Raw genomic sequence first — 54,868 nt, 5'->3', positions numbered from 1 at the left:
CGGGGTCGCCGCCGAACGCCTCGATGTTGTCCCGCACCCACTCCAGCGCGGCCACCTGGTCGAGCAGTCCCCGGTTGGCGGGCGCCCCCTCGATGTGGGCGAAGCCCTCGATGCCGACGCGGTAGTTGAGGGTGACGACCACGAGGTCGCCGTCGGCGGCTATGCGCCGGGCGTCGTAGCCGGGGCTGCCGGAGTGGCCGAGCTTGTAGGCGCCGCCGTAGATCCACACCATCACGGGGCGGCGGGCGGCCGGGTCGGCGTCGGGGGTCCAGACGTTGACCGTGAGCCAGTCGTCGCCCTGGGGCACGTCGATCAGGCCCGGTCCGCCCATCAGGCCGAGGTCCTGCGGGGGCGGCGGGCCGAAGGCGTGCGCGTCCCGTATGCCGTCCCAGGCGGGGGCGGGGCGCGGGGCCGCGAAACGGGCCTCGCCCACCGGCGGTGCGGCGAACGGGATGCCACGGAAGACGGCGAGCCCCTCCTCGTTCCGGCCCCGGACCGCACCGGCGGTCGTTCGGACCACCGGTGCGGGTCCCTCGCAGGCCCCGCCCGTCGGCGGGCTGAACTCGGTCGTCGTCATCTGGAACTCCTCACGGGATGCCGGTGAACAGGCGTCCGGTCAGTGTCCTTGACCGATGCGAGCAGATCCAGAGTCACAGACCCGAGGTCAGCTGAGGGTCTTCAGCGCCGCCGGGTCGTACGGCGCCAGGTCCTCGAAGCGGCCGTCGAGCACCTTCTGCGCCCACAGCGGGTCCTGCAGCAGCGCCCGGCCGACGGCGACCATGTCGAACTCGTCCCGCTCGAAGCGGTCCAGGAGGTTGTCGAGGTCCCCGACCTCGGCGCCCTGGCCCTGGAAGGCCTTGATGAAGTCACCGTTCAGGCCGACCGAGCCGACGGTGATGGCGGGCTTGCCGGTGAGCTTCTTGGTCCAGCCGGCCAGGTTCAGGTCGGAGTCGTCGAACTCGGGGACCCAGTAGCGGCGGGTGGAGGCGTGGAAGGCGTCCACGCCGGCCGCCGCGAGCGGGGTCAGAATGGACTCCAGCTCCTCGGGCGTCTCGGCGAGGCGGGCATCGTAGGCCTCCTGCTTCCACTGGGAGTAGCGGAAGATGACGGGGAAGTCCGGGGAGACGGTCTCGCGGACGGCGGCGACGATCTCCGCCGAGAACTTGGCGCGGGCGACCCGGTCGCCGCCGTAGGCGTCGGTGCGGCGGTTGGTGCCCTCCCACAGGAACTGGTCGAGCAGGTAGCCGTGGGCGCCGTGGAGTTCGACGCCGTCGAAGCCGATGCGCTCGGCGGCGGCAGCGGCCTCGGCGAAGGCGCCGATCACGGCGTCGATGTCGGCCTGGGTCATGGCCTTGCCGGTGGGCTCGTCGGCGCCGATGCGCAGCCCGGAGGGGCCGACGGCCGGGGCGTCGGCGACGGGCGGCTCGCCCTGCTTGCGGACCATGCCGATGTGCCACAGCTGCGGCACGATCGTGCCGCCCGCGGCGTGCACCGCCTCGGCGACCTTCGCCCAGCCCGCGAGCTGCTCCTCGCCGTGGAAGCGGGGGACGCGGTCGCTCTGCCCGGCCGAGTCGTGGCCGACGTAGGTGCCCTCGGTGACGATCAGACCGACTCCGGCGGCGGCGCGGCGCGCGTAGTACGACAGCACGTCCTCGCCGGGGACGCCGCCCGGGGAGAACATGCGGGTCATCGGAGCCATCACGATCCGGTTCGGGACGGTCAGACCGCCCAGCGATACGGGCCGGGACAGGATTTCGGCGGCGCGGGAGGCGGCGGAGGCGGCGACAGTCACGTGAAGGACTCCTCAGGAGGTACCGGTCAGTATGTGCATACGCATAGGACGCACATTCCAACAGCCCGTTCCTCCCAGGGCATCCCGCCCTCGCTGTGATCCCGCACACGCCGGAGGGCGGCACCCCCTGTCGGAACAGGAAGTGCCGCCCTCGGCAAGGACGTTGATCGACCGGGTCGATCAGAAGTCCATGTCACCGCCCGGCATGCCGCCGCCGGCCGGGGCAGCGGCCTTCTCCGGCTTGTCGGCGATGACGGCCTCGGTGGTGAGGAACAGCGCGGCGATGGAGGCGGCGTTCTGCAGCGCGGAACGGGTCACCTTCGCCGGGTCGATGATGCCCTCGGCGATCATGTCGACGTACTCACCGGTCGCGGCGTTCAGGCCGTGGCCGACCTGGAGGTTGCGGACCTTCTCCACGACGACGCCGCCCTCGAGACCACCGTTGACGGCGATCTGCTTCAGCGGGGCCTCCAGCGCGAGCTTCACGGCGTTGGCGCCGGTCGCCTCGTCACCCTCGAGCTCCAGCTTCTCGAAGACCTGGGAGGCCTGCAGCAGGGCCACGCCACCACCGGCGACGATGCCCTCCTCGACGGCCGCCTTGGCGTTGCGCACGGCGTCCTCGATGCGGTGCTTGCGCTCCTTGAGCTCCACCTCGGTGGCGGCACCGGCCTTGATGACCGCGACACCGCCGGCGAGCTTCGCCAGGCGCTCCTGCAGCTTCTCGCGGTCGTAGTCCGAGTCGCTGTTCTCGATCTCGGCGCGGATCTGGTTGACGCGGCCCTGGACCTGGTCGGCGGAGCCGGCACCGTCGACGATGGTGGTCTCGTCCTTGGTGATGACGACCTTGCGGGCCTTGCCCAGCAGGTCGAGGGTGGCGTTCTCCAGCTTGAGGCCGACCTCCTCGGAGATCACCTCGCCGCCGGTGAGGATGCCGATGTCCTGCAGCATCGCCTTGCGGCGGTCGCCGAAGCCCGGGGCCTTGACGGCGACGGACTTGAAGGTGCCGCGGATCTTGTTGACGACCAGGGTCGACAGGGCCTCGCCCTCGACGTCCTCGGCGATGATCAGCAGCGGCTTGCCCGACTGCATGACCTTCTCCAGGAGCGGGAGCAGGTCCTTGACGTTCGAGATCTTGGAGTTCGCGATCAGGATGTACGGGTCGTCGAGGACGGCCTCCATACGCTCCATGTCGGTGGCGAAGTACGCCGAGATGTAGCCCTTGTCGAAGCGCATACCCTCGGTGAGCTCCAGCTCCAGACCGAAGGTCTGGGACTCCTCGACGGTGATGACGCCTTCCTTGCCGACCTTGTCCATGGCCTCGGCGATGAGCTCGCCGATCTGGGTGTCGGCGGCGGAGATGGAGGCCGTGGAGGCGATCTGCTCCTTGGTCTCGACGTCCTTCGCCTGCTCCAGCAGGGCGGCGGAGACGGCCTCGACGGCGCGCTCGATACCGCGCTTCAGGGCCATCGGGTTGGCGCCGGCGGCGACGTTGCGCAGGCCTTCCTTGACCAGGGCCTGGGCGAGAACGGTCGCGGTGGTCGTACCGTCACCGGCGACGTCGTCCGTCTTCTTGGCGACTTCCTTGACCAGCTCGGCGCCGATCTTCTCGTACGGGTCCTCGAGCTCGATCTCCTTGGCGATGGAGACACCATCGTTGGTGATCGTGGGGGCGCCCCACTTCTTCTCGAGGACGACGTTGCGGCCCTTGGGGCCGAGCGTCACCTTGACGGCGTCCGCGAGCTGGTTCATGCCGCGCTCGAGGCCGCGCCGCGCCTCCTCGTCGAACGCGATGATCTTGGCCATGTGAAGTGGTCCCTCCAGGACTGGGGGTGATTACTTCGGACCGCGCCCGCGCCCGCGACGGACGGCTCGCTTGCCTCGTGGTTCCTTCCCACCCGGCCTGCGGGCCTCACCGACCCGGTCCTTACGTTGTCACTCTCACCTTCAGAGTGCTAACGCAATGATTAGCACTCGGGCATGGCGAGTGCAAGCGCCTCCCGGGTATGGGCGGGAGCGTCAGCCACCCGCGAACACCACCCCGGGCCCCCTGCGAACAGGCCGAAGGGCCCGCACCCCGGGGGGTGCGAGCCCTTCTGAGAAGACCGGTCGCCTGAGCGTTGGTCGTGGTGCGCGTTCAGGCAGAGACGCGAACCATGTCGGCCTGCGGCCCCTTCTGGCCCTGCGAGATCTCGAACTCGACCCGCTGGCCCTCCTCCAGGGTGCGGTAGCCGTCCATCTGGATCGCGCTGTAGTGGACGAAAACATCCGCACCACCGTCGACCGCGATGAAGCCGTACCCCTTCTCCGCGTTGAACCACTTGACGGTGCCCTGAGCCATGCCTAACTCCCCTATTACTGGCCCTTGCACAGATCCACACTTCGCGGACCCGGGTCAGACCTCACCCCCCACGGTTGGGGGCGTGCGCCGGAACGCGTCGACCGCGGCTGAATGTATCTGTCCAACTGCCGTCTGCAACAGGTCAATCGGACGAGAATTCCGGACGTGCGACGTCCGGAAAAAGGGGAGGATTCGCCTGACTTCGGGTCAAGTCGGGCCACACAAAGGAAACAAAAGCCGCAAAAGACCCGCACACTTTGGCTACATCTTGTCGGGCGCGCGGCAGGAATCAAGGGCTCTCGGTCGGTGGACCGGGAGCGCGTTCCCCAACTGTACCGCGCTCAATCACACAGAATTGCCCCCTCCGCTTCTCTCACGGAGGGGGCAATTCGATGAACGCTCTGTTACCGTCGTTACCAACGGTAACAACCGGGTCGGCCGACCGGTTCAGCCACCGGCGACGGCCGGGATGATCGACACGCCGGCACCGTCCGGCGTCGCCGTCTCCAGCCCCTGCTCGAACCGCACGTCGTCGTCGTTCACGTACACGTTGACGAACCGGCGCAGCTTGCCCTGGTCGTCCAGCACCCGGGCGGCGATCCCGGTGTGGTTCTTCTCCAGGTCGGCGATGACCTCCCCGAGAGTCGCGCCGTCGGCGGACACCTCGGCCTGACCGCCGGTGTAGGTACGCAGGATGGTGGGGATGCGAACGGTGACGCTCATCGGAACATGACCTCCGGTTTTGTTGAAGCTACGGCTGGGGCGCACCCTCAGGGGCGCGGGGAACTGCGCGACCAGCCCCCACCGGCCCGCAGCCAAAGACGATCAGACGAGCCCAGCCTCACGGAACGAGTCGAGGTTGGGACGAATGGTCGCAGTCAGACCAGTGCCCGCCACCGCGTCCAGCGTCTTCAGACCATCCCCCGTGTTGAGCACGACCGTGCTCTTCGTCGGGTCCAGCACCCCGTTCTCGATCAACTTCCGCGTCACACCCACGGTCACCCCACCGGCGGTCTCCGCGAAGATCCCCTCGGTCCTGGCGAGGACCTTGATCGCGTCAACGACCTGCTCGTCGTTCACGTCCTCCACGAAACCACCCGTACGCCGCGCGATGTCCAGCACGTACGGCCCGTCCGCCGGGTTGCCGATCGCCAGCGACTTGGCGATGGTGTCCGGCTTCTGCGGACGGACGACGTCGTGCCCGGCCTTGAACGCCGTCGACACCGGCGAGCAGCCCTCGGCCTGCGCGCCGAAGATCTTGTACGGCTTGTCCTCGACCAGGCCGAGCTTGATCAGCTCCTGCAGACCCTTGTCGATCTTCGTGAGCTGCGAGCCGGAGGCGATCGGCACGACCAGCTGGTCCGGCAGCTGCCAGCCCAGCTGCTCGCAGATCTCGTACGCGAGGGTCTTGGAACCCTCGGCGTAGTAGGGCCGCAGGTTGACGTTGACGAAGCCCCAGCCCTCGCCCGCCGGGTCGCCGATCAGCTCGGAGCAGAAGCGGTTCACGTCGTCGTAGTTGCCCTCGATGCCGACGAGCTCGCCGCCGTAGACCGCGGCCATGACGACCTTGCCCTGCTCCAGGTCGTGCGGGATGAACACGCAGGAGCGGAAGCCGGCGCGGGCCGCCGCGGCACCCACCGCGCCGGCGAGGTTGCCGGTGGAGGAGCAGGAGAGGGTGGTGAAGCCGAAGGCGCGCGCCGCCTCCAGTGCCTGGGCGACGACCCGGTCCTTGAAGGAGTGCGTCGGGTTGCCGGAGTCGTCCTTGACGAAGAGCTTGCCCGGGTCGACCCCGAGCTCACGGGCGAGGTTGTCGGCCTTGACGAGCTGGGTCCAGCCGGGGTTGATGTTCGGCTTGGTCGCCACGTCCGCCGGGACGGGCAGCAGCGGCGCGTAGCGCCAGATGCTGGCGGGTCCCGCCTCGATGCGCTTGCGGAGTTCGTCGGTGTCGTAGGCCGAGAAGTCGTAGGCGATCTCCAGCGGGCCGAAACACTCCTCGCACGCGAAGACCGGGCCGAGGGGTACGCGGTGACCGCACTCGCGGCAGCTCAGGGCAGCGGCGGGGCCGAGGTCTACGGTGGTGTCGGTGGTGCTTGCAGCAGTCTGCACAGCCATGTGAGGCGAGGCCCTTTCTCCTCATCTTCCTCACGACGCATCTCGCCGTGAGACGGATTTGGCACCTTCCCGAGCCGGGAGCCTCGCGCATGTGGTCGACAGTGACCTACGAGTACCGACTGGAGGGTTGCCGGGGCTTCATCGGGCCGTTTCCCTCTGCCCCTCTGGATGAGCTGTATGCGGTTGTGAACGGCGGCTGACCCCGGACATGCGATGGTCATCCGCGTTGTTCAAGACTGTAACCGACGACCAGGACAGTTGAGATAGTCGTCCGAACCGCGAGATGGCTCACAGTCCGTCCCGCCGAGAGAACGCTAAGGAGCCGCCACGGTGCTGGAAGAAGTCGAGCGCTGGCTGAGCACCCGTTCCTGGTCCGCCGCCGATCGCCCGCTCCACCGGATGCTGGCCGCCAAGCAGCGCACGGGCCAGACGGTGAGCGTGGTGCTGCCCGCCCTCAACGAGGAGGAGACGGTCGGCGACATCGTCGCCGTCATCCGTCACGACCTGATGCGGCAGGTCCCGCTCGTCGACGAGCTGGTCGTCGTCGACTCGGGGTCGACCGACCGCACGTCGGAGGTGGCCGCCGCCGCGGGCGCGACGGTGGTGCACCGGGACGCGATACTCCCGCGCCTGCCCGCCGTGCCCGGCAAGGGCGAGGTGCTGTGGCGTTCGCTGCTCGTCACCCGCGGGGACATCGTCTGCTTCGTCGACGCCGACCTGAAGGACTTCTCGTCCGAGTTCGTCTCCGGGATCGTCGGCCCGCTGCTCACCGACCCGGACGTCGACCTGGTGAAGGGCATGTACGACCGCCCCCTGGGCGCCGCCGCCGGGCAGGGCGGCCGGGTCACGGAGCTGATGGCGCGCCCGCTGCTCAACATGCACTGGCCGCGGCTGGCCGGGTTCGTGCAGCCGCTCGGCGGCGAGTACGCGGCCCGCCGCTCGCTGCTGGAGCAGCTGCCGTTCCCCGTCGGGTACGGCGTCGAGCTGGGCATGCTGGTCGACGCCCTGCACCTGGTGGGGCTCGACGCCCTCGCCCAGGTGGACGTCGGGGTGCGCAGGCACCGGCACCAGGACGGGCAGGCGCTGGGCCGGATGGCCGCCGCGATCTACCGCACGGCTCAGCTGCGGCTGGCCCGCGGGCATCTCGTCCGGCCGTCGCTGACGCAGTTCGAGCGGGGCGTGGACGGCTTCGAGCCGCGCACGTACTCCGTGGACACCGAGGAGCGCCCGCCGATGGCGGAGATCGCCGAGTACCAGGCGCGGAAAGCGGCCTGACCGGTGCCGTTTTCGGCCGTGTGGGTCAGGTACGTACGTTTGAGCGTTTACACGCCGGGCTAGGTTGAGGCGTATGGCTTCGACGTACGGTGCTGCACAGGTGCTGGTTGCCTCCAACCGCGGTCCGGTCTCCTACGCGGTCGGCGAGGACGGTTCGCTCAACGCCAAGCGCGGCGGCGGAGGGCTGGTCTCGGGACTGTCCGCGATCGGCTCGGACGCGGACGCGCTGTGGGTCTGCTCGGCGCTGTCCGACGGCGACCGGGAGGCGGTGCGGCGGGGCGTCGGCGAGGACGGCGTACGGATGCTGGACATCCCGGCCGACGTGCACGCCGAGGCGTACAACGGCATCGCGAACTCGGTGCTGTGGTTCGTGCACCACATGCTGTACCAGACGCCGCTGGAGCCGGTCTTCGACGCGGAGTTCCGGCGGCAGTGGGCGTCGTACGAGACGTACAACCGGGCGTTCGCCGAGGCGCTGGCGGAGGAGGCGGCGCGGGGCGCGGCGGTCGTGGTCCAGGACTACCACCTGACGCTGGTCCCGGGCATGCTCCGCGAGCTGCGGCCGGACCTGCGCATCGGCCACTTCACGCACACGCCGTGGGCGCCGCCCGAGTACTTCCGGATGCTGCCGGACGACGTGGCCGGGCAGGTGCTGCGCGGCATGCTGGGCGCGGACCGCCTGGGCTTCCTCACGCAGCGCTGGGCGGACGCGTTCGTGACGTGCGCCGAGGGCTTCGCGGGCGGGCTCGGGGGCACGCGGATCGGCGTACACGGACTGGGGGCCGACGCGGACTTCCTGCGCGAGCGGTCGCACGAGCGGGACGTCGCCGAGCGGATGGCGGCGCTGCGGGAGGAGATCGGCCAGGCTCCGGACGGCGGCGCCCGCCGCACCGTCGTCCGGGTCGACCGCACCGAGCTGTCGAAGAACATCGTGCGCGGCCTGCTGGCGTACCGGCAGCTGCTCGACGACCACCCCGAGTGGCGCGAGCGCGTGGTGCACGTCGCCTTCGCGTATCCCTCGCGGCAGGACCTGGCGGTGTACCGGGACTACATGGCCGAGGTGGGGCGGCTGGCGGACGAGATCAACGCCGAGTACGGGACGCCGGGCTGGACCCCGGTCATCCTGCACCTAGAGGACGACTTCGCCCGCTCGCTGGCCGCGTACCGGCTGGCCGACGTGGCCCTCGTCAACCCCATCCGCGACGGCATGAACCTCGTCGCCAAGGAGGTCCCGGTCGTCTCCGACGCGGGCTGCGCGCTGGTGCTGTCGCGGGAGGCCGGGGCGTACGAGGAGCTCGGCGAGGACGCGATCACGGTGAACCCGTACGACATCACCGGCACGGCGGCGGCCCTGCACGAAGCGCTTTCGATGCGCCCTGAGGAACGGGCCGAGCGCGGCAAGCGGCTGGCGGCGGCGGCGACGGCACTGCCACCGGCGCAGTGGTTCCTGGACCAGCTCGAGGCGCTGAGGGCTGATCGGTGATGACCGGCTCCAACGGCTCCACCGGCTCCGCGCTGCCGACGCCCGCCACGGAACCCGGCCAGGAGGGTCTCGACGCCCTCCTCGCCCAGCCCGGCAAGGCCCTGATCGGGCTGGACTTCGACGGGACCCTCGCGCCGATCGTGGCCGACCCCGAGCAGGCCCGGGCCCACCCCGAGGCGCTGAGCGCACTGTCCGCGCTCGCGCCGAAGGTGGCCGCCGTGGCGGTGATCACCGGGCGGCCGGCCGAGGTCGCCGTGCGCAACGGCGGGTTCGCGGACGCCCCGGGTCTTGAGCACCTCGTCGTCCTCGGTCACTACGGTGCCGAGCGGTGGGAGGCCCGCAGCGGCGAGGTCAGCGCCCCCGACCCGCACCCGGGCGTCGCCGCGGTCCGTACCGAGCTGCCCGAGCTCCTCGAACGATTCGGCGCCTCGCAGGGGGCCTGGATCGAGGAGAAGGGCCGGGCGGTGGCCGTGCACACCCGCCGGGCCGTCGACCCGCAGGCCGCCCTGGACTCCCTGCGCGAACCGCTCGCCGGACTGGCACAACGGCACGGCCTGATCGTCGAACCGGGCCGCATGGTCCTCGAACTGCGCCCGCCCGGCATGGACAAGGGCGTCGCGCTCACCGGGTTCGCCCGGGAGATCGGCGCCGGGTCCGTCCTCTTCGCCGGCGACGACCTGGGCGACCTGCCCGCCTACTCCGCCGTGGACGAACTCCGCTCGGACGGCACCCCGGGCCTGCTGGTGTGCAGCGGCAGCGACGAGGTGACCGAGCTGAGGGAACGGGCGGATCTGGTGGTGGACGGCCCTGAGGGGGTCGTACGCCTGCTCCGGGCCCTGGCGGACCGGCTGGGCTGATGGCGTCCCTGACGGTCGTCAGGGACGGTGACCGTACGTCCCCACCGTCCTCAGCGTTCCGCCCGCCGCTTCTCCCGTATCCGCCGCAGCCGGTTCACCGTCACCGGGTCGTGGGCCAGGGCCCGCGGGTCGTCCAGCAGGGCGTTCAGGAGCTGGTAGTAGCGCACGGGGGCGAGCCCCAGCTCCTCCCTTATGGCCCGTTCCTTCGCTCCGGGTCCGGGGAAACCGCGGCGTTCGAGCGCGAGGATGTCCCGCTCCCCGGGTCCGAGCCGCGTCGCGTCGTGCTCCTCTTCCATGCCCGGCACCGTAACGCCCGCCACCGTCAGCGGGACTACTCCGCGCTCTCCGCCCGGCTCGCCGCCGCCTGCAGCCGGCCCAGGACGGCCGAGGGGCTGACGCCGGGGGCGACCGCCTTGCCGATCTGCTGCTTCACCTCGGCGCTGACGCCGGCCCAGGAGGTCTTGCCGACCGGATAGAGCTCGGAGACCGGCAGCTCCTCCAGGAACGTCTTGAGGTGCCGGTCCCGCCCGGAGGCGGCCATGGTCCGGGACGCGGAGCTGGTGACCGGCAGCAGGTCGTACTCGCGGGAGAAGGCCAGCACGTTCTTCTCGCTGTAGACGAAGTCGAGGAAGTCACCGACCTGGTCGCGGTGGCCGTTCTTGCTGAAGGCCGTCATCCAGTCGGCGACGCCCAGCGTGGACCTGGTCGCCCCCTCCTTGCCCGGCGTCGGCACCATGCCGTACTTGACGCCCTTCCTGGCGGCGATCTTCGCCAGGGACGGGTGCCCGTTGAGCATGCCGACCTCGCCCTTCGCGAAGGCGGCGAACGCCTCGGCCCGGTTGAGCTCGCCGGGCGCGACCGGCCCGGTCAGGTCCTTGCCGACCAGTTCGTCCTTCAGCCAGGAGAAGGTGTCGGTGTTCGCCGGGGAGTCGATGCCGTAGTTGCCGACGGTGTCCGTGTAACCGCCCCCTCCGCTGAGCATCCACTGCAGGGTCTCGGCCTGCGCCTCCTCCGGGCCGAGGGGCAGCGCGTAGGGGTACTTCACCCCCTCGGCCTTGAGCGCCTCGGCACCGTCGGCCAGGTCCTCCCAGGTCTCGGGCGGGGTGATGCCGGCCTTGGCGAAGAGGGACTTGTTGTAGAAGAGCACGCGCGTGGAGGAGGCGAACGGCATGCCGTACTGCACGCCCTTGACCTGCCCGGCGGTGGCCAGCTGCCCGACGAAGTCGGCCTGCGTGGGTATGGAGAGCAGGTCGTCGGCCTTGTAGAGCTGGTTCTGGGCCGCGTAGTCGGCGTACGCGCCGATCTGCGCCATGTCCGGCGGGTCACCGGCGGCGACCATCTCCCTGACCTTGCGGTCGACGTCGTTCCAGGAGTAGACGCTGACGTCGATCTTCACGTCCGGGTGCTCGGCCTCGTACTCCCGCACGAGCTTGCCCCAGTACTTCCGGGAGCTGTTGGCGGCACTGTCGCCGTAGTCGGCGGCGACCAGCTTCAGGGTCACGTCGGCGGATCCGCCCGTCATACCGCAGCCGCCGAGGACCGCCGTCATGCCCAGCGCGGACACCACCGCGATCGTTCCTGCCATCCGTCGCCGCTGCACCGCTGCTCTTCCCCAACCCTGGCGTCGCCGCCCACACCGGTGACGTCGCCGCCACCGAAACTTTTCGATATTCGGAATAAGGTCTACACCACGTGAGTGGACTAGACCTCTCGCGGGTCTCCGGGTCACACTGTTCTCCGTGAGACATGTCATCGCCCTCGACGTGGGCGGCACCGGGATGAAGGCCGCGCTGGCCGGGCCGGAAGGCGCCGTGCTGCACCGGGCCCGCCGGGCCACCGGACGCGAGCAGGGCCCGGAGGCCGTCGTCGCGGGCATCCTCGACTTCGCCGCCGAGCTGCGCGCGTACGGCGCCGAGCACTTCGGCACGCCCGCCGAGGCGGCCGGGGTGGCCGTGCCCGGCATCGTCGACGAGGCGCGCGGCATCGCCGTCTACGCGGCGAACCTCGGCTGGCGCGACGTCCCCCTGCGGGAACTCCTGGCGGAGCGGCTGGGCGTCCCGGTCACCCTGGGCCACGACGTACGCACCGGCGGCCTCGCCGAGGGCCGGGTCGGCGCGGGCCGGGGCGCCGACCGGTTCCTGTTCGTGGCGCTGGGCACCGGCATCGCGGGCGCCATCGGCGTCGACGGCCGGGTGGAGGCGGGCGCGCACGGCTTCGCGGGCGAGATCGGGCACATCGTCGTACGCCCCGGCGGCGCCGCCTGCCCGTGCGGCCAGCGCGGCTGCCTGGAACGCTTCGCGTCGGCGGCGGCCGTGAGCGAGGCCTGGGCGACGGCCACCGGCGTCCCGGACACCGACGCGGCGGACTGCGCGAAAGCCGTCGACTCCGGCGACCCGAAGGCCCGGGCGGTCTGGCAGGAGGCGGTGGACGCCCTGGCCGACGGCCTGGTCACCGCCCTGACCCTGCTGGACCCGCGCACCCTGATCATCGGCGGCGGGCTGGCGGAGGCGGGCGAAACCCTCTTCACACCCCTGCGGGAAGCGATCCGCAGCCGCGTCACCTTCCAGAAACAGCCGCCGATCGTCCCCGCGGCGCTGGGGGACGCGGCCGGATGTCTGGGCGCCGGGCTCCTGGCCTGGGATCTCCTCGACCGAACCGACCGCATGGAGGTAACTCCCTGATGACCGATACCCCAGGGGCGCGGGACAGCGTCGATATGCGGCTCCGCCGCGGAGCGCGATCAGCCCCCACGCACCCCGCGACGGCCGGACAGCCCACGGTGCTGACCGGTGCGACAGTGGTCCTCCCCGCAGAAACGGTCCACAACGGGCAGTTGGTCATCGACGGCACCCGCATCGGCCACACGGCCCCGCAGAACGCCCAGGCCATCGACGTCACCGGCCACTACGTCGTCCCCGGCTTCGTCGACCTCCACAACCACGGCGGAGGCGGAGCCTCCTTCACCTCCGGGTCGGTCGACGACATCCTCAAGGGCATCCACACGCACCGCGAGCACGGCACGACCACCCTGCTCACCTCCACCGTCACCGGTGACATGGACTTCCTCACCCGGCGCGCGGGCCTGCTGAGCGAACTCGCCGAGCAGGGCGAGATCGCCGGCATCCACTTCGAGGGCCCGTTCATCTCCCCCTGCCGCAAGGGCGCCCACGCCGAGGACCTCCTGCGCGACCCGCACCCCGCGGAGGTCCGCACACTGCTCGACGCGGCCCGGGGCCAGGCGAAGATGCTCACGCTGGCCACGGAGCTGCCCGGCGGCCTGGACTCGGTACGCCTTCTGGCCGAGCACGGCGTGATCGCGGCGATCGGCCACACCGACGCCACGTACGAGCAGACCGTCTCGGCCATCGACGCGGGCGCCACGGTCGCCACCCACCTCTTCAACGCGATGCCACCGCTCGGCCACCGCTCCCCCGGCCCCATCGCCGCTCTCCTGGAGGACGACCGGATCACGGTCGAGCTGGTCAACGACGGCACCCACCTCCACCCCGCCGCCCTCCAGCTGGCCTTCCACCGCGCGGGCGCCGACCGGGTCGCGTTCATCACCGACGCCATGGACGCGGCCGGTTTCGGCGACGGCCGCTACTGGCTCGGCCCGCTGGAGGTGGAGGTCGCCGACGGCGTGGCCCGGCTGGCGTCGGACGGCACCATCGCCGGTTCCACCCTCACCCTGGACCGCGCGTTCAAGCGAGCGGTCACGGTCGACGGCCTGTCCGTCGAGGACGCGGTGCGGGCACTCTCGGCGACCCCCGCCCGCCTGCTCGGCATGTCCGACCGGATCGGCTCCCTGGAACCCGGCAAGGACGCGGACCTGGTCCTGCTGGACGCCGCGTACGACCTGAAGGGCGTCATGCGCCGCGGCGAATGGGTGGTCGCTCCCCAACTGGGCTGATCCGTCCCGCAGTCGAGTGACGGCGGCCGACTCCAGGACTGGGCCGACCGCCGTCTCTTTGGCATGATCAGGGAACGTTCACGGCAACAAGCACGTCCGGGGGGAGGTCGGCCCAGGTGATCCTCACGGTCACGCTGAACACCGCTCTCGACATCACCTACCGCATTCGGTCCCTCAGGCCGCACACCTCCCACCGCGTCTCCGAGGTGACCGAACGCCCCGGCGGCAAGGGCGTCAACGTGGCCCGGGTCCTGGCGGCCCTCGGCCACGAGGTGACGGTGACCGGGTTCACGGGCGGGGCGACGGGCCAGGTCGTACAGGAGCGGCTCGCCGGCGTGCCCGGCGTGGTGGACGCGCTGGTGCCCGTCACGGGCCCGACCCGCCGCACGATAGCCGTGGTCGACGACCGGACCGGCGACACCACCCAGCTCAACGAGCCCGGCCCGACGATCACGCCCGCCGAATGGTCGGCCTTCGTGGAGGTCTACGAGGACCTGATCCCCGCCGCCTCAGCGGTTGCCCTGTGCGGCAGCCTTCCCCCGGGCGTCCCGGTCGGCGCGTACGCGGGCCTGGTCCGGACAGCCCGGTCGGCCGGCGTCCCGGTCCTCCTCGACACCAGCGGCGAACCCCTGCGGCGGGGCGTCGCGGCCCGCCCCGACATCATCAAGCCCAACGCCGACGAACTGGCGGAACTGACCGGCTCCCACGACCCCCTGCGCGCGACCCAGGACGCCCGCCGCCGGGGCGCGGGCGCGGTGGTCGCGTCCCTCGGCCCCGATGGCCTCCTGGCCCTGACCCGAGAAGGCCGCTGGCACGCCACCCCGCCGAGCCCCGTACGGGGCAACCCGACAGGCGCCGGCGACTCGGCGGTCGCGGGCCTCCTTTCGGGCCTGATCGAACGCCTCCCCTGGCCGGACCGCCTGACCCGGGCGACCGCCCTGTCCGCGGCGACGGTCCCGGCACCCGCAGCGGGAGAGTTCGACCGGGCGACGTACGAAAAGCTGCTGGGACGCGTGACGGTGACCGGCGAGGCGTCGGCGGCTTGAAGTCGGTCGCCTGATCTAATGATCATTTGTTCGGTGCATGACCAGCACCGCAAAATGCAAGGGGAGCTCATATGAGCATGCTCAAGAAAAGCCTGACGACGGGGGCTGTGGTCGGCGCGTTGCTGACCGGCGTTTTCACCACACCGGCTGCGGCGGCCGACCCCAAGACCTGCCCGCAAGGGAAGGTCTGCGGATGGTCGGGGAAGAACAGGACCGGGACCAGGACCGTCCTCTCCGTAACACCCGGCTGCGAGACCTTCACCACTGCCCGGTCCGTCTCGAACCAGACGTCCTACCGCATCGAGTTCTGGCACATCACGCCTGGCACTGGCTGCGGAGTCGGCACCAAGCTGGTCACTCTGAAGCCGCACACCTACTCGGACGACACCCGTGGCACCGTTACCGGCATTGGGGTCTACGGAGGTTAGTGCCGCGTAGTTTCACGAGGACGGTCCGCCGGATGTGCCGGCGGACCGTTCCGCTGTCCGAGCCCTACTGCACCCAGAGTTGGTCGAGGATCGCGTCACACTGATTGCCGTCGTTGCAGGCAAGCTCGATCGTGTTGGTGCCCTTGGTCAGGGCGACCGGAGCCCAGGACGTCTGCCAGCCCTTTTCCCAGTCGCCCTTCGGTGAGTTGATGAAGTTCTTCAGACCCATGGGCTGGGTGTTCGCCTTGCCGTTCACCAGCAGCGTCGCATTGGCGTCGACACCGGGAATGCTGTAGCGGGCGTACAGCCGGTAGTCGCCTGCCTTCTCGATGCCGTTGACCGTCCAGGTCACCTTGGCGCCGACATGGTTGAAGCCCGTCACATAGACGCCGCCCTCGGCCTTCGAGCCCTTGATGTCCGACGCCGTCGAAACGCCGGGCCCGAGCCGCAGCGTCTTGGCGTCGGCCTTCGGAAGCTCGACCTCGCTTTCGCCGCCCTTGGTGCTCGACGGGCTCGGCTTCGACGCCTGGGACTGGGTCGGCCCCGGCTTGGCCTGGTTGTCGGGCTCGTCCTTGTCCTTGTCGCCGCCGACCATGGCCACGCCGATGCCGATCACGACCGCGGCGACGACCGCGATCGCGCCGATCAGCAGGCCCTTGGTGTTGGGGCCGCGGCCGCCCCGGCCGCCGCCACCGCCGCCCGCCGGCATCTGCTGCTGGGCGGCGGGAGCACCGCCGGGGAGCGTCTCCGGCGCCGCGTAGTGCGCGTTCGGCTGGCCGTAGGCGCTCTGCTGCCGCGGGGCCTGCGCGTAGGCCGCCGTCTGTCCGCCCTGCGCCTGCTGGCCGTACTGGCGTGTGCCGACCGCACGCACCCGGTTGACCGAGTTCGGGTAGCCGTAGCCCCCGGACGGCGGCTGGGCCCCGTTGGCCTGACCGTCGGCGTAGAGGTAGCCGAACGGGTCGTCGTCCTCGGGCGTGCTCGCGCCGTTGTTGCCGGGCGTCATCCCTAGGTCTCCTCAGTCATGCGGTGCAGAAGATGTACGAGTCGAGAACGCGAGCCTACCCGCTCCGAGTGACCCAAACGGGTGACTCAGACCGCACGTGCTCGCTGACCAGGGGTTCACCCAGCTCGTCTGTGTTGTTTGGGACGAGATCGTTTCTCGACGTACATCCGCTCGTCAGCGGATTTCAACACTTCGTCCGCCGTCATTCCACAGTGTGCCCATCCGATGCCGAAGCTGGCGCCCACCCGGACGGCCCGGCCCTCGGCGCGGATCGGCTGGATGATCTCGTTGCGGAGGCGGACCGCGAGGTCCTGCGCGTCGGCGCGACCGAGCCCGTCGGCGAGGATGACGAATTCGTCACCCCCGAGCCGGGCGACGGTGTCGCCGTCCCGGACGCCGTTGCTCAGCCGCCGGGCGACCTCGATGAGGACCGCGTCACCCGCGTTGTGCCCGAACCGGTCGTTGATCGACTTGAAGCCGTCGAGGTCGCAGAAGAGCACGGCGAGGCCCTTGGTGCCGTCGTCGTGGTCGCCGTCCGGGGCGACGGTGTGCACATGGTGGTCGTAGGCGTCGTACGGCTCGGCGCCCGGCCCGAAGTCGAAGCCCTGGCCGACCGCGTCGAAGGCGGGGTGGCCGTACGCCGCGTCGTGGGACTCGGCGACGGCGGGGTGCAGGGGCGCGGCGCGCCGGCACAGCCGGGCGGACAGGCGGGAGCGCAGCTCGGCGGAGTTCGGCAGGCCGGTGAGCGAGTCGTGCGAGGCGCGGTGGGCGAGCTGGAGCTCGCGGCGTTTGCGCTCCTCGATGTCCTCGACGTGGGTGAGGAGGAAGCGGGGCCCGTCGGCGGCGTCCGCGACGACGCTGTTGCGCAGGCTGACCCAGACGTACGTGCCGTCGCGACGGCCGAGGCGGAGCTCGGCCCGGCCGCCCTCCGCCGAGGTCCGCAGGAGCGTGCCTATGTCCTCGGGGTGGACCAGGTCGGAGAACGAGTAGCGGCGCATCGCGGAGGCGGGCCGGCCCAGCAGCCGGCACAGGGCGTCGTTGGTGCGCAGGATCCGGCCGTGCTGGTCGCCGCCCATCTCGGCGATGGCCATGCCGGAGGGGGCGTACTCGAAGGCCTGCCGGAAGCTCTCCTCGCTGGCCCGCAGCGCCTGCTGCTCGCGCTCCAGCCGGACCAGGGCGCGCTGCATGTTGGCGCGCAGCCGGGCGTTGCTGATCGCGATGGCGGCCTGGAAGGCGTACATCTGGAGCGCCTCGCGGCCCCACGCGCCGGGGCGGCGACCGTTGCGCGGCCGGTCCACGGACAGCACGCCGATCAGCTCGCCGCACGTCCCGCTGCCCTTCGGAGCGGGCGCGTACATGGGCGCGAAGAGCCGGTCGGCCGGGTGCCACTCGTCCTCGAAGCGGGGGGCCGGGCCGTCGGTGTACCACTGCGGGACGTCGTCGTCGTCGAGGACCCAGCCCTCGGTGTGCGGTATGAACACCAGGTCGCCCCAGTGCTCGCCCATGTTCAGGCGGCGGTCCCAGGACTCGCGCGAACCGACGCGGCCGGTGATGAGGGCCTCGGCGGCGGGGTTCCCGGCGAAGGCGGCGACGACGAGATCGCCGTCCGGCCGGACGAGGTTCACGCACGCCAGCTCGTACCCGAGGGCGGCGACGACGCCCTCCGCGACGGTCTGCAGTGTGTCCGCCAGGCTGCGGGCCGTGTTCATGTCGGCCATGACCTGGTGCAGTTGCCGCAGGGACGCAAGACGGACGTACGGCTCCGACTCGGTCTCCATGCTCGCCCTCCCCCCGAGTACCTCGCAGCGAATCAAGAATCAAGGGTTCTCATCGGCGTATCGTCCTGGCAGCTTCCCCGCCACTGAATCACAGCGCGCTGCCCACTCGGTACACAGGGTCAACAATTCATGCCCCTTGTGACTCAAGTCACAGGCAAAGCTGAACAACTGAGTGGAGTTTCTGCGTTTTCCCGGTGCGTGCAGTGAGCGCTTTTTGTGGCGTTCCGCACACCTTCGCGAGCGGGTCGGTCGAGGGTCCTAGGACCGTGATCCGCCCGTATCGGCCGGGAGCCCGATGCGGCGCGGGCGGGACGGAGATTAGCGTTGCCGGTGTGCCGAACACTCCCGCCGCCACGTCCCCGATCATTCCGTCGCCCGCCTCCGGGCATGCTGAGGGGGTGAGCAACGACGAGTTCCGCGCCGCCATGTCCCGGCTGGCCTCGGGCGTGGTCCTGGTGACCGCGCGGGAGGCGCCGCTCGACCCGGACGACCCCGGCGCGCCGAGCGGCGAGGACGTGGGCATGACGGCCACGGCCTTCATGTCGGTGTCCCTGGACCCGCCTCTGGTGCTGGTGAGCCTGCGCGAGGGCTCCCGCATGGACGAGCTGCTCGACGAGCAGGACCTGTGGGCGGTCTCGGTGCTGTCGGAGAGCCAGCGGCACATAGCGGGCCGCTTCGCCATGAAGGGCCGGGTCAGCGACCGTCTGCTCTTCGCCGACATCCCGTACACCCGGGGCGAGTACACCGACGCCCCTCTCGTGGGCGGCGCCCTGGCCGTCCTGGAGTGCCGCACCGAGCAGCGGGTGCCGGCCGGCGACCACACGCTGGTGATCGGCCGCGTCCTGACGGCCCGGGTGCCGAGCGCGGACGGCGGTCCGCTGACGTACTTCCGGGGCCGATACCGCCACTTGGCCTGAAGAAACCGTTCGCCGGGGGGCGGACCGCCTGCCTAGGGTGCGCGCATGACGACGACCGGCCCGCGCCTCGAAGAGATCACTCCCGCGAACCTCGACGCCGCCCTCGGCATCCGCGTCCGCCCCGACCAGGAGCATGCGGTCGCCCCGGTCGTGAAGTCACTCGCCGAGGCCTACGTCCATCCCGGCGTCGCCTGGCCCCGCCTGATCGTCGACGGCGACCGCCCGGTCGGCTTCCTCATGGCCTGCCTCGACATCGACTGGTACGAGGACGGCAGCGTGCTCCGCTCGGGCCTGTGGCGGCTGAACATCGCGGCCGGGGAGCAGGGCAAGGGGTACGGCCGGTTCGCCGTCGAGTCGGTCGCCGAGGAGCTGCGCCGGCGCGGGGCCAAGGAGTTCTACGTCTGCTGGGAACCCGGCCCCGACGGCCCCGAGCGCTTCTACCTGGGACTCGGCTTCCGCCCGAACGGGGAGACGAGCGGCGGCGAGACGGTGGGCGTACTGGCGCTGGCCTGAGTCGCCTGCCGGGGCGTCAGCCCCAGTCCCGCGCGGAACGCCCCCGCTTGGTCTCCGAGCGCTGTTTCTTCTCCCGCAGGCGGCGTTCGTTGATGCCGCGCGGGATGCGGGTCGGCTTGCGGGGCTTGGGCGGGGGCGCGGTGGCCTCGGCCAGGAGCGCGGCGAGCCGTACGGCGGCGGCCTCGCGGTTGCGCCACTGGGAGCGGTGCTCCGAGGACCGTACGGTGACGACCCCGTCGACCAGGCGCCCGGCCAGCCGCTCCAGTGCCCGCCGCTTCCACACTTCGGGCAGGGCTTCCGTCCTCGCCAGGTCGAAGCTCAGCTCGACCTTCGAGTCACTGGTGTTGACGTGCTGCCCGCCCGGCCCCGACGACCGCGAGAAACGCCACATGAGCTCGGCCTCGGGCAGGGAGACGGAGCCGCGGATGACGTGGGGACCAGACATGCCGTACATGTTCCCGCCCCTGTCCGGTCCACGTCACCCGAATATCGGAGGTGAAGAAAGCAAAGGGAGCAGGAACCTCTCGCACGTCTCCCGACGTTCAGAGGGTTAGCTGTAGCTTCTTGCCGTACGTATTCGAGGGAAGGGACTCCCAACAATGGCTGTAAGCCTGTCCAAGGGTGGCAACGTCTCGCTCACCAAGGAGGCACCGGGCCTGACCGCCGTCACCGTGGGCCTCGGCTGGGACGTCCGCACCACCACCGGCACGGACTTCGACCTCGACGCGTCCGCCATCGCGGTCAACAACCAGGGCAAGGTCTACTCCGACGCCCACTTCGTCTTCTTCAACAACAAGCAGACCCCGGACAACTCGATCGTCCACACCGGCGACAACCGCACGGGCGAGGGCGCCGGCGACGACGAGGCGATCAACGTCAACCTGGCGGCGCTCCCGGCCGACATCGACAAGATCGTCTTCCCGGTCTCGATCTACGACGCGGAGACCCGCTCGCAGAACTTCGGCCAGGTCCGCAACGCCTACATCCGCATCATCAACCAGGCCGGCGGCGCGGAGATCGCCCGCTACGACCTGTCGGAGGACGCGGCGACGGAGACGGCCATGGTCTTCGGCGAGCTCTACCGCAACGGCGCCGAGTGGAAGTTCCGCGCGGTCGGCCAGGGGTACGCCTCGGGCCTGGTCGGCATCGCCCAGGACTTCGGCGTGAACGTCTGACGGACACCCTCCGTCCACGTGGAAGCCCCCGGCCGCAGGAGCGGGCGGGGGCTTCGACGCCTCTTGGGCAGCGTGCCCGAGGGGCGCGGGACCGAATCGATCCGCGGCTCCGCCGCGTGGGCGCGACAAGCCACGAACGGCCCGCAGCCGCACACGTGGGCCAAGCCCCCACGGCCCCGATCAGGGCCGCTCCGGCTTCCCCTCCCCGTACAGCCAGTCCTCCCAGACCTGCTCGAAGTCCTCCCCCGGCGCCTGCTCCTCGACGTACGCAGTGAAGTCGGCCGTGTCCGCGTTCCCATGCCGGTACTCGTCCGCCCACCCCCGAAGAATCCTCCAGAACCTCTCGTCCCCGGCGACCTGCCGCACCTTCTGCAGCACCATCGCCCCCCGCCAGTACACCGGCGGTTCGGAAATCCGCGCGGCGTCCGGCGGTTCCGCGGGCGGGAACTCCCAGATCGCCTCGCCGGCCTCCTCGGTGTCGAAGGAGTCCCCGGAGTAGGCCGCGTCGAAGGTCTCCTGCGCGCTCGGGCCGCCGTGGTCCTCCTGCCACAGCCATTCCGCGTACGTCGCGAAACCCTCGTTGAGCCACATGTCCCGCCAGCTCTCGGGCGTGACGGAGTCGCCGTACCACTGGTGGGCGAGTTCGTGGACGAGGAGCGTGAGGCCGGGGGCGCCGGGGAAGACGGGGCGGGTCTGGGTCTCCAGTGCGTAGCCGACATCGGCGGCACGGTCCACGATCGCGCCGGTGGAGGAGAACGGGTACGGCCCGAACCTCCGCTCCGCCCAGCCCAGGACCTCGGGGATCCGCCCGAGCACCGGCCGGCTCGCCTCCGTCTCGGCCGGGTCGACGGCCGTGTACACGGGCAGGCCGTCCCCCGTCCTGGAGCGGCTGACGTCGAACCTGCCGATCGCGAGCGTGGCGAGGTAGCTCGCCATCGGCTCGGAGGTGCGCCAGCGGGAGGTCGTCCGGTCTCCGGCGGTCGTCTCGCTTCTCAACTCCCCGTTGGACACGGCCCGCAGCCCTCGCGGCACGGTCACCGTCAGGTCGTACGCCGCCTTGTCGGACGGGTGGTGGTTGCCGGGGAACCAGGTCATCGAACCGGTCGGCTCGCCGAGCGCGAGCACCCCGTCGGTGGTGCGCAGCCAGCCCTCCTCGGAGCCGTCGGGGTCGGTGACGGTCTCCGGGGTGCCGGAGTAGCGGACCGTCACGCGGAACGTCTCGTCCCGTCCGATGTCGTCACGCGGCCGGACGGTGAGTTCCTGCCCGGCCCGGTTCCAGCGGGCCGCCACGCCGCCGACGGTGACCGCCTCGACCTCCAGGCCGCGCAGGTCGAGGTTGAAGGCGGACAGGCTTTTCGTCGCCCGCACGGTGAGGGTGGCCGTGCCGGTGAGGTGCCGGGCGTCCGGGTCGTAGGCGAGGCGCAGTCCGTAGTGGCTGACGTCGTAGCCGCCGTTGCCGGCCTTCGGGAAGTACGGGTCCCGTACGCCGGAGCCGCCCGGGGTGCCGTGGACCCCGGCGCCGCACGCGGTGAGGGCGAGGGCGAGCGGGACGGCGGTCAGCGCCGGGGCAAGGCGTACAGATCGGGCCACGCTCGCGATCCTACGGTCGCATGACACCATCACCTCCGTGCTCGACATCGGCTACGCCCTCTCCAACCGCTTCCCCGACCCGCCCCAGACCGACTACCGCCGTGCGGACGTCCACGCCCTGCGGCACGACCTGTTCTGCGGTGACGTCTACCTGGCGGACACCGAGACGGACCGGGAGGTGTCCACAGCCTGGGGATGGGTGCCGGTGCTCGACTTCGCATGGGCGCTGTGCGACATCGTGGAGCGGATCGACCGGGACCCGGCGGGCTCCCGGGCGTCCCGGCCGCAGCGGGCGGAGCTGGACTTCACGGAGTCGACGGACCGGATGCTCTTCGAGCGCCGCTTCGGGTGGGTGGACATCGAGGCCGACTGGATGCCGGCCGAGGAGGCTCCCCTGACCTTCTCCCACACCGACCTGCGCCGCGAGGCCCGGGACTTCCTGCACGACCTGATCGCCGACCTCACCGACCTGCACGACGATCTGGCGGAGAACCCGGCGATCTGGACCCTCCAGGCGCGCTTTCCCAGGGTCCCCTGACGTCCTGGGGCGCCGCCCCGCTCTCAGTCCTGCACCCTGATCCCCCACTCCACCGCCAGCACCGGCGCCAGATCCAGCAGTTGCGCCGTACTGATCACCGCCCCCGAGAGCCGGTCAAGCCCTCTGCTGATCTCCAGTGACGCGGCCCCGCGCAGGTCGACGTCGGTGAGGGTCGCCGCGTGCAGGTCGGCGCCCTTCAGCGCGCAGTCCACGAACTCCACCCGCTCCAGCCGGGCTCCCCCGAAGTCCGGCTCGACCAGCACACAGCCCTCGAAGACGACGTCCCTGAGCCGGGCCGTGCGCAGGTTCAGATAATCGATCTTGCCGCCGCGGATCAGCACCCGCTCCAGCACCGCCCCGTGCAACTGCGGCCCACCGAGGCGGGCGTCGGTCAGCTCCACGTCCCGCAGGGTCGCCTCGGCGAGGTCGGTGCCGACGCCCCGGACACCCGTCAGCGCCGAGTCCAGGACCCGGGCATGCCGCAGCCGCGTCTCGTCCAGCGCGCAGCCCGTCAACGCGCAGTCCATGAAACGGGCGCCCGAGCCGTCCTGCCCCCCGAGGTCCACGTCCCGGAAGTCCTGCCCGTCGTAGTCCCCGTCCGGCTCCAGCCCGCCGCCCCCGTACGGCTCCAGCACGGGCAGCCGCACCTCCGGTCGCCGCGCGCCCTTCACACCCGTACCGCCCGCCGCTCTCCTCGCCATGCCGCCCATGCTGCACCCCACCCCTGACAACCCGGCCTGACCTGCACATATCCAGGCCGTGTCACATCTCGGACCGCTGAGGAGTCATATACACAGAAGGCGATCCCGACCCGAGGGAGATCCACGACCATGCACCGCATCACCGTCATCGGCGGCGGCTTCGCCGGACTGACCGCCGCCATCACGGCCGCCGAGGCAGGCGCCGAGGTCACCGTCCACGAAGCCCACCACACCCTCGGCGGCCGGGCCCGCACCACCGAGGGCCGGTACCGCACGAACGAGGGCCCGCACGCCCTCTACAACGGCGGCCCGCACTGGACCTGGCTCAAGCAGCGCGACCTCATCGGCCCGCTCGCCCCGATCCCACCCCTGGAGGCCGCCCGGCTCCGGCTGCGGCACCACGGCGTGCTGCGCCGCACCCCGCCCTTCCCGATGCTGAAGCTCCTGCGCCGGACCCACAGGCAGGCCCCCGTGGACGTCGACTTCCTGACCTGGGCGACCGGCATCGCGGGCGAGGAGGGCGCCCGGGCCGCCGCCCACTATGCCGCCGTCGCCCTCTTCCACCACGACCCCGGCTCCCTGTCGGCCGCGTTCGTGCAGGAGCGCCTGCGCCGCGCCACCAAGCTGCCGCCCGAGGCGCACTACCCGCGCGGCGGCTGGTCCGGCCTCATCGACCGGATGGCCGCCCACGCCCGGAACCTGGGCGTCCGGATCGAGACCCTGTCCCGTGTCGACACGCTCCCCACCGGCACGCAGGTCGTCGTCGCCACCTCCCTGGACGCCGCCCGGCGCCTGCTCCAGGACCCCTCGCTGAGCTGGCCGAGCGGCCGCACCGTCCTCGTCGACCTCGCCGTACGCACCCGGCGCGGGGACGCGTTCGTGGTCTCCGACCTCGACGCACCCGGCTGGCTCGAACGGTTCACCGCCCAGGACCGCAGCCTCGCCCCGGCCGGCGAGCAGCTCATCCAGGGGCAGATCCCCATCGCCCCCCGGGAGTCGAAGGCCGACGGCACCGCCCGAGCCGAGCAACTGCTCGACCTGGGGTTCCCGGGCTGGCGTGAGCGCGTGACCTGGCGGCGCGAGGCCGTCGCGAACGGCCGTACCGGCGCGGTCGACCCGCCCGGCACCAGCTGGCGCGACCGGCCCGCCGTGGACCGGGGCGACGGTGTCTACCTCGCCGGCGACCAGGTCGCGGCCCCCGGTGTGCTGTCGGAGGTCTCCTTCAACAGCGCCCTGACGGCGGTGTCCCTGGCCCTCGGCCGACCGCAGCTTGACCTCAAGCATGCTTGAGGTCGGAGGCTTGGCGCATCAGCCGAACCGGCTGCCGAACCGACTGGGGCACACCAGTCGAACCCGTGAGGAGTTCCCATGCGCGCCATCCGCCTGCACGCCTTCGGCCCGGCCGAGAACCTCACCTACGAGCAGGTCGAGGACCCCCGGCCCGGCCCCGGCCAGGTCCGGATCACCGTACGGGCCGCGGGCGTCCACCTCCTGGACACCGCCCTGCGCGAGGGCGTACAGGGACCGGCGCCCGAGCCGACGCCGCTGCCCACGATCCCCGGCCGCGAGGTCGCCGGAGTCGTCGAGGCCGCGGGCGACGGCGTCGCGGACCGGTGGCTCGGCAAGCGGGTCGTCGCCCACCTCGGCTTCGTCCCCGGCGGCTACGCCGAACTGGCCGTCACCGACGCGGAGCGGCTGCACGAGATCCCGGAGAACCTGGACTTCGCCGAGGCCGTCGCCATGATCGGCACCGGCCGAACCACGATGGGGATCCTCCAGTTCACCGACCTCGGCCCCGACTCCGTGGTCGTCGTCCCGGCCGCCGCCGGAGGCATCGGCACCCTGCTCGTGCAGTACGCCAAGAATGCCGGCGCGACCGTGGTCGGCCTCGCGGGAGGGCCGGAGAAGGTCGCCCGCGTACAGGCGAACGGCGCCGATCTCGCCGTCGACTACAAGGACCCGGCCTGGCCCGCGAAGGTCAGCGCCCACCTCGGCGGCCGGAGGGCGACGGTGGTCTTCGACGGCGTCGGCGGCGACGTGGCCCGCGAAGCCGTCGCCCTCCTCGCACCCGGCGGCAAGCACATCGTCTTCGGCTGGTCCGCCGAGGGCATCCACGCCGGCGAGCCCTACCTCGTCGAAGGCCTCTCCGAGCAGGTCCTCGGCCCGCTCATGCTCCAGAAGGCAGGAGGCCCCAACCCCGTACGCACCCTGGAACTGCGCGCCCTGACCGAGGCCGCCGCCGGCCGCCTCACCCCGGCCGTACAGCGCTTCCCGCTCCGCGAGGCCGCGGCGGCGCACCGGGCGCTGGAGACCCGGGGGACGACGGGGAAGGTCGTCCTGGAGCCCTGAAAACCCCGTGCCCCGCCCGGCACACCCCGGCTACCGTGCCGAGAGTGATCGACATCCCGCGGGAACTGGCTGCATCACAGGAGAAGTACAACGGCGAGGCGGGCCGGGCCTTCATCGCCGGCCTGCCCGACCTGACGGCCGGCTTCCTCGACCGCTGGGAGTTGAGGCCCGACGGCCCGCCCATGCACGGCGTCTCCGCCCTGGTCCTCCCGGTGCTCCGCGCCGACCGCACCCCCGCGGTCCTCAAACTCCAGATCCTCGACGAGGAGAGCGAAGGCGAACCCGTCGCCCTGCGGGCCTGGGGCGGCGACGGAGCCGTCCGTCTCCTCGACCACGACGAGCCCACCGGCACCATGCTGCTGGAACGCCTCGACGAGACCCGCATGCTGTCCCGGGAACCGGACCCCCACCGGGCCGTCGTCACCATCGCGGAACTCCTCGCCCACCTCACCTCCTTCTCCGCCCCGCCCGGCCTGCGCCAGCTCGGCGACATCGCCCGGGAGATGCTCGGCAAGACCTCGTGGGCACTCGACCGGATCCCCGACCCCGAGGCCCGCCGCCTCGTCGCCGACTGCGCCGCCGCCGTCCGCGAAGTCGCCGACGAGCCCGGCGACCGCCTCCTCCACTGGGACCTCCACGACGAGAACGTCCTGGCCTCCGACCGCGCCCCCTGGCTCGCGATCGACCCCAAGCCCCTCGCCGGCGACCCCGGCTTCGAACTGTGGCCGGCCATCGACAACCGCTACGACCCCGACGACATCCTCTGGCGCTTCGACGCCATGACCGACGTCCTCGCCCTGGACCGCCCCCGCGCCCGGGCCTGGACCCTCGGCCGCCTCCTCCAGAACGCCCTGTGGGACATCGAGGACGGCCGCCCCCTGGACGACGACCAACTCGAGATCGCCCGCCGCCTGCGCGGCCACGGCGGCTGAACTGACCACCCCCTCCTCGCCAGGCGCTATGGGGCCGTGCGGGGTGACGATGGAAGGGAACCGATTCTGGCTCCTCCCGGAAGGGTGAGGCGGTATGACGTCCTCCTCCGATTTCCCATCGAGCACCGGCACCGGGCCCAGGTACGGCGCTGAGCCGCGAGACACCTCCCTCGGCGGAGGCCTGGCGCCGCTGGCGAACATGAGCTGGCAGATCCTTCTCACCACGGGCCTGGCTTCCATCGCCCTCGGCGTCGTGGTCCTCGCCTGGCCCGAGGAGACGCTCCGGGTCGTCGGCATACTCTTCGGCGTCTACCTGCTGGTCATCGGTGTCTTCCAACTGGCCGCCGCCTTCGGCACGCACGTCCCCGGGCACCTTCGGGCGCTGCACTTCCTCGCGGGTGCGCTCTCCGTCCTGCTCGGTCTCATCTGCTTCCGCGGCACGCTGCAGTCGATCCTGCTGCTCGCCCTGTGGATCGGCTTCAGCTGGCTGCTGCGCGGCACCGCGGTGACGGCCACGGCGGCATCCACCCCGGACACGCCGGCCCGAGGCTGGATGCTGTTCACCGGCATCATCGGCATGCTCGCGGGCATCGTGCTGATCGTCGCGCCGTTCGCCTCGATCGGCGCGCTCACCCTGACAGCGGGGATCATGGCCATCGTCCTCGGCGTGATCGAGGTGTTCCACGCCATCAGGATGCGCGTCGACGTCGGCCGTCTCTCGCCGGGTACCTCAGCCCACCGGCGGCGGCCCCTGTTCCGCTCCCAGCCGCATCCCCAGCACTGACCACGGTGATGGCCGGCGCTCGGACGCGTGCCCGGGTGGTGATCGTGACGAATCCGCACTCGGGCGGCGGCAAGACAGCTCGCTACGGCCTGGTGCAGCGGGCCGAGGAGATGGGAGCGCAGGTCTGGACGACCAGTGCGGAGGGGGACGCGGCGTCCCTGGCGAAGAACGCCGTTGAGCAGGGAGCGCAGGTGCTGGGGGTCGTCGGCGGCGACGGCACCGTGTCGGCGGTCGCCGCGGAGGCCGCCGACACGGGCCGGTCACTGGTCGTCGTCCCGGCGGGCACACGCAACCACTTCGCCCGGGACCTGGGCCTCGACCTGAGCGATCCGGGGCGGGCGCTGAACGCCCTGGTCGACGGTGAGCCCGCACGGGTGGACCTGGGGGTGGTCGGCCCGCACGTCTTCGTCAACAACGTCTCTTTCGGCATCTACGCCGACGCCCTGCTGGAGCCCGGCTACCGGCAGGACAAGCCGCGCGCCTTCGCCGCGGTGGCGCCCGGCTACGTCAAGGGCGAGCAGTGGGTCCGGGCCCGTGTGGACACCCCTTGGGGGACCGTCGAGTTCCCGCAAGTGGTGCTGATCTCCAACAACCCGTACCACCTGACCACACCACGCTGGCTGGGGCGTCGTTTCTCCCTCACCACCGGACAGCTCGGCGCCATCGTCCTCAAGCGCCCGGCGCACGCGCCTCCGGACCTCCTGAGGCACCTGAGGGGCGAACTGCGACAGCACGAGCACGGTCCCGGCGCGGCGGGTGAAGGGCCCCTCATCTGGTCGGCTCCCGGCATCACACTCAGCGGCGACGCGCACCATCTGGACGCGGGCATCGACGGCGAAGCGGTGCGGCTTCCTCTCCCGGTACGGTGCGGAATCCTGCCGGGCGCCCTGCGTGTGCTGCTGCCGAAGGACCGGCCAGGCATCCCGCCCGTGCCCGCCGTGCGCCCCGGGGCGCGAAGGCCCGGACCCAAGGCTCGTCGAACGAAAAACCCCAGTTCAGAGCGCATCTGACCTGGGGTTCCGGCAGAGCCCCCTGTCGGATTCGAACCGACGACCTACGCATTACAAGTGCGTTGCTCTGGCCAGCTGAGCTAAGGAGGCACCGCGCACTACGAAGCCGTACGCGAAGGCTGCACCACTGTACACAGAGCCCGTTACCGGGAGCCACGAAGTTCCGCTCGGCCCGGCCTCACTCCACCTCGTACTCGAAGCGGTAGGCCACCGCCGCCTCCCCGTGACGGGCGGTGAACCCGCCCTTGCCCCGCAGTCCCGTCAGGTCCCCGCTCCCGGAACCCTCCACGACCACGAACGTGCAGTGCACCGTTCCGTCCTCCTCGAACCAGCCCCGCTCCTCGACGGCGAAGCTGCCCTCCCGCCCGTCCAGTCGGCCGGTGATCAGCTCCATGCCGGTGAAAGAGCCGGTCTTCGCGGTGACGTAGACGATGGAGTACTCGCAGATCGTCCCGGCCGCCTCGATGCCGCCGCTGAAGGTGTTGCGGACGGAGGCGTGAGCGAGGCGGGGGTTCGCGTCCTCGCCGGGTCCGATCACCTTTTCCTGCCAGTCGGCGAAGGTGAAGTGACCGGTCGTCGTGGTCGTCGTGGTCGTCGTGGTGGTGGTCTGGGGTACGGGCATGGCTGGGTCCTCCCGGTTCAGGGGGCGCGGTACGGGCCCCTCGGCCTGGTGAGATCACCTTCGCCGCCGTACCTGACATCCCCTGTCAGGTACGGCGGCGAGAGCCCGACAATGGCCCCCATGCGCGCCGACCGGCTCCTCTCCCTGATCCTGCTGCTGCAGAACCGCGGGCGTATGACCGCGTCCGAGCTGGCCACGGAGCTGGAGGTGTCGGTGCGGACGGTCTACCGGGACGTCGAGGCACTCGGCGCGGCCGGCGTGCCGGTGTGTGCCGACCGTGGTCCGGAGGGCGGCTACCGGCTGATGGACGGGTACCGGACGCGGCTGACCGGGCTGACCGACACCGAGGCCGGTTCGCTGTTCCTCGCCGGGATGCCCGGCCCGGCGCGGGACCTCGGGCTGGGGGCGGCGCTGGCGAGCGCCCAGCTGAAAGTGCAGGCGGCCCTGCCCGCGGAGCTCGCCGGGCAGGCGCGGCGAGTTCAGGAGCGGTTCCACCTGGACGCGCCGGCCTGGTTCCGTGAGGCCGATCCGGTGCCCTGCCTGGAGGCGGTCGCGGCGGCCGTGTGGGAACAGCGGGTGCTGCGGGTGCACTACCGGCGGTGGCGGGGCGAGGTGCGCCGGGAGGTGCGGCCGCTGGGGCTCGTCCTGAAGGGCGGCATCTGGTACCTCGTGGGCCTGGCCGACGAGACCGTTCGCACGTACCGGGTGTCGCGCCTGCTGGCTGTGGAGGGAACGGGGGAGGTCTTCGACCGCCCGGCCGGGTTCGATCTGGCCGCCCACTGGGAGGAGTCCTCCCGGCGTCTGGAAGTCGCCCTGCGGCAGGGCGTCGCGCGGTTGCGGATCTCCCCGCGGGCGCAGCGGCTGCTGCCGATGCACTTCGGGGCGGCGGGCGCACAGGCCCTGCGCGAGGCGGGCGCGCCGGACGAGGACGGCTGGGTGGAGGTGGAGCTGACCGTGGAGGGGGAGGCCGTGGCGGTCGGTGACCTGCTCCGGCTGGGGGCGGAGGCGGAGGTGCTCGGGCCTCCTGACCTGCGGCGGGCCGTCGTGGCGGCGGTGGCGGCGCTGGCGGGCCGCTACCAGGGACTCGAAAATTTCCGCGAAGTTCACAGTGCCGGAGGTACTGACAGACCAGGTGAACGCCAGGTACCGTCCTGAGCCAGTTCACACGTGTGGACTACACCACAACGGAAAACCGTCGTGGCACCGCCTTCCTACTCGGATCGTCCGGCACGTTCCTGCCGGTAGAAGGGGTTCACTCATCATGGCCACTGTCTCGTTCGACAAGGCGACCCGGGTCTACCCGGGCTCCGAGAAGCCCGCTGTTGACGCGCTCGACATCGACATCGAGGACGGCGAGTTCCTCGTTCTCGTCGGCCCGTCCGGCTGCGGCAAGTCCACCTCGCTCCGCATGCTCGCGGGGCTCGAGGACGTCAACGCCGGCGCCATCCGCATCGGCGACCGCGACGTCACCCACCTGCCGCCGAAGGACCGGGACATCGCCATGGTGTTCCAGAACTACGCGCTCTACCCGCACATGACCGTCGCCGACAACATGGGCTTCGCGCTCAAGATCGCCGGCGTCAACAAGGCGGAGATCCGGCAGAAGGTCGAGGAGGCCGCGAAGATCCTCGACCTCACCGAGTACCTGGACCGCAAGCCGAAGGCGCTCTCCGGCGGTCAGCGCCAGCGCGTCGCCATGGGCCGCGCCATCGTGCGTGAGCCGCAGGTGTTCCTCATGGACGAGCCGCTGTCCAACCTGGACGCCAAGCTCCGTGTGTCCACCCGTACGCAGATCGCCTCGCTGCAGCGCCGCCTGGGCATCACCACCGTCTACGTCACCCACGACCAGGTCGAGGCCATGACGATGGGCGACCGCGTGGCGGTTCTCAAGGACGGTCTGCTCCAGCAGATCGACACCCCGCGCAACATGTACGACAAGCCCGCCAACCTCTTCGTGGCCGGCTTCATCGGCTCCCCGGCGATGAACCTCGTCGATGTGCCGGTGACCGACGGCGGTGTGAAGTTCGGCAAGTCGGTCGTGCCGGTGCAGCGTGACGCCATCGCCGCCACCACCGACAAGACGGTCACCGTCGGTGTCCGCCCCGAGCACTTCGACGTGGCCGGTCCCGACGCCGAGCTGGGCCTGGCGGTCACCGTGAACGTGGTCGAGGAGCTGGGCGCCGACGCCTACGTCTACGGCACGGCGAAGGTCGGCGACGAGTCCAAGGACCTCGTGGTGCGCGTCAGCGGCCGTGACGTCCCGGAGAAGGGCAGCCAGCTGCACATCGTGCCCCGCTCCGGCGAGACCCACGTGTTCTCGACGTCGACCGGCGAGCGCCTGTCCGACTGAGCACGGTTCACCCAAGCTGACGAAGAGGGCCCCGCGGAGCGCTGCGGGGCCCTTCTCGTTGTCGCCGAATACCCCGGCAGACCAGACATTTCGAGCACTGTGCGTCAACGCCTTACCCAAAAAGAGGTGCTTTCTCATCCCCCGAACCGGTGACTAAATGTCTACAAACCATCACTGGGCGCTACCCTCACACGCGTGAAGCACTCCAACACCCAACAGACGCGACGCGGCCGGGGCCCCGCCCGCCGGATCGGCCGCACCCTCGCTTTCGTCCTGCCCGTCGTCCTGGTGCTCTCCGGGACCCTCGCGGTCACCCGAGTCAACTGGTCGGGCAGCCCCTCCGACCCGGTGCTGACCGCCGCGGACACCACCGCGTCCACCGGCACCCCGCGAGCCGTCAAGCGCGCCCCGCAGGACGTCCTGCGGGACAAGCTGCTGACCGAGCTCCAGGAGGAGAACCCGGGCGTCGCCCTCACGCACCTCCAGGAGGCCGTCAACGGCCGCCCGTCCCTCGCGAAGCACTGCACCTCCATCGCCCGCGCCCTCGGCCAGGCCGCCGTCCGGGTCTACGGTCCGACGCGCGCCCAGTCCTACGCCCGCCCGGTGTGCGACACCGCCTTCGCCAAGGGCGTCGCGGCGGCGCACAACTGAGCGCCCGCGCGCGACTGAGCGCCCGCGCAGAGCTGAGCGCACGCCCGACGCTGAACGCCCGGGCGGGACGCCCCATACAGTTCGGTCTCATGAGCGATCCGAGCGCCGCGTCCCGCCCTGTGCAAGCCGTGGTACTGGCCGGTGGCCAGGGCTCCCGGCTGCGTCCGTACACCGACGACCGGCCCAAGCCGATGGTCGAGATCCCCGGGACGGGGACTCCGATCATCGGCCATCAGTTGTCCTGGCTCGCCGAGGAAGGCGTGACGGACGTGGTGGTCTCCTGCGGCCATCTCGCCGAGGTGCTCCAGAAGTGGCTGGAGACGGCCGATCTGCCCGTCTCCGTCACCACCGTCGTGGAGTCCGAGCCCCTCGGCCGCGGCGGCGGCCTGAAGTACGCCGCCACCCATCTGCCCCACCCGGACCAGCCCTGGTACGCGACGAACGGTGACATCTGGACCCGGTTCTCGCTGCGCGACATGGCGGACTTCCACACCGAGCGGGACGCGATCGCGACGGTGGCGCTGGCGCGGCCGCGGCTGCCGTGGGGGGCGGTGAAGACCGACGGGTTCGGTCACATCACCGACTTCATCGAGGCACCGCCGTCGACGTTCGAGATCAACGCGGGTGTCTATGTGTTCTCCCCCGAGTTCACGGGGTTGCTGCCGGACCGGGGGGACCACGAGCGCACGACGTTTCCCCGGCTGGCCCGGGAACAGCGGCTGGCGGGGTTCACCATTCCGCAGGGGTCGTACTGGCGGGCCATCGACACGGCGAAGGATCTGACGGAGGCCGCCAAGGAACTGGCGGCGTCAGGGCGCTGAGAGCCCGGGGGCTTTTGGCCTTCGTGCGGGCGGGTGATGTGTGGTTTGTCGCGCCCGCGCGGCGGGGCCGCATAGCGAAACAGCCCCGCGCCCCTGAGAAGGCGCTTCCGGGACCTCTGGCAGAGGGGCCCCGCACCTCGAAGGTGCGGGGCCCTTTGGCGCTCGGGTCGCTCGGGTCGGTCGGCTAGCCCAGGAGGCCGCCCACCAGGCCCGGGCGTCCGGAGTCGGAGGAGTCGTCGCCCGTGCCGCCGGTCGAGCCCGTGCCGCCCGTCGCCGGGCCGCCGGAGGTGGGGCCGGACGTGGTGCTCGGGGCCTGGCGGGCCGGGGAGGACCGCCGGGGCGGGGTCTGGCCCGTGCTGCCCTGGGTCTGGCTGGGGCCGCCGCCGGTGACGGTGCCGGCGTCCTGGGTGGCGCCCGGCTGGGACGTGGTGCCCGCGCTGGGGCCGGCCGAGCCGGCCGTGGCGCCCTGGGTGGGCGAGGAGGAGACCGACGGGGTGCGCTTGTCCTTGCGCCTGTCGGGCTTCTCCGGGAGCGGCGAGCCGGGCAGTTCGTTGCGCGGGGCCTCGCCGGGTCCGGGGACGACGACCCGGTCGGCATCGCGGACGGCGCCGCCGAGGAGCGAGCCGACGAGCAGTGTGAGGCCGGTGGCGACGGCGGTGACGAGGGCGCCCCGGCGCAGTACGTAGCGGCGCAGGTCCCGGATGTGGGCACGGGGTCCGAGGCGGCGCCAGGCCCGGCCGGCCAGACGGCCGTCGACGGAGTAGACGGGGGCGCCGGCGATGATCAGCGGGGACCAGGCGGCGAGGTAGATGATGTCGGGGGTCTCGTAGGCGGGGACGCTCTTCCAGCTGACGGTGACCAGCAGTGCGGCGGAGAGCAGGGCACCGAAGGCGGCGGCGACGCGCTGCCAGCAGCCGAGGACCGTCAGGACACCGACGATGACCTGCGCGAAGGCGATCACGAGACCGGAGCCGATCGGGTGCTCGAGCGCGAACTGCCGCAGGGGCTCGGCGACTTCCCAGGGGTGCAGGGTGTTGAGCCACTTGACCATGGAGCCGCGCTCGCCGCCGTCGAAGTAGACGGGGTCGCACAGCTTGCCCATGCCGGCGTAGACGGAGATGCAGCCGAGGAAGACCCGCAGCGGGAGCAGGACGACGCCGAGGTTCATCCGGCGGCCCGGGTAGTAGGCGTGCCGGGCCGGGTCGTCGCCGTGGCGCCTGGCGAGTCGGCCCATCTCGCCCGCCGCGTCGGCGAGTTCGTCGAACTCCTCCTCCGCGTAGGCGGGTTCGTCGTAGGCGCTGTCGACGGTGCGCATGGGGGGCAGCAACCGGGTGTCGGCGGCGGCCTGTTCGTGGGTGCGCTGGCGGCCGACGACGGGGGTCTCGACGGTCTGGGCCAGGTCGTCCTCGTAGCCGCCGCTCTGGTATCCCGGGCCGCCGTACCCGTCTTGGTCGTACCCGGTGCCGTAGCCGGCGTCCTGCGGCGCGGTGCCCACGCGGGAGATGACCTGGGTGGCTCCCGCGTCGGGGGTGGCCTCGTCGGGGTGGCGGACGCTCTCGTGCCGCACGGCTTGGAGAAGCCGGTGGGCGCCGGTGTCGTCGGGCGCGGATCTGCCGCTCCAGATGACGGGACGGCGGCGTGCGGCGGCTCCGTCCGCCACACCCCCGGCGGTGGCGGCGGGGATGCGGGCGGTGGCCTCGGTGGCGGTCAGGTGCCGTGCGACCCGTGGGGACTGGACGCGACGCGTCGAGCCGCCCAACTGCACGCGGAAACTCGCGTGGTTGACGATGACCTGCGCCGGGTCGCTCGGCACCTTCACCATGCTCAGCGCGGGAGCGTCGTCGAGTCCCGACGAGCGGTCCCCCGTGGGTGTGCGGGGTGTTCTGGTGTCCACACTCATCTAACCGAGTGACGTCGGGATAGGACACTGCTTTGACCCGCCGGAAGTGTCCGGACCCCGTCAAGCTTGCCCTTGTCGCCCCGACGTCCCCGGAATTAGCCCGTAAGGGTGAGGTCGCGGACGCCTGTTCAGCCGCGCCGGCGGGCCGCCTCGTACAGCACGATGCCCGCCGCCACACCGGCGTTGAGCGACTCGGCGCCGCCCGGCATCGGGATCCGCACCCGGAAGTCGCAGGTCTCCCCGACCAGCCGGGACAGCCCCTTGCCCTCGCTGCCGACGACGATGACGACCGGCCCGTCCAGGGCCTCCAGCTCACCGAGCTCGTGCTCGCCGTCCGCGGCCAGGCCGACGACCACGATGCCGGCCTTCTTGTAGGCCTCCAGGGCGCGGGTGAGGTTGGTGGCACGGGCGACCGGGGTGCGGGCCGCCGTACCGGCGGACGTCTTCCAGGCACCGGCCGTCATGCCCGCCGCACGGCGCTCGGGGACGACCACGCCGTGGCCGCCGAACGCGGAGACGGAGCGGACGACCGCGCCGAGGTTGCGCGGGTCGGTGACACCGTCGAGGGCGACGATCAGCGGGTCCTCACCGTCGTCGTAGGCGGCGGACGCCAGGTCCTCGGGGTGCGCGTACTCGTACGGCGGGACCTGGAGGACCAGGCCCTGGTGGTTGAGGCCGTTGGTCATGCGGTCCAGCTCGGGACGCGGCGCCTCCATGAGGTTGATGCCGCCGCGCTCGGCGGCGACCTGGAGGGCCTCGCGCACCCGCTCGTCGTTGTCGATGAACTGCTGGACGTAGAGGGTGGAGGCCGGGACGCCCTCGCGCAGCGCCTCGAGGACCGGGTTGCGTCCGACGACCAGTTCGGACGTGCCCCTGCCGCCGCGCCCGCGCGCCACGGGACGGCGCACGGCCTGCTTGGCCTTGGCGTTGGCGACGCGGTTCTTCTTGTGCCCCTTGCGCATCTCGGCGGGCGGGGTCGGACCCTTGCCTTCGAGTCCGCGGCGCCGCTTGCCGCCACTGCCGACCTGCGCGCCCTTCTTGCCGGACATGCGGCGGTTGTTTGCGGCCATGACCTACCTGTCTGTGTGAGCGTCGTACGTACGTCTATGCAGTGTGCCGCCCGGAGGCCCGGGCGGCACAATCGATCAGCTGTGGTCTTCGTCCCGGCGCCGGTCTCAGCGCGGGCCGAGGCTCCAGCGCGGGCCCTGCGGACTGTCCTCGATGACCAGACCGGACTGGCTCAGCTGGTCGCGGATGGCGTCCGCGGTGGTCCAGTCCTTGCGGGCCCGGGCGGCCTCGCGCTGGTCCAGGACCATGCGCACGAGCGTGTCGACCACGCCGTGCAGGTCGTCGCCGCGCTCGCTCTCCCCGGCCCAGTGCTCGTCGAGCGGGTCGAGCCCGAGAACCCCGAGCATGGCACGGACCTCGGCGAGCCGGGCCACCGCGGCTTCCTTGTCGTCGGCGGCCAGCGCGCTGTTGCCCTGCCGGACGGTGGTGTGCACCACGGCCAGCGCCTGCGGCACGCCCAGGTCGTCGTCCATGGCCTCGGCGAAGGCGAGCGGCACCTCGGGGGCGGGCTCGACGACGCCGGCCTTCTCGACCACGCGCTGCACGAAGCCCTCGATCCGCGCGAACGCCGACTCGGCCTCGCGCAGGGCCTCCTCGCTGTACTCGATCATCGAGCGGTAGTGCGGGGTGCCGAGGTAGTAGCGCAGCACGATGGGCCGCCAGCGCTTGACCATCTCACTGACCAGGACCGAGTTGCCGAGCGACTTCGACATCTTCTCGCCGCTCATGGTGACCCAGGCGTTGTGCACCCAGTACCGGGCGAAGTCGTCGCCGTAGGCCTTGGCCTGGGCGATCTCGTTCTCGTGGTGCGGGAAGACCAGATCCAGGCCGCCGCCGTGGATGTCGAAGGCGGTGCCCAGGTACTTGTGCGCCATCGCCGAGCACTCCAGGTGCCAGCCCGGGCGGCCGCGGCCCCACGGGGTCTCCCAGCTGGGCTCCCCCGGCTTGGCCGCCTTCCACATGGCGAAGTCGCGGGGGTCGCGCTTGCCGGTCTCGCCGGTGCCGGAGGGCTGCTGGAGGTTGTCCAGCTCCTGGTTGGACAGCTGGAGGTACTCCGGGAAGGAGCGCACGTCGAAGTAGACGTTGCCGTCGGCCTCGTAGGCGTGTCCGCGCTCGATGAGGCCGCGCATCATCTCGACCATCTCGGTCACGTGCCCGGTGGCACGCGGCTCGTAGGTGGGCGGCAGGCAACCGAGGGCGTGGTAGCCGTCGTTGAACGCGCGCTCGTTCTCGTAGCCGATGGCCCACCAGGGGCGGTCCTGGTCGGCCGACTTGGCGATGATCTTGTCGTCGATGTCCGTGACGTTCCGCACGAACGTGACGTCGTAGCCGCGGTACACGAACCAGCGGCGCAGGATGTCGAAGTTCAGGCCGGAGCGGATGTGCCCGATGTGCGGGGCCGCCTGCACGGTGGCGCCGCACAGGTAGATCGAGACACAGCCCGGGATGAGCGGGGTGAAGTCACGGATCTGCCGGGCGCTGGTGTCGTACAGGCGAATAGTCACGGGACCAGGGTAGTAGGCCGTGGGGGGTGTACGGGAACGTATCGGGTGCGGCGCCGCGTGAGCCGGTCGCGCCCACGCGGCCGAGCCGCATGTCAGGCACGGCCCCGCACCCCTTGAGGAGTCGGGCCGGTCACCGCGTCCTTACGACCAAGGCCGTCGCCACCGCCATGAGGCCCTCCTCGCGTCCGGGGAAGCCCAGGCCGTCCGTGGTCGCGCCCGACACGGAAACGGGTGCTCCCGCCGCCTCCGAAAGGATCTTCTGGGCCTCGTCCCGGCGTTTCCCGATCTTCGGGCGGGGACCCACCACCTGGACGGCGATGTTGCCGATCCGGAAGCCCGCCTCGCGGACGATCCGGGCCGCCTCCGTCAGCAGTGCGACTCCGGAGGCGCCCGACCACTCGGGCCGCCCCGTGCCGAAGTGCTGCCCGAGGTCACCCAGTCCGGCCGCCGAGAAGAGCGCGTTGCAGGCGGCGTGCGCGACGACGTCCGCGTCGGAGTGGCCGGCCAGGCCCGGGCCCTCGCCCTCCCACTTCAGGCCGGCGCACCACAGCTCGCGCCCCTCCTCGAAGGCGTGGATGTCGGTGCCGATGCCGACCTGGGGCAGCAGGGGCTCCTGCGGGGACGGGTCAGAAACCATCGTTGAGCCTCCTGCGGGCCAGGACCGCCTCGGCGAGGACCAGGTCCAGGGGGCGGGTGACCTTGAAGGCCTCCTCGTGGCCGGGGACGGCCACGACGGTGAGGCCGAGCTGCTCGACCATGCCGGCGTCGTCGGTGACGTCCCCGGTGACGGTCTCGTGCGCGCGCACCAGCGTCTCCCGGTCGAAGCCCTGCGGCGTCTGCACCGCCCGCAGCCGCGCACGCTCCGGCGTGGCGACGACCGGCTCGGGCTCGCCGGGCGCCCGGGCGGGCTCGACCTGCTTGACGGTGTCGGCGAGCGGCAGCGCCGGGACCACGGCGGGGGCGCCCTCGCGCACGGCCTCGATCACGGCGTCGACGGTGTCCACCGGCACCAGCGGCCGGGCCGCGTCGTGCACCAGCACGATGTCGTGGCCGGGCGGCAGCGCGTCCAGGCCGAGCTTCACGGACTCCTGGCGGCTCCGCCCGCCCGGTACGACGAGGAAGTCGGTCCGCTCGGGCAGCGCGTGCGTGTCGAGGAGCGACCTGACCTCGGCGGCGCCGTCCGGCGGGGCCACGACGACGACCAGGGAGACGGCGCGGGAGGCCGCCATGGCGCGGATCGCGTGGATGAGCATGGGGGTGCCGCCCAGCGCGCGGAGCGCCTTGGGGGCGCCCGGGCCGAGCCGTACACCACGGCCGGCGGCTGGGATCACCGCTGCCGTGCGGGCCGCCGCGGGGCCGGCCGGCGGCGAGGGGCGCGAATCGTCAGACATCGGTTCCTGTCAGGTTTGTGTGCTGGCCTGGCGTGGGTATGGCCTGGAGGAGTGCCGGGCGCGACGCGCTCGACCGGACCCTTCCGTGACGCTGGTCGAGCCGGCTGCCCGGGCCCGGCACGCCACGTACGCAAGTACCGGATCGTGAGTGATAACACATCCGGCATGGACGGTGTATTCGGCGTCCGAGTGCGAACATGCCGCAGCGCCCGGCGACAGGGAAATCGTCATCGGGCACCGCGGCATTTCGATGTGCAGAGGCGCGATCAGCGTTGATCAGCAGAGTGCTGGTTGATCAGCGGTGTTCTGAGCGACAGGTTTCGCCTCAGGAGGCGAGAACCTCGTCGAGCAGGGCCTCGGCCTTGTCCTCGTTGGTGTTCTCCGCGAGCGCGAGCTCGCTCACCAGAATCTGGCGGGCCTTGGCGAGCATGCGCTTCTCACCGGCGGAGAGTCCGCGCTCACGCTCACGACGCCACAGGTCACGCACCACTTCCGCGACCTTGATGACATCACCGGAGGCGAGCTTCTCCAGGTTTGCCTTGTATCGACGGGACCAGTTCGTGGGCTCCTCGGCGTACGGTGCGCGCAGCACCTCGAAGACCCGGTCCAGCCCGTCCTGACCGACCACATCACGCACGCCGACGAACTCCGCATTGTCCGCTGGCACACGCACCGTCAGGTCGCCCTGGGCGACCTTCAGCACCAAGTAGGTCTTGTCCACGCCTTTGATCTGGCGAGTTTCGATGGCCTCGATCAGCGCGGCCCCGTGATGGGGATAGACCACGGTGTCGCCAACCTTGAACGTCATGTGACAGGTACCCCTTCCGTGGCTATCCAGAGTAACACGGATACGGCGGCTTCTGAATGGCGTTTTCGCAGGTCAGGGCGCATCTCGGGGCTTGACAACTCCGACAGGAACGTGCTTCGGACAGGGAGTGGAAGAAGGTATTCGCAGGTCGGAGCGGCTCTCCGGGGTGGAAGAAACGCGTACGTTACACACATCCGGGGCCTCAGTCGAAGGGCGAAACATCCCGATATGTCTGGTTCCATGTGATCGACTTCCGCTACTCCGTTCGGCGGCCCCACCCGGGTTCCGGCCGAATCCGGAATTGATCACGAGGCGGCCGGACGGGTCCTCGGTGATCAATTCCCGGGTGGTCCGCGCATTCCTCCACGGAAATCCGCGCTGTCGTCCCTGCTTCTTATGTGAATGCCGGACGAGCACCCGCCAATGTGGAGTCGCCGTCACTTCTGACTCCGGCGGGACCCGTGGTGCCGGGGGGTCGGGTGCGGCGGTGCGGGGACGGCTCGGTAACCTGAGGCACGCTGACAGACACTTAGGGCGGCTTTATCGGCCGCTCCGCTCGAGTCAAGGAGTTGCCGCCGCCGTGAGCAGCAGCCTTCGACGCGGCGCCCTCGCCGCTGCGACCATCGCGTTCTCCATCGCCTCGCTCGCCGCGTGCGGTGCCGGCAACAACGCCCAGACCCTGGAGATCAAGCCGGACAACGCGGCCACGAGCGTCGGCGACATCAAGATCCAGAACGCGATCGTGATCACGCAGCCCGACCTCGAGTCGACCGGCCCGGCCGCGATCTCCGCCACCTTCTTCAACTCCGGCAGCACCGCCGAGACCCTGGAGTCCATCACGCTCCCGGGCACCGGCAAGAAGGCCGAGCTCAAGCCGGCCAAGGGCGGCAGCCTGAGCATTCCGGCCGGCGGTTCACTGATCCTCGGCGGCAAGGACAACGCCACGGCCACGCTGCCGAGCAGCCGTGAGGCGGTCCAGGACGGCAACGCCCAGAAGGTCACCTTCACCTTCAGCAAGACCGGTGACGTGAGCCTGCGGGCGTTCGTCGTCCCCGCCAAGCACTACTTCGAAGAGTGGGGCCCGACCGAGGTCCCGGCCGCGCCGGGCGCGTCCCCGTCCGGCTCCCCGGCCGAGGGCGCCTCGGAATCGCCGGCCGGGAGCCCCGCCGCCGGCGAGACGCCGGGCGGCCACGAGTCGCCGGCCACGCCGACCGACGCCGCGTCCGCGAGCGCGACGGGCGGCGCCGGTCACTGAGCCGTCGTAGAGCGCGAAGGGCGGGACCCCTCCTCCGAGGGGTCCCGCCCTTCGCGTTGCCGTCGTGCGGCGCGTCCTCCGGCCTCGCCCTACGGCGTCGGCCTACGGCTCGAACTTGTAGCCCAGGCCGCGCACCGTCACCAGGTAGCGCGGGGCGCCCGGGTCCGGCTCGATCTTGGCGCGCAGGCGCTTGACGTGGACGTCGAGGGTCTTGGTGTCACCGACGTAGTCGGCGCCCCAGACCCGGTCGATGAGCTGCATCCGGGTCAGCACCCGGCCGGCGTTGCGCAGCAGCATCTCCAGCAGGTCGAACTCCTTCAGCGGCAGGTCGATCTTGGTGCCGCCGACGGTGACCACGTGCCGGTCCACGTCCATCCGGACCGGGCCGGCCTCCAGCGCGGCCGGGGTCACCTCCTCCGGCTCGCCGCGGCGGCGCAGCACGGCCCGGATCCGGGCGACCAGCTCGCGCGAGGAGAACGGCTTGGTGACGTAGTCGTCGGCTCCTATCTCCAGCCCGACGACCTTGTCGATCTCACTGTCCTTGGCGGTCACCATGATGACGGGGACGTTGGAGCGGCCGCGCAGCTGGCGGCAGACCTCGGTGCCCGGCAGGCCGGGCAGCATCAGGTCGAGAAGGACGAGGTCGGCGCCGTTGCGCTCGAACTCGTCGAGTCCGTCGGGCCCGGTGGTCGCGACGGCGACCTCGAAGCCCTCCTTGCGGAGCATGTACGACAGGGCGTCGGAGAAGGACTCCTCGTCCTCGACGACGAGCACACGGGTCACGGAAGGACCTCCGGGGCGGGAAGCGTTTCGTACGCGTTCGATTCGGGGGATTGAGGGGTGGACCGCCCGGCCTCCTCGTCGAGGCCCGCGCTTCCTGCGCGTTCGTCCCGGGCGGGCTGCTGATGTGCGCGGTCGCGGGCCGCACCGGCCTCCGGCAGCCGCAGGGTGAAGGTGGAGCCCTGGCCTTCGGCGCTCCACACCGTGACCTCCCCGCCGTGCGAGGCGGCCACGTGCTTCACGATCGCCAGGCCCAGTCCCGTACCGCCCGTGGCACGGGAGCGGGCCGGGTCGACACGGTAGAAGCGCTCGAAGATGCGCTCCTTGTCCTTGTCGGAGATGCCGATGCCCTGGTCGGTGACGGCTATCTCGATGTGCTCGCCGCCGGCGGCGTTCACCCTGCGGGCCGCTATGCCGACGCGGGTGCGGGCGGGCGAGTAGTTGACGGCGTTCTCGACGAGGTTGCCGAGCGCGGCGGCGAGCTGGCCGCGGTTACCCCACACGTGCAGGTCGGCGGTGCCCCCCGCGGCCATGGTGATCTCTTTCGTGCCGGCCTGGTGCCGGCAGCGGTCGATGGCCTCGGCGACCAGTTCGTCGACGCGGACGGGCTCGGCGTCCTCCAGCGGATCGTCGTTCTGCACCCGCGACAGGTCGATGAGCTCCTGCACCAGGCTGGTGAGCCGGGTCGCCTCGATCTGCATGCGCCCGGCGAACCGCTGCACGGCCTCGGGGTCGTCGGAGGCGTCCATGACGGCCTCGGAGAGCAGCGAGAGGGCGCCGACGGGCGTCTTCAGCTCGTGGCTCACATTGGCGACGAAGTCGCGCCGGACCGCCTCTATGCGGCGGGCCTCGGTCAGGTCCTCCACGAGCAGCAGCACCAGCCGGGAGCCGAGCGGCGCGACCCGCGCGGAGACGGCCAGGGCCTCTCCGCGTCCGGTGCCGCGCCGTGGCAGGTCCAGCTCGACCTGGCGTATCTCCCCGTCGCGCCGGGTGTCCCGGGCCATCTGCAGCATCGGCTCGACCGCGAGCTTGCCGCCGCGGACCAGACCGAGGGCGTACGCCGCCGAGCTGGCCTTGACCACGGTGTCCGCCTCGTCGAGGACGACGGCGGAGGACCTGAGGACCGACAGGACGGTGTCCACGCCCGGTGGCAGCACCGGGTCCGTGTGCAGGGAGGTACGTGTGGGGCGCTTCTGCTCGCGCTCACTCCAGCGGAACGCCAGCATGGCGATGACGCCGGTGAGCACCCCGGCGATCGCTGCCGCTGCGGCGACCGCCGCGTTCACGTCCATGCACCCAGGTTAGGCATGGGTCGGGCACCCTCCACAGCCGTCGGACTGCCAGCTCGAACACTCGTCGCCCAGAGTTCACCTTGGAGCCAGTATTGGTTCATTTGGGATGCCGGAAACGGACGCGTACGGGGCGGATCGTGGGAGCGTGGGGTTCGGACCGTTGGTGATACGACGGTCGTACCGCTGGTTGTCCGGTGGGCGTGCCGCCGGCCGTCCGGCGGGCTCCGGCCCTTGAACCCCCGACCTGAACGCACGAGAGGGAACCTGATGCGGGACGCGTACCACGAGGAACTGGACTCGATCAGCGACAGTCTGGTGGAGATGGCCCGGCTGGTCGGGTCGGCGATCGGACGCGCCACGACCGCCATCCTCGACTCCGACCTGAAGCTGGCCGAGAACGTCATCGAGGCCGACCAGAGGGTCGACGAGCTCCAGCACGAACTGGAGGCCCGGGCCATAGCCCTGCTGGCGCGGCAGCAGCCGGTGGCGACGGACCTGCGGATCGTCGTCACGTCGCTGCGCATGTCGGCCGACCTGGAGCGCTCCGGTGACCTCGCCCAGCACGTGGCGAAGCTCGCGCGCCTGCGCTACCCGGAGCGCGCGGTCCCGAGCGACCTGCACGCCACCATCCTGGAGATGGGCCAGCTCGCCCAGCGCCTGATGGCCAAGGCCGCCGAGGTGATCATCACCAAGGACGTCGACCTGGCGCTGCAGCTGGAGCAGGACGACGACGAGATGGACCTGCTGCACCGCACCCTCTTCCGGCACCTGATGGACGACCGCTGGAAGCACGGCATCGAGACGGCCGTGGACGTCACGCTGCTGGGCCGTTACTACGAGCGCTTCGCCGACCACGCGGTCTCCGTCGCCAAGCGGGTGGTGTACCTGGTGACGGGCGAGCACGCCGACGAGCTCCAGACGGACGTGCAGCCGGAGATCCAGGCGGTGACGGGGTCAGAGGGCGCCTGAGCCGGACGCGCGGGATTCGCCTCGGGCGCGCGGGCGCCCCAGTGCGCCGTTGATGCGCCCAGCCGAGCGGGCGTCCAATGGGCACAGGCACCAGCCCCGAGGAGGGACCCATGGCCGAATCCCCGAGCAGCACGCCCGACCCCACGCGGCAGAGCGAGACCGAGCAGCCCGCCGGGATCAGGAACCTGCCCCTGATCGCCGCGTGCGGCTGCGGCTCCGGCTGCGGCTGCGGGTGTCAGTCGGGCAGCCCATGCCAGTGCGGCTGACGCCGGCGGACGCGTACGGCATGCGACAGGGCTCCGGTGGTGTTTCGTCGCCGGGGCCCTGCTGTGCTGTGGTCGCCTCCGTGCCCGTGCGGGCGGACCATGGAAGGTAGGCAAGGCACACAGCGCCGTACCGGGAAGGAGGCGTGGGGTCATGGCCAAGTTCATGGATGTCCACCACAGCATGAAGGGCATCACGGAGGAGCAGCTGCGCGAGGCCCACAACGCGGACCTCGCCATAGAGGGAGACGAGCGGGTCCACTTCGAGAAGGCCTGGGCGGACCCGGAGTCCGGCCTGGTCTACTGCCTCTCGGAGGCCCCCTCGGCGGAGGCGGTCCAGCGCATCCACGAACGCGCGGGACACAAGGCGGACGAGATCCATCCGGTGCCGCTGATCGTGCAGTGACACGGAACAGGGCCCTCGCCCGGGCGTTGCCGGGCCGGGGTCCTGATCGCTGAGTCGGGTAGCGGTCCGGTGAGGTCAGGTGCCGGTCAGGTCGTCACCCCGCTGCCGCCGGTCGCGCTCGCCACCGACGCCGGGCGCGGCCGGCGGCGGCCGCGCCTCCGGCTCGGCTCACCCCGCACCGACCTCCGGCTGCGACCGCACGCCCACGTCAGGCTCGACCGGCGTCGGCGCCTCCTCCTCCGGCAGCCGCCGCATCAGCACGTGGTAGCCCAGCCCGGCCACCGTTCCGACCACGGCGCACAGCCCCCACAGCCACTCAGCGCCGAACCGGTCGATGACGAACCCGGACATGAGCGGGGCGACGAGGGCCGCGACGGACCAGGACATGGTGTACATGCCCTGGTAGCGCCCACGCCCGTGCAGCGGGGACAGCCGGACGACGAGGCCCGTCTGCGTCGGCGCGTTGACGATCTCCGCCAGCGTCCACACGCACACCGTGAGGGCGATGACGCCGACCGACCCCGCGAAGGCGGTCAGCCCGAACCCGTACCCCGCGAGGACCGACGAGACGACGAGCAGCCGCCGCGGATCCCGGTGCTCGATGAACCGCGTGACCGGGATCTGGAGTACGACGATCAGCACGCCGTTGACGGCGACCGCCATGCCGTACTCGGCCGGCGTGAACCCGGCCTCACCCATCGCCACCGGCAGTCCCACAGACGCCTGCTGGAAGATCAACGCGACGAGGAAGGACAGCCCGACGACGCTCATGAAGCGCCCGTCGCGCAGCACGGTACCCAGGCCCACGGAGTCGTCCCGTGCGGTCGTCGTCGCGACCTCGGCGGGCTTGGACTCGGGCAGCTTCAGGAAGACGACGATCGCGCAGACCATCGTCATCCCCGCCTCGATCAGGAACCCGGCGAGGTAGCTGACCTCGGCGATGAATCCGGCGGCCATGGAGGAGATCGCGAAGCCGAGGTTGATGGCCCAGTAGTTGAGGGAGAAGGCGCGGATACGGTCCTCCGGCCGCACGATGTCCGCCATCATCGCCTGCACGGCCGGCCGGGACGCGTTGCTCGCCGCGCCGACGAGGAAGGCGACACCGGCGATGGCGACCGGGTCGCGCACGAACCCGAGCAGCGCGACGGACACGGCGGTCGACGCCTGCGCGATCAGCAGCGTCGGCCGCCTGCCCAGCCGGTCGGTCATCACCCCGCCGCCCAGCGAGGAGACGACGCCGCCGAGGCCGTGCAGGGCGGCGACCAGACCGGCGTACGTGGCGGAGTAGCCGCGGTCGAGCGTCAGGTAGAGCGCCATGAACGTGGCGACGAAGGCGCCGAGCCGGTTGACCAGCGTGCTGGTCCACAGCCACCAGAACTCGCGGGGGAGCCCGGAGACCGTCTCCTGGACGGCGCGTCGGGCACGCGTGGCGTACGGCATGGACGGACTCCCCCGAGAAAGCGATGTAAGTGGCGTGGTCGGTATGCGCAAATTACAAGTCGGCGCTTGTCGGGGGCCACTCAATTAACAGAACCCGTCAAACGTCCGCCTGTCGGGCAGCCACGCGAACGGGCGAATGCGTGGATTACGCTCTGGGGCATGGCCGACGCACCGTACAAGCTGATCCTCCTCCGCCACGGCGAGAGCGAGTGGAACGCGAAGAACCTGTTCACCGGCTGGGTGGACGTGAACCTGAACGAGAAGGGCGAGAAGGAGGCAGTCCGCGGTGGCGAGCTCCTGAAGGACGCCGATCTCCTCCCCGACGTGGTCCACACGTCCCTCCAGAAGCGCGCGATCCGCACGGCCCAGCTGGCCCTCGAGGCCGCGGACCGCCTCTGGATCCCGGTCCACCGCTCCTGGCGCCTGAACGAGCGCCACTACGGCGCCCTCCAGGGCAAGGACAAGGCCCAGACGCTCGCCGAGTTCGGCGAGGAGCAGTTCATGCTGTGGCGCCGTTCCTACGACACCCCGCCGCCGCCGCTCGACCGCGACGCCGAGTACTCCCAGTTCTCCGACCCGCGCTACGCGACCCTCCCGCCGGAGCTGCGGCCTCAGACGGAGTGCCTGAAGGACGTCGTCGTCCGCATGCTCCCGTACTGGTTCGACGGCATCGTCCCGGACCTGCTGAAGGGCCGGACGGTCCTGGTCGCGGCCCACGGCAACTCGCTGCGCGCCCTGGTCAAGCACCTGGACGGCATCTCCGACTCGGACATCGCGGGCCTCAACATCCCGACGGGCATCCCGCTGTCCTACGAACTCGACGCCGACTTCAAGCCGCTGAACCCGGGCGGCACGTACCTGGACCCCGAGGCGGCCGCGGCGGCCATTGAGGCGGTCAAGAACCAGGGCAAGAAGAAGTAAGCCGACGCCATCAAGCCCTCTACCTGCGGTTTTTCCGCGAGTAGGGGGCTTGTTGATGCACTGGGGCCGTCGCTGGGCCGTGAAAGGCATTTGGGGCCGCTGTCAAGCCTTCTGTCGTCCCTCGGTGAATAACAACATGACCGGTATGCTGGTCGCGCCTCACCTGATCCTTCCCTGAACTCCGCCCATCGGCGCGTGAGTTCCTAGGCACCGGTCCGACTAGCGGGCCGGTTGAAGGAGGAAGGGAGGCGGTAGAGGTGAGCCTTGAGAAGGACGAGCCTCGTAGGTGGACCAGCGCCGAGAGGTGGCAGGTCTGGCTTACGGGAGCGGGTCTACTGGTGGCCATCGCTACCGGCGTGATGCAGTTCGCTCGATGAGCGAGTCACGCGCGAGGACGGTCGCGACTGGGAGCAGCTGTACATGCAGCGAGCCCGGTCTGCTGGTGAGCGACCGGGCTCGTTGACTGCATGAGGGCCTGGGTCTGGTTGCAGCCGGATCCAGGTCCTCGGTCGTCCTAGAGTCTCCTAGAACTTCCGTAAGCCATCTAGAGCCAGCTAGATGGCTCTAGAGCTTGGACTTCAATCTCTCACGCGTGAGGTCTCGAATCAACTTTACGAGCTTGTCCGCTAACTCTGATCTGTGCGTCTGTCAGAGAGCTTCTTCACTCACTCCTCATGCGGCTAGCGGAGTACCGATCTCTGATTACAGCGTTCATCTCAGCGATGCTCGAAGACCGAAGCCACAGCCTTGCGGGTCCGTTCCTGGCTGGACGGCATCAGGTGCGCGTACACGCGGAGCGTCAGGCCCGGGTCCGAGTGGCCGAGGTACTCGGCCAGGGCCTTGATGTTCTCCTCGGCGTCCAGGAGCACTGAGGCGTAGAAGTGCCGGAGGGCGTGCATGCCGTTCTCGCGGGACTCTGCGCAGGACTCGCCCGGCTTCCGCTCAGGGATCACTCCGGCCGAGGCAAGCGCCCGCTTCCAAACTTCCTCGTTGAGGGACGTCCGCCAGACATGACCGCCACGCGGGCCGGTGAAGATTAGCCGCTTGGTCACCGGAGGCCCACCCGCCACCTTCCACGGCAAGGTGATCTCCACCGGCGGGAACCGCTTCATGTGGTCCCGGAGGGCATCAGCGACCGGGCCGGGCAGCGGCACGTCCCGCAGCTTGCCACCCTTGGGTGGGGCGAACACGGGCTTGCTACGGCTCAGCTTGAGCTGCTGGACCACGTGGAGCGTGCCCGCCGCGAAGTCGATCGCGTCGACGGCGATGCCAAGGATCTCCCCCTGGCGGAGACCGCAGCCGCCCAGGTCGACCATGGCTTGGTACCGCTCGGGCATGCCGGCCCGTACGGCGAAGACCCGCTCTGCCGTCCATGGGACCACTCGCTTGCTGTCCACGGTCGGCGGCCGGACCGAGCGAGCAGCACACGGGTTCCGGGGAAGGTGCCCATCGTCCACGGCTGCGCTCAGAGCTGCCCGCCATTGGAGTAGATCGTCCGAGCGTACGAACCACGGACGCCGTTCTCTTGGAACTGCCTCCCCCAGTCACGGATGTGAGCGGGCTGGAAGGAGCCCAGAGGACATGACCCCAGGTAAGGAAACGCGTGCAGCCGAAGCTGCGACTCCATCGACGCCTGAGTGTTCGGATCCGGTGCGTGAGTCACCCAGTTCTCGGCGTACTGCTGGAACGTGATCCGTGCCGCGCGCGGGTCGATGTACTGCCCGGGCGCCATCCGGGCGCCGCTCCTGCCTTCGGCCCGCTCCGCCCGGGCTGCGCCGACGCGCGCCCACATGTGGGACGGACCGGGGACCATGAGTCGAGAACCGCGGAGCGCGGCAACGCTCAAAGCATGCCTCCGGCGGGGGCGCTCAGGCTCCGAGATGGCGGGGGCGCCGTCCGCGAGTGCCGGCCGGAGTAGTGCGTGCGCGGGGAGCGTAAAGGGGGAGCCAAGACCGGACGAAGCCCCGTTGACCGGGGCAGGACGGGCAGTAAGCATCTTCTGATCACTGACGCCACCGACATCCCGCTTGCTGCCGCCTTGACCGGTGGCAACCGCAACGATGTCACCCAGCTGATCCCGCTCCTCCAGGCCGTGCCGCCGGTGCGAGGCAAGTGACAGGCCCCGGCACCGCCCGGACGTGATCCTTGCCGACCGCGGCTACGACCACGACAAGTACCGCCGTCTGGTCCGGGCCCTCGGCGTGAGGCCGCTGATCGCCCGCCGCGGCACCGAACACGGCTCCGGACTCGGCACCCAACGCTGGGTCGTCGAGCGTGCATTCGCTCACCTGCGCTGGTTCCGCCGCCTGCGGATTCGCTGGGAGATTACGCGACGACATCCACGAAGCGTTCCTCACCCTCGGATGCGCTCTCATCTGCTGGAGACGGCTGGTGTCACTGCATGCGCAGCACAGACCTGCGGCTTCCCGCCGGAGCTCTCGCACGGCTGGCAGCTGAAACCCGCTTGCGCAGTCGCCCGGCGAGCCGATACCCAGCACTCGAAAGACAAGGAGGACACGATGACCCCCCTCGGTTCGTTGAACGAGTTCTGCTGGATGGACCTGAAAACCCGCGACCCATCCGGTACCGCTGCCTTCTTATCGCAGGCACTGGGCTGGTGTTTTGCAGTGGATGAGGAGGACTGGCGCCAGGCCACCAAGATAACCATCGGCGGGTACCAGATCGGCGGCGTCAGCGACCTTGCGAACCCGATCTACCCACTGGACACGCCCGCCCACGTCGCCTACTACCTGGCCGTTGACGACGTCGACCGCCGCGCCGAAGCCGCGACGGCGAACGGCGCGCGTCTTGTCGTGGCTCCCTTTGACGCGGGCGATCAGGGCCGTACGGCGACGCTGATCGACCCGGTGGGTGCCGCTTTCTCCCTGTGGCAACCCCATGGGTTCACCGGGTGGAAGTTCCCGCCCCGCTTGGCAGGCGCACCACACCACATGGTCCTGGCCTGCGACCAACCGGACCGGGCCCGGGACTTCTACCACCAGTTGACAGGCACCCCTTTGGCGGCTGCCGCGTTCATCGCGGCGCGTGAACCCATCGCTACCCCGCAGTGGGAACTTACCGTCGGGGTCGATGACCTGGATGGCGTCATCTCCCGCGTGCAGATCGGTGGCGGTGGCCAGAGTCTCGCTACCTGGATCCGAGAGACCAACCAGTCCAATCTGAGACTGCACAGCCCAGAAGGGCTGTCATTCCGAGTTCAATCTCTGGGGCAATGACGCCTGGACCACACACAGTGCCGTCGGACCACGTTGAGCCGACGGCACCTCATTTCGTTAGCAGTTCTACTGATCACTGCACTGTCAACTCCTGCGGGTGATGGCATTGCTAGTTGGCTGAGCTTTCTAACGCACCGTCACCAGACTCGACACCAGGAACGGTTGACGGACTCGGAGCGATCAGAGACTAGACAGGACCAGTGCCGCACGGCGCGCAAAAAGGCGTACGTGCAGTTCATCAACCAGACAGTGCGAAGCCGGAGTTCGTCGCAGGGTCACGCGCCCGCTGGCAAACGCAACGCGACTTCGTTCGGGCAGACGCGGCCCCTGGCGTGCCCATCGCAGTCGGGGGTCTTCGGCGCTCACGGCTTCTTGCTCAGTTGTTCCTCAAGTCTTCGTTGATGCGCTTGTGACGCTTGCTTCACGCGTGGTGAGGTGATGATCGCAGCCGGGAAGCGACCAACCCGGCTGGAGGCAACACACAAAACATGGGGCGCACTCATGCGCAGCAAGATACGGATCCTCGCCGCTGCCACCGTAGTTGCGGTGGTTGGTATGTCGACTAGTGCGCACGCCAATAGCGGGGAAGATGAGACAACTCCCGCTGATGGCGGCGGGATTGTCCTGAACGATGGGCGTGTCATCGGTTTTGGTGACGAGGTCACGTTCACCTTCGAAGAGGAGCCCGAGAAAGCGAGTGATGGCAGAAGCGCGAGCGCGTGCCCTGAGGTGAACGACAAGCCGAAGTACACAGTCAAGGGATCGCCGTACTTCATAGCCAGCAAGCCGCCGAAGTCGACCTGGCTGCTGCCCGGCCAGAGCGTGTCCTGGGCCTTGACCGACAGCTATGAATTCACCTGGGACATCGGCGCCAGCGCGGAAGCCGAGGCCGGGGTCATTCTGGCGAGGGCCAAGACCTCTGTCGATACCAAGATCAGCAACAAGTGGACATGGTCCGGTACGCAGACCGTCACCGACAAGAACACCACAACGAAGGGGTACCGGGCAGTGCTCGGCCAGCAGGGATGGAAGCTCACGGCCACCAAGACGTGGATTGCTCCGCCCTGCAACGTCAAGAAGAAGACCATCGTCATCAAGGCCCCCAGGAAGGGCGACATTTCGATCGGGCGGAAGAACTCGTAATGATCATCGGCAGGCGCGTCCGATATCTCTCCATTTGCATGGGCATCTCCATGCCGCTCGCTGTGGGGGCTTGCAGCTCCAGCGAGCCGTCCCCCCCGAAGGCCTCGACTTCGAAGACCTCCGCTTCGGACGGGGCAGAAGCGGCGAAGTCAGTGCTGGAGAAGGGCATTATCGAAATGGAGTCGCTGAGTGACGGGTCTGGCATGCTGGAGCGGAACTTCGGGAACTCGCTGGCATCCGTGCCCGACAACGTATTGAGCTTGGCATTCGCGTTCACTTGCACGGGTGGCGAAAAGGTGAAACTGACGCTCACCACTGCGGGCAAGGACGCCGCCTCGGGCACCCTTGTATGCGACGGGTCCATTTTTCAACAAAGCATCAACACAGCCGAGTCGGGTCCTGTCGAATTTTCGGCTGTTACTGCTGACGGCACGAGCGGTGGATATGCCTACGCCTACTACGTCGAGAAGAAGAATCATTCGTAGGATTCCCTGAAGGCTCGCGAAAGCGTATGACCCCCGACACCTCCCAAGTGGTGGTCGGGGCCTCACCCAGGGCGGTTGCAAAGTGTTGGCGGGGTCGAATGGTTGCAAGTCACGGTGGTGTGACGACCGCCGGTGGGCCCGTCCCGTACATATCGAAGCTCCGGTTGGAGTGGGCGAGAGATCAAGTCGCCCTCGCGTCAGCACCGCGCACTGCCCGGACTACCCCAGCTGGCCACGTTGGCTGACCCCGCGCCACCGGCGCGGGAGGCCTCACCCGTTCGTGAGCGTGTTGCTCATCGCCTGCTCGGCCGTGCTCAGCGGCGCAAGGTGGTCGGCCGACACCGTCTGGATCAACGACGGCGAGCACTCCTACCGGAACCCGGCGGCTCTGCAGCTGCGCGGCAGAGCGTGATCAACGCGTTTCACGGTTCGGCATTCTGGCGCGATGCGCGGAATCAGGCATCCTCGTGTCCGGACGCCGGGTGGTGGAGCCATCCCGCCCCGTCCACCATGCCCCCGTGGTCTCGGACGAGCACCACGATGTCGCTGCTGGGGCTGGTCCGCCCCCTGCCCGAGGAGCGGCACTGTGGCCGACCCGGCGGTCGCGGAGGACGCCCGCCACTGCGGCCACGCCGACCTTCTGCGCGAGCGGGTCGACGGCCGAGTCGGGCAGTGACGGCCTTGACCTCAAGTTTGATTGAGCTTCTACGGTCGGTCTCGTCGAAGCAGATCACGCGCAGACGGAGGGACCGACCGTGCAGTACTCGCACAGCGACGCCGAACTGATCCGCCAGCCCATCGGCTACTGGAGCTGGGCCGCCTACAAGGCGGTCGTCACCCGCACCCGGGCCGCGCTCGCCGAGATCGGCATCACCCAGCCGCAGTGGTGGGTCCTCGCGCAGGTCGCACGCGCCGAGACCGTGAAGACGCGCGACGAGGTGTCCCGTCTGCTGCGGGGCTACCTGGACGTGGGCTCGGAGGGCATCGGGCAGGAGATCGACCGGACCATCGCCCAGGGCTGGATCACCGAGGACTCCGGGGGGCGACTGGGTGCCACGGCCGAGGGCAGGGCGTTCTACGACAAGGCCGCGGCTCTCCAGGAGGAGCTGTGGGCGGAGCGGCACGCGGGCGTCTCCGACGAGGAGTACCTGACCACCCTCAAGGTGCTGCAGCGCTTCATCCACAACACGGGCGGGCGGGCATGGCACCACTGAAGACACCGTTGAGGACACCGTTGAGGACACCGCGAGGTTGCACGGCGGGGCCTCGGTCGGCCCGTTCATCACCTCTCGCTTTACCCGTCGGGTAATCGACCGGCCCTCCGCTCCCCCGGCAGGATCGGCCCTGTCCGCAGGAAACGCGGGTCGCACCCGGCCCAGTCGCGTGGAGAGTGCCCATGTCCGTCATCTCCGCCTCCACTTCCACGAACCCGGCTTCCGTCGCTGATGCGACCCGGGCCGTCGTGAAGGAGTTCCTCGCCGCCCGGCTGGCCGGGGACACCGAGAAGCTCACCGCGCTGTTCTCCGACGAGGTCGACTGGCTGCTCGCCGAGAACCCGGGTGTGCCGTGGATCCGGCCGCGGTCCACCGCCGCGGAATGTGCCGCGCAGGGCGCCGAGTTGATGGAGTACACCGTGCCGGAGGATGCCCGTGCGTCCGTCGACACCTTCCTCGTCGACGGGAACGACGCCGTGTTGATGGGGCACCTCTCGGGGACCGTACGGGCGACGGGCAAGTCGTTCGAGGGGCCGTTCGCGCTGCGGCTCACCGTCGAGGACGGCCGGATCGCCCGGCACCACCTCTACGAGAACAGCCTGTCGATCGCCGAGGCCTGCGCCCCCTGACGCGGGCCTACGGTCCCTCTCCCAGCCACCCCGGTCAAGCTCCCTCGCCCTCCGCGCCGGCCCGCCGCACCAGCCGCCAGTACTGCCGCTTCTCCTCGTCCCGTACGACCACCCCGAGCCGCAGCAGCTCTGCGCGCAACTCCCGGGCGTCCTTGGCGTCGTCCTGGTGTTTCCGGGCCTGTGCGCGTGCCCTCAGCAGGGCGTCCGCGCCCTCGGGCAGGCCGGGGGTGCCGGGGACCCAGCGGCGGAACTCGGCGCGGTACGGGTCCTCCTCCACCCACGCGTATCCGTGGTCCGCGAAGGCGTCCGCGAGGCGTTGCCAGGGCAGGCCGCACTGCTCCCTCGCCAGTTCCATGCCGTCCGGGCCGAGCAGAACGAGCTGCTTGCCGTCCCGGAACAGCACGGAGATCTCGTCGCGGGGGAACTCCTGGGAGCTGTCCCTGATGGTCAGGGTCACCTGGGTGCCGGAGATGCCGACCGACAGCGAGTCGTGCGCCGCCGTGAAGCCGAGCAGCAGGCCGCCGAGGACGCCCACGGCGACCGTGCCGAGGGTGAGGGCGGGTTCCGGGACCGAGGTCAGCAGTTCGGCCGGGCCTTCGAACGGTGCCCACGGCAGGGTCAGCAGCCAGCGGGCGAGGAGCGGCAGCAGCGCGCCGGCGACGGCACCACAGGCCACGCAGAAGAGCACGATGGCCCATGCCGATTCCGCTAGTTCGGTGGCCCGGCCCGTCGGCCGGGGCGGAACGGGCCTCTTTCCCATGCGAACCTTCCTGGCTTCCTCCATGGGACGAGTCTCGGGAAGGGCCGTCCGCCCTGTCATCAGCCGTTGGTCTACCCGCCTCCGACTTTGGTTTCAGGGATGCATCCGCGCCCCCTTCACCACCTTGTCCACCGCGTTCTTCGGGCCGTAGACCGCGAGCCCGACCAGATCCAGCTGTGCCGTCGGCACCGCCCGTACGGCCGCTCGGTTGTCGCGGTCGTTGCCCGTGGCGAACAGGTCGGAGGTGAAGAGCGCACGGGGCAGGGAGCGGGACAAGGCGCGGGTGTGGGCCGTGGTCAGGGTTTCCTTGGTGGCCTCGAAGACCAGGACCGGCTGGCGGAACATCGGCAGGTAGGGCACGCCGTCCGCGTCCTCGTACGGTTCGCCGATCACCTCGGGTACCTGCGTTCCCAGGCCGCTGACCAGGA

56 protein-coding genes, 1 tRNA gene, 3 pseudogenes and 1 riboswitch (2 of these 61 only partly in view) are annotated in these 54,868 nt (G+C 70.5%); of the genes and pseudogenes, 33 read left to right on the top strand and 27 right to left on the bottom strand.

Going from position 1 to position 54,868, the window contains the following annotated elements; translation table 11 throughout:
- The 6 genes from IE97_RS0121885 to thrC form a co-directional block, all read right to left on the bottom strand.
- Positions 1-577 carry the 5' end (the start) of a carboxylesterase/lipase family protein gene (locus IE97_RS0121885; RefSeq protein ID WP_030243216.1) on the bottom strand. It extends 980 nt beyond the left edge of the window, so the window shows 577 of its 1,557 coding nt (coding positions 1-577); its start codon is at positions 575-577; the stop codon falls past the left edge of the window.
- Between the two features lie 87 nt (positions 578-664).
- The gene (locus tag IE97_RS0121880; protein ID WP_030243213.1) at positions 665-1,792 is read right to left on the bottom strand and encodes an NADH:flavin oxidoreductase; all 1,128 of its coding nucleotides are present in this window, start codon (positions 1,790-1,792) and stop codon (positions 665-667) included.
- Between the two features lie 180 nt (positions 1,793-1,972).
- Entirely contained in the window at positions 1,973-3,595 is a 1,623-nt protein-coding gene (gene groL, locus IE97_RS0121875) for a chaperonin GroEL (RefSeq protein ID WP_030243211.1), read from the bottom strand.
- A gap of 331 nt (positions 3,596-3,926) precedes the next feature.
- Positions 3,927-4,130, bottom strand: coding sequence for a cold-shock protein (locus tag IE97_RS0121870; protein WP_010035953.1), 204 nt, complete (start codon positions 4,128-4,130; stop codon positions 3,927-3,929).
- 447 nt (positions 4,131-4,577) lie between these two features.
- A complete protein-coding gene (locus tag IE97_RS0121865; protein ID WP_030243208.1) occupies positions 4,578-4,853 on the bottom strand; it encodes a ubiquitin-like small modifier protein 1 in 276 nt (91 codons plus the stop codon).
- Between the two features lie 102 nt (positions 4,854-4,955).
- Positions 4,956-6,242: a threonine synthase gene (thrC, locus tag IE97_RS0121860; protein WP_030243206.1), complete on the bottom strand. Its 1,287-nt coding sequence runs from the start codon at positions 6,240-6,242 to the stop codon at positions 4,956-4,958.
- Positions 6,243-6,260: 18 nt separating this feature from the next.
- Positions 6,261-6,417: riboswitch (SAM riboswitch) on the bottom strand.
- A 155-nt stretch (positions 6,418-6,572) separates the two neighbouring features.
- On the opposite strand from thrC, the gene IE97_RS0121855 reads away from it, so the two are divergent.
- From IE97_RS0121855 to otsB, 3 genes are all read left to right on the top strand, one after another.
- Complete coding sequence (locus IE97_RS0121855) at positions 6,573-7,517, top strand: glucosyl-3-phosphoglycerate synthase (protein ID WP_030243204.1); 945 nt, start codon at positions 6,573-6,575, stop codon at positions 7,515-7,517.
- A 73-nt stretch (positions 7,518-7,590) separates the two neighbouring features.
- Positions 7,591-9,000 carry an alpha,alpha-trehalose-phosphate synthase (UDP-forming) gene (locus tag IE97_RS0121850; protein WP_030243202.1) on the top strand — a complete coding sequence of 470 codons (1,410 nt, stop codon included), beginning with the start codon at positions 7,591-7,593 and terminating at the stop codon, positions 8,998-9,000.
- The gene (otsB, locus tag IE97_RS0121845; RefSeq protein WP_030243199.1) at positions 9,000-9,857 is read left to right on the top strand and encodes a trehalose-phosphatase; all 858 of its coding nucleotides are present in this window, start codon (positions 9,000-9,002) and stop codon (positions 9,855-9,857) included. Before IE97_RS0121850 ends, otsB begins: the two co-directional genes overlap by 1 nt.
- 50 nt (positions 9,858-9,907) lie before the next feature.
- Here the strand turns inward: otsB and IE97_RS0121840 are convergent, their stop codons facing one another.
- Both IE97_RS0121840 and IE97_RS0121835 read right to left on the bottom strand, forming a co-directional pair.
- The gene (locus tag IE97_RS0121840; RefSeq protein ID WP_030243198.1) at positions 9,908-10,153 is read right to left on the bottom strand and encodes a DUF3263 domain-containing protein; all 246 of its coding nucleotides are present in this window, start codon (positions 10,151-10,153) and stop codon (positions 9,908-9,910) included.
- Between the two features lie 35 nt (positions 10,154-10,188).
- Positions 10,189-11,442 (bottom strand): ABC transporter substrate-binding protein, encoded by a 1,254-nt coding sequence (locus tag IE97_RS0121835; protein ID WP_030243196.1) that lies wholly within the window; start codon positions 11,440-11,442, stop codon positions 10,189-10,191.
- A 154-nt stretch (positions 11,443-11,596) separates the two neighbouring features.
- On the opposite strand from IE97_RS0121835, the gene IE97_RS0121830 reads away from it, so the two are divergent.
- The 4 genes from IE97_RS0121830 (at position 11,597) to IE97_RS0121815 (ending at position 15,241) form a co-directional block, all read left to right on the top strand.
- Complete coding sequence (locus IE97_RS0121830; protein WP_030243193.1) at positions 11,597-12,538, top strand: ROK family protein; 942 nt, start codon at positions 11,597-11,599, stop codon at positions 12,536-12,538.
- Positions 12,539-12,636: 98 nt separating this feature from the next.
- A complete protein-coding gene (gene nagA, locus IE97_RS0121825; protein WP_030243191.1) occupies positions 12,637-13,767 on the top strand; it encodes an N-acetylglucosamine-6-phosphate deacetylase in 1,131 nt (376 codons plus the stop codon).
- A 116-nt stretch (positions 13,768-13,883) separates the two neighbouring features.
- Positions 13,884-14,813: a 1-phosphofructokinase family hexose kinase gene (locus tag IE97_RS0121820; RefSeq protein WP_030243188.1), complete on the top strand. Its 930-nt coding sequence runs from the start codon at positions 13,884-13,886 to the stop codon at positions 14,811-14,813.
- Between the two features lie 71 nt (positions 14,814-14,884).
- The gene (locus IE97_RS0121815; protein ID WP_030243186.1) at positions 14,885-15,241 is read left to right on the top strand and encodes a peptidase inhibitor family I36 protein; all 357 of its coding nucleotides are present in this window, start codon (positions 14,885-14,887) and stop codon (positions 15,239-15,241) included.
- A gap of 64 nt (positions 15,242-15,305) precedes the next feature.
- Here the strand turns inward: IE97_RS0121815 and IE97_RS0121810 are convergent, their stop codons facing one another.
- Positions 15,306-16,244 carry a CBM35 domain-containing protein gene (locus IE97_RS0121810; protein WP_030243184.1) on the bottom strand — a complete coding sequence of 313 codons (939 nt, stop codon included), beginning with the start codon at positions 16,242-16,244 and terminating at the stop codon, positions 15,306-15,308.
- Positions 16,245-16,360: 116 nt separating this feature from the next.
- Positions 16,361-18,022, bottom strand: coding sequence for a diguanylate cyclase CdgB (cdgB, locus tag IE97_RS0121805; protein ID WP_030243181.1), 1,662 nt, complete (start codon positions 18,020-18,022; stop codon positions 16,361-16,363).
- A 332-nt stretch (positions 18,023-18,354) separates the two neighbouring features.
- Between cdgB and IE97_RS0121800 the strand changes: the two genes are divergently transcribed.
- Together IE97_RS0121800 and IE97_RS0121795 are read left to right on the top strand one after the other, a co-directional pair.
- On the top strand, positions 18,355-18,939 hold the full coding sequence (locus IE97_RS0121800) for a flavin reductase family protein (RefSeq protein WP_078603339.1): 585 nt from the start codon (positions 18,355-18,357) through the stop codon (positions 18,937-18,939).
- A 45-nt stretch (positions 18,940-18,984) separates the two neighbouring features.
- Entirely contained in the window at positions 18,985-19,452 is a 468-nt protein-coding gene (locus IE97_RS0121795; protein ID WP_030243176.1) for a GNAT family N-acetyltransferase, read from the top strand.
- 16 nt (positions 19,453-19,468) lie between these two features.
- Here the strand turns inward: IE97_RS0121795 and arfB are convergent, their stop codons facing one another.
- Positions 19,469-19,906, bottom strand: coding sequence for an alternative ribosome rescue aminoacyl-tRNA hydrolase ArfB (gene arfB, locus IE97_RS0121790; RefSeq protein ID WP_030243174.1), 438 nt, complete (start codon positions 19,904-19,906; stop codon positions 19,469-19,471).
- Positions 19,907-20,051: 145 nt separating this feature from the next.
- On the opposite strand from arfB, the gene IE97_RS0121785 reads away from it, so the two are divergent.
- Positions 20,052-20,627, top strand: a complete 576-nt coding sequence (locus IE97_RS0121785) for a TerD family protein (RefSeq protein ID WP_030243172.1) — start codon at positions 20,052-20,054, stop codon at positions 20,625-20,627.
- A 180-nt stretch (positions 20,628-20,807) separates the two neighbouring features.
- Here IE97_RS0121785 and IE97_RS0121780 read toward each other — a convergent pair whose 3' ends face one another.
- Positions 20,808-22,217 carry a M1 family metallopeptidase gene (locus tag IE97_RS0121780; RefSeq protein ID WP_030243170.1) on the bottom strand — a complete coding sequence of 470 codons (1,410 nt, stop codon included), beginning with the start codon at positions 22,215-22,217 and terminating at the stop codon, positions 20,808-20,810.
- A gap of 37 nt (positions 22,218-22,254) precedes the next feature.
- Between IE97_RS0121780 and IE97_RS0121775 the strand changes: the two genes are divergently transcribed.
- The gene (locus IE97_RS0121775) at positions 22,255-22,755 is read left to right on the top strand and encodes a hypothetical protein (RefSeq protein ID WP_030243162.1); all 501 of its coding nucleotides are present in this window, start codon (positions 22,255-22,257) and stop codon (positions 22,753-22,755) included.
- A 23-nt stretch (positions 22,756-22,778) separates the two neighbouring features.
- Here IE97_RS0121775 and IE97_RS0121770 read toward each other — a convergent pair whose 3' ends face one another.
- Entirely contained in the window at positions 22,779-23,456 is a 678-nt protein-coding gene (locus tag IE97_RS0121770; protein WP_078603345.1) for a pentapeptide repeat-containing protein, read from the bottom strand.
- A gap of 129 nt (positions 23,457-23,585) precedes the next feature.
- On the opposite strand from IE97_RS0121770, the gene IE97_RS0121765 reads away from it, so the two are divergent.
- From IE97_RS0121765 to IE97_RS0121745, 5 genes are all read left to right on the top strand, one after another.
- Complete coding sequence (locus IE97_RS0121765; RefSeq protein ID WP_030243157.1) at positions 23,586-24,746, top strand: FAD-dependent oxidoreductase; 1,161 nt, start codon at positions 23,586-23,588, stop codon at positions 24,744-24,746.
- Positions 24,747-24,824: 78 nt separating this feature from the next.
- Complete coding sequence (locus IE97_RS0121760; RefSeq protein WP_030243156.1) at positions 24,825-25,805, top strand: zinc-binding dehydrogenase; 981 nt, start codon at positions 24,825-24,827, stop codon at positions 25,803-25,805.
- 35 nt (positions 25,806-25,840) lie between these two features.
- Positions 25,841-26,737 (top strand): aminoglycoside phosphotransferase family protein, encoded by an 897-nt coding sequence (locus IE97_RS0121755; protein WP_030243155.1) that lies wholly within the window; start codon positions 25,841-25,843, stop codon positions 26,735-26,737.
- Positions 26,738-26,831: 94 nt separating this feature from the next.
- Entirely contained in the window at positions 26,832-27,521 is a 690-nt protein-coding gene (locus IE97_RS0121750; RefSeq protein WP_030243153.1) for an HdeD family acid-resistance protein, read from the top strand.
- A 44-nt stretch (positions 27,522-27,565) separates the two neighbouring features.
- Positions 27,566-28,531 carry a diacylglycerol/lipid kinase family protein gene (locus IE97_RS0121745; protein ID WP_234331849.1) on the top strand — a complete coding sequence of 322 codons (966 nt, stop codon included), beginning with the start codon at positions 27,566-27,568 and terminating at the stop codon, positions 28,529-28,531.
- A gap of 16 nt (positions 28,532-28,547) precedes the next feature.
- On the opposite strand, the gene IE97_RS0121740 is transcribed toward IE97_RS0121745, so the two are convergent.
- Together IE97_RS0121740 and IE97_RS0121735 are read right to left on the bottom strand one after the other, a co-directional pair.
- Positions 28,548-28,621 (bottom strand) — tRNA-Thr (locus tag IE97_RS0121740).
- An 88-nt stretch (positions 28,622-28,709) separates the two neighbouring features.
- Positions 28,710-29,153 carry a DUF3224 domain-containing protein gene (locus IE97_RS0121735; protein ID WP_030243148.1) on the bottom strand — a complete coding sequence of 148 codons (444 nt, stop codon included), beginning with the start codon at positions 29,151-29,153 and terminating at the stop codon, positions 28,710-28,712.
- 120 nt (positions 29,154-29,273) lie between these two features.
- Between IE97_RS0121735 and IE97_RS0121730 the strand changes: the two genes are divergently transcribed.
- From IE97_RS0121730 to IE97_RS0121715, 4 genes are all read left to right on the top strand, one after another.
- Positions 29,274-30,308 (top strand): helix-turn-helix transcriptional regulator, encoded by a 1,035-nt coding sequence (locus IE97_RS0121730; RefSeq protein ID WP_030243146.1) that lies wholly within the window; start codon positions 29,274-29,276, stop codon positions 30,306-30,308.
- Between the two features lie 106 nt (positions 30,309-30,414).
- Complete coding sequence (locus tag IE97_RS0121725) at positions 30,415-31,503, top strand: ABC transporter ATP-binding protein (protein ID WP_030243144.1); 1,089 nt, start codon at positions 30,415-30,417, stop codon at positions 31,501-31,503.
- Between the two features lie 195 nt (positions 31,504-31,698).
- The gene (locus IE97_RS0121720; protein ID WP_030243141.1) at positions 31,699-32,154 is read left to right on the top strand and encodes a hypothetical protein; all 456 of its coding nucleotides are present in this window, start codon (positions 31,699-31,701) and stop codon (positions 32,152-32,154) included.
- Positions 32,155-32,243: 89 nt separating this feature from the next.
- On the top strand, positions 32,244-32,975 hold the full coding sequence (locus tag IE97_RS0121715; protein ID WP_030243139.1) for a nucleotidyltransferase family protein: 732 nt from the start codon (positions 32,244-32,246) through the stop codon (positions 32,973-32,975).
- Between the two features lie 184 nt (positions 32,976-33,159).
- Here the strand turns inward: IE97_RS0121715 and IE97_RS0121710 are convergent, their stop codons facing one another.
- The 6 genes from IE97_RS0121710 to IE97_RS0121685 form a co-directional block, all read right to left on the bottom strand.
- Positions 33,160-34,875, bottom strand: a complete 1,716-nt coding sequence (locus tag IE97_RS0121710) for a DoxX family protein (RefSeq protein WP_030243137.1) — start codon at positions 34,873-34,875, stop codon at positions 33,160-33,162.
- 128 nt (positions 34,876-35,003) lie between these two features.
- The gene (rlmB, locus tag IE97_RS0121705) at positions 35,004-35,945 is read right to left on the bottom strand and encodes a 23S rRNA (guanosine(2251)-2'-O)-methyltransferase RlmB (protein ID WP_030243134.1); all 942 of its coding nucleotides are present in this window, start codon (positions 35,943-35,945) and stop codon (positions 35,004-35,006) included.
- A gap of 105 nt (positions 35,946-36,050) precedes the next feature.
- Positions 36,051-37,448 carry a cysteine--tRNA ligase gene (cysS, locus tag IE97_RS0121700; RefSeq protein ID WP_030243132.1) on the bottom strand — a complete coding sequence of 466 codons (1,398 nt, stop codon included), beginning with the start codon at positions 37,446-37,448 and terminating at the stop codon, positions 36,051-36,053.
- A gap of 130 nt (positions 37,449-37,578) precedes the next feature.
- Entirely contained in the window at positions 37,579-38,085 is a 507-nt protein-coding gene (gene ispF / locus IE97_RS0121695) for a 2-C-methyl-D-erythritol 2,4-cyclodiphosphate synthase (RefSeq protein ID WP_030243130.1), read from the bottom strand.
- A complete protein-coding gene (gene ispD / locus IE97_RS0121690; RefSeq protein WP_030243128.1) occupies positions 38,075-38,839 on the bottom strand; it encodes a 2-C-methyl-D-erythritol 4-phosphate cytidylyltransferase in 765 nt (254 codons plus the stop codon). Before ispD ends, ispF begins: the two co-directional genes overlap by 11 nt.
- Before the next feature lie 325 nt (positions 38,840-39,164).
- On the bottom strand, positions 39,165-39,647 hold the full coding sequence (locus tag IE97_RS0121685; RefSeq protein ID WP_003953493.1) for a CarD family transcriptional regulator: 483 nt from the start codon (positions 39,645-39,647) through the stop codon (positions 39,165-39,167).
- A 580-nt stretch (positions 39,648-40,227) separates the two neighbouring features.
- Here IE97_RS0121685 and IE97_RS0121680 point away from each other — a divergent pair.
- Positions 40,228-40,902, top strand: a complete 675-nt coding sequence (locus tag IE97_RS0121680; RefSeq protein WP_030243125.1) for a hypothetical protein — start codon at positions 40,228-40,230, stop codon at positions 40,900-40,902.
- A 102-nt stretch (positions 40,903-41,004) separates the two neighbouring features.
- Here the strand turns inward: IE97_RS0121680 and IE97_RS0121675 are convergent, their stop codons facing one another.
- Both IE97_RS0121675 and IE97_RS0121670 read right to left on the bottom strand, forming a co-directional pair.
- On the bottom strand, positions 41,005-41,685 hold the full coding sequence (locus tag IE97_RS0121675) for a response regulator transcription factor (protein WP_030243122.1): 681 nt from the start codon (positions 41,683-41,685) through the stop codon (positions 41,005-41,007).
- Complete coding sequence (locus tag IE97_RS0121670; RefSeq protein ID WP_030243119.1) at positions 41,682-42,974, bottom strand: sensor histidine kinase; 1,293 nt, start codon at positions 42,972-42,974, stop codon at positions 41,682-41,684. Before IE97_RS0121670 ends, IE97_RS0121675 begins: the two co-directional genes overlap by 4 nt.
- A gap of 267 nt (positions 42,975-43,241) precedes the next feature.
- Here IE97_RS0121670 and phoU point away from each other — a divergent pair, with 267 nt between their 5' ends.
- The 3 genes from phoU (at position 43,242) to IE97_RS0121655 (ending at position 44,612) form a co-directional block, all read left to right on the top strand.
- A complete protein-coding gene (phoU, locus tag IE97_RS0121665; RefSeq protein WP_030243117.1) occupies positions 43,242-43,943 on the top strand; it encodes a phosphate signaling complex protein PhoU in 702 nt (233 codons plus the stop codon).
- A gap of 110 nt (positions 43,944-44,053) precedes the next feature.
- A complete protein-coding gene (locus IE97_RS42560; RefSeq protein ID WP_199807038.1) occupies positions 44,054-44,209 on the top strand; it encodes a hypothetical protein in 156 nt (51 codons plus the stop codon).
- 151 nt (positions 44,210-44,360) lie between these two features.
- Complete coding sequence (locus IE97_RS0121655) at positions 44,361-44,612, top strand: SCO4226 family nickel-binding protein (protein ID WP_030243113.1); 252 nt, start codon at positions 44,361-44,363, stop codon at positions 44,610-44,612.
- A 168-nt stretch (positions 44,613-44,780) separates the two neighbouring features.
- Here IE97_RS0121655 and IE97_RS0121650 read toward each other — a convergent pair whose 3' ends face one another.
- Positions 44,781-46,052, bottom strand: a complete 1,272-nt coding sequence (locus tag IE97_RS0121650) for an MDR family MFS transporter (protein WP_037835893.1) — start codon at positions 46,050-46,052, stop codon at positions 44,781-44,783.
- A 159-nt stretch (positions 46,053-46,211) separates the two neighbouring features.
- Here IE97_RS0121650 and IE97_RS0121645 point away from each other — a divergent pair, with 159 nt between their 5' ends.
- Positions 46,212-46,973 carry a phosphoglyceromutase gene (locus IE97_RS0121645; protein ID WP_030243107.1) on the top strand — a complete coding sequence of 254 codons (762 nt, stop codon included), beginning with the start codon at positions 46,212-46,214 and terminating at the stop codon, positions 46,971-46,973.
- 716 nt (positions 46,974-47,689) lie between these two features.
- Here IE97_RS0121645 and IE97_RS38605 read toward each other — a convergent pair.
- Positions 47,690-48,711, bottom strand: a pseudogene (locus tag IE97_RS38605) (tyrosine-type recombinase/integrase); the annotation flags it as partial.
- A gap of 204 nt (positions 48,712-48,915) precedes the next feature.
- Between IE97_RS38605 and IE97_RS43115 the strand changes: the two are divergent.
- The 8 genes and pseudogenes from IE97_RS43115 to IE97_RS0121600 all read left to right on the top strand — a co-directional run.
- Positions 48,916-49,430: pseudogene (locus IE97_RS43115) on the top strand (IS5 family transposase); the annotation flags it as partial.
- Positions 49,337-50,209, top strand: coding sequence for a VOC family protein (locus IE97_RS0121630; RefSeq protein ID WP_324605866.1), 873 nt, complete (start codon positions 49,337-49,339; stop codon positions 50,207-50,209). The pseudogene IE97_RS43115 and the gene IE97_RS0121630, both read left to right, overlap by 94 nt.
- Before the next feature lie 501 nt (positions 50,210-50,710).
- Positions 50,711-51,352, top strand: a complete 642-nt coding sequence (locus IE97_RS0121625; protein ID WP_234331848.1) for a hypothetical protein — start codon at positions 50,711-50,713, stop codon at positions 51,350-51,352.
- Entirely contained in the window at positions 51,352-51,837 is a 486-nt protein-coding gene (locus IE97_RS0121620; RefSeq protein ID WP_030243100.1) for a hypothetical protein, read from the top strand. The genes IE97_RS0121625 and IE97_RS0121620 overlap by 1 nt, the downstream gene beginning before the upstream one ends.
- A gap of 280 nt (positions 51,838-52,117) precedes the next feature.
- On the top strand, positions 52,118-52,249 hold the full coding sequence (locus tag IE97_RS43475) for a hypothetical protein (RefSeq protein WP_267881796.1): 132 nt from the start codon (positions 52,118-52,120) through the stop codon (positions 52,247-52,249).
- A 189-nt stretch (positions 52,250-52,438) separates the two neighbouring features.
- A pseudogene (locus IE97_RS40600) lies at positions 52,439-52,513 on the top strand (DUF664 domain-containing protein); the annotation flags it as partial.
- Between the two features lie 79 nt (positions 52,514-52,592).
- Positions 52,593-53,051: a MarR family winged helix-turn-helix transcriptional regulator gene (locus IE97_RS0121605; protein WP_030243097.1), complete on the top strand. Its 459-nt coding sequence runs from the start codon at positions 52,593-52,595 to the stop codon at positions 53,049-53,051.
- Positions 53,052-53,233: 182 nt separating this feature from the next.
- Positions 53,234-53,680: a nuclear transport factor 2 family protein gene (locus IE97_RS0121600; RefSeq protein WP_030243094.1), complete on the top strand. Its 447-nt coding sequence runs from the start codon at positions 53,234-53,236 to the stop codon at positions 53,678-53,680.
- Positions 53,681-53,714: 34 nt separating this feature from the next.
- On the opposite strand, the gene IE97_RS0121595 is transcribed toward IE97_RS0121600, so the two are convergent.
- Complete coding sequence (locus IE97_RS0121595; protein ID WP_030243091.1) at positions 53,715-54,440, bottom strand: hypothetical protein; 726 nt, start codon at positions 54,438-54,440, stop codon at positions 53,715-53,717.
- Between the two features lie 93 nt (positions 54,441-54,533).
- Positions 54,534-54,868, bottom strand: partial view of a DUF2000 domain-containing protein gene (locus tag IE97_RS0121590; protein WP_234331847.1) — the 3' portion only. The gene runs 163 nt beyond the window's last position; only the last 335 of its 498 coding nucleotides appear in the window; its start codon lies off the right edge, out of view; it ends in the stop codon at positions 54,534-54,536.

It is taken from the genome of Streptomyces sp. NRRL S-455, from assembly GCF_000717875.1.
Taxonomy (GTDB): domain Bacteria; phylum Actinomycetota; class Actinomycetes; order Streptomycetales; family Streptomycetaceae; genus Streptomyces.
This window is presented reverse-complemented; position numbering and strand designations above follow the sequence as displayed.

What these genes read in the sequence shown, in the direction of transcription:
- groL (WP_030243211.1), bottom strand. Translation starts at nt 3,595, where the DNA reads ATGGCCAAGATCATCGCGTTCGACGAGGAGGCGCGGCGCGGCCTCGAG.
- IE97_RS0121870 (WP_010035953.1), bottom strand. Translation starts at nt 4,130, where the DNA reads ATGGCTCAGGGCACCGTCAAGTGGTTCAACGCGGAGAAGGGGTACGGC.
- IE97_RS0121865 (WP_030243208.1), bottom strand. Translation starts at nt 4,853, where the DNA reads ATGAGCGTCACCGTTCGCATCCCCACCATCCTGCGTACCTACACCGGC.
- thrC (WP_030243206.1), bottom strand. Translation starts at nt 6,242, where the DNA reads ATGGCTGTGCAGACTGCTGCAAGCACCACCGACACCACCGTAGACCTC.
- IE97_RS0121850 (WP_030243202.1), top strand. Translation starts at nt 7,591, where the DNA reads ATGGCTTCGACGTACGGTGCTGCACAGGTGCTGGTTGCCTCCAACCGC.
- otsB (WP_030243199.1), top strand. Translation starts at nt 9,000, where the DNA reads ATGACCGGCTCCAACGGCTCCACCGGCTCCGCGCTGCCGACGCCCGCC.
- IE97_RS0121840 (WP_030243198.1), bottom strand. Translation starts at nt 10,153, where the DNA reads ATGGAAGAGGAGCACGACGCGACGCGGCTCGGACCCGGGGAGCGGGAC.
- IE97_RS0121835 (WP_030243196.1), bottom strand. Translation starts at nt 11,442, where the DNA reads ATGGCAGGAACGATCGCGGTGGTGTCCGCGCTGGGCATGACGGCGGTC.
- IE97_RS0121815 (WP_030243186.1), top strand. Translation starts at nt 14,885, where the DNA reads ATGAGCATGCTCAAGAAAAGCCTGACGACGGGGGCTGTGGTCGGCGCG.
- IE97_RS0121810 (WP_030243184.1), bottom strand. Translation starts at nt 16,244, where the DNA reads ATGACGCCCGGCAACAACGGCGCGAGCACGCCCGAGGACGACGACCCG.
- cdgB (WP_030243181.1), bottom strand. Translation starts at nt 18,022, where the DNA reads ATGGAGACCGAGTCGGAGCCGTACGTCCGTCTTGCGTCCCTGCGGCAA.
- IE97_RS0121795 (WP_030243176.1), top strand. Translation starts at nt 18,985, where the DNA reads ATGACGACGACCGGCCCGCGCCTCGAAGAGATCACTCCCGCGAACCTC.
- arfB (WP_030243174.1), bottom strand. Translation starts at nt 19,906, where the DNA reads ATGTACGGCATGTCTGGTCCCCACGTCATCCGCGGCTCCGTCTCCCTG.
- IE97_RS0121785 (WP_030243172.1), top strand. Translation starts at nt 20,052, where the DNA reads ATGGCTGTAAGCCTGTCCAAGGGTGGCAACGTCTCGCTCACCAAGGAG.
- IE97_RS0121770 (WP_078603345.1), bottom strand. Translation starts at nt 23,456, where the DNA reads ATGGCGAGGAGAGCGGCGGGCGGTACGGGTGTGAAGGGCGCGCGGCGA.
- IE97_RS0121765 (WP_030243157.1), top strand. Translation starts at nt 23,586, where the DNA reads ATGCACCGCATCACCGTCATCGGCGGCGGCTTCGCCGGACTGACCGCC.
- IE97_RS0121760 (WP_030243156.1), top strand. Translation starts at nt 24,825, where the DNA reads ATGCGCGCCATCCGCCTGCACGCCTTCGGCCCGGCCGAGAACCTCACC.
- IE97_RS0121750 (WP_030243153.1), top strand. Translation starts at nt 26,832, where the DNA reads ATGACGTCCTCCTCCGATTTCCCATCGAGCACCGGCACCGGGCCCAGG.
- IE97_RS0121735 (WP_030243148.1), bottom strand. Translation starts at nt 29,153, where the DNA reads ATGCCCGTACCCCAGACCACCACCACGACGACCACGACGACCACGACG.
- IE97_RS0121730 (WP_030243146.1), top strand. Translation starts at nt 29,274, where the DNA reads ATGCGCGCCGACCGGCTCCTCTCCCTGATCCTGCTGCTGCAGAACCGC.
- IE97_RS0121725 (WP_030243144.1), top strand. Translation starts at nt 30,415, where the DNA reads ATGGCCACTGTCTCGTTCGACAAGGCGACCCGGGTCTACCCGGGCTCC.
- IE97_RS0121715 (WP_030243139.1), top strand. Translation starts at nt 32,244, where the DNA reads ATGAGCGATCCGAGCGCCGCGTCCCGCCCTGTGCAAGCCGTGGTACTG.
- IE97_RS0121710 (WP_030243137.1), bottom strand. Translation starts at nt 34,875, where the DNA reads ATGAGTGTGGACACCAGAACACCCCGCACACCCACGGGGGACCGCTCG.
- rlmB (WP_030243134.1), bottom strand. Translation starts at nt 35,945, where the DNA reads ATGGCCGCAAACAACCGCCGCATGTCCGGCAAGAAGGGCGCGCAGGTC.
- ispF (WP_030243130.1), bottom strand. Translation starts at nt 38,085, where the DNA reads ATGGTTTCTGACCCGTCCCCGCAGGAGCCCCTGCTGCCCCAGGTCGGC.
- ispD (WP_030243128.1), bottom strand. Translation starts at nt 38,839, where the DNA reads ATGTCTGACGATTCGCGCCCCTCGCCGCCGGCCGGCCCCGCGGCGGCC.
- IE97_RS0121685 (WP_003953493.1), bottom strand. Translation starts at nt 39,647, where the DNA reads ATGACGTTCAAGGTTGGCGACACCGTGGTCTATCCCCATCACGGGGCC.
- IE97_RS0121670 (WP_030243119.1), bottom strand. Translation starts at nt 42,974, where the DNA reads ATGGACGTGAACGCGGCGGTCGCCGCAGCGGCAGCGATCGCCGGGGTG.
- phoU (WP_030243117.1), top strand. Translation starts at nt 43,242, where the DNA reads ATGCGGGACGCGTACCACGAGGAACTGGACTCGATCAGCGACAGTCTG.
- IE97_RS42560 (WP_199807038.1), top strand. Translation starts at nt 44,054, where the DNA reads ATGGCCGAATCCCCGAGCAGCACGCCCGACCCCACGCGGCAGAGCGAG.
- IE97_RS0121655 (WP_030243113.1), top strand. Translation starts at nt 44,361, where the DNA reads ATGGCCAAGTTCATGGATGTCCACCACAGCATGAAGGGCATCACGGAG.
- IE97_RS0121650 (WP_037835893.1), bottom strand. Translation starts at nt 46,052, where the DNA reads ATGCCGTACGCCACGCGTGCCCGACGCGCCGTCCAGGAGACGGTCTCC.
- IE97_RS0121645 (WP_030243107.1), top strand. Translation starts at nt 46,212, where the DNA reads ATGGCCGACGCACCGTACAAGCTGATCCTCCTCCGCCACGGCGAGAGC.
- IE97_RS0121630 (WP_324605866.1), top strand. Translation starts at nt 49,337, where the DNA reads ATGCGCTCTCATCTGCTGGAGACGGCTGGTGTCACTGCATGCGCAGCA.
- IE97_RS0121625 (WP_234331848.1), top strand. Translation starts at nt 50,711, where the DNA reads ATGCGCAGCAAGATACGGATCCTCGCCGCTGCCACCGTAGTTGCGGTG.
- IE97_RS0121620 (WP_030243100.1), top strand. Translation starts at nt 51,352, where the DNA reads ATGATCATCGGCAGGCGCGTCCGATATCTCTCCATTTGCATGGGCATC.
- IE97_RS0121600 (WP_030243094.1), top strand. Translation starts at nt 53,234, where the DNA reads ATGTCCGTCATCTCCGCCTCCACTTCCACGAACCCGGCTTCCGTCGCT.
- IE97_RS0121595 (WP_030243091.1), bottom strand. Translation starts at nt 54,440, where the DNA reads ATGGGAAAGAGGCCCGTTCCGCCCCGGCCGACGGGCCGGGCCACCGAA.